The organism is Desulfosarcina widdelii (assembly GCF_009688965.1).
GTDB classification, from domain to species: Bacteria; Desulfobacterota; Desulfobacteria; order Desulfobacterales; family Desulfosarcinaceae; genus Desulfosarcina; species Desulfosarcina widdelii.
In genome coordinates, this window is the sequence record NZ_AP021875.1 from 4,550,789 (window position 1) to 4,606,866 (window position 56,078).

At 56.6% G+C, this 56,078-nt stretch carries 60 protein-coding genes (2 of these 60 running past the window's edge); 27 read left to right on the forward strand and 33 right to left on the reverse strand.

All coding sequences use genetic code 11. The features are described 5' to 3' along the window. The 3 genes from GN111_RS20860 to GN111_RS20870 all read left to right on the forward strand — a co-directional run. Positions 1-222: the 3' portion of an MBL fold metallo-hydrolase gene (locus GN111_RS20860; RefSeq protein ID WP_155305605.1), read on the forward strand. It extends 1,164 nt beyond the left edge of the window; only the last 222 of its 1,386 coding nucleotides appear in the window; its start codon lies beyond the left edge, outside the window; its stop codon occupies positions 220-222. Between the two features lie 361 nt (positions 223-583). Beyond that, on the forward strand, positions 584-1,903 hold the full coding sequence (locus GN111_RS20865) for a (Fe-S)-binding protein (protein ID WP_155305606.1): 1,320 nt from the start codon (positions 584-586) through the stop codon (positions 1,901-1,903). 122 nt (positions 1,904-2,025) lie between these two features. Then, positions 2,026-2,391 carry a hypothetical protein gene (locus tag GN111_RS20870; protein ID WP_155305607.1) on the forward strand — a complete coding sequence of 122 codons (366 nt, stop codon included), beginning with the start codon at positions 2,026-2,028 and terminating at the stop codon, positions 2,389-2,391. A gap of 170 nt (positions 2,392-2,561) precedes the next feature. On the opposite strand, the gene GN111_RS20875 is transcribed toward GN111_RS20870, so the two are convergent. From GN111_RS20875 to GN111_RS20905, 7 genes are all read right to left on the reverse strand, one after another. Further along, positions 2,562-4,649: an ASKHA domain-containing protein gene (locus GN111_RS20875; protein WP_155305608.1), complete on the reverse strand. Its 2,088-nt coding sequence runs from the start codon at positions 4,647-4,649 to the stop codon at positions 2,562-2,564. Between the two features lie 44 nt (positions 4,650-4,693). Next, positions 4,694-5,014: a thioredoxin gene (trxA, locus tag GN111_RS20880; protein WP_155305609.1), complete on the reverse strand. Its 321-nt coding sequence runs from the start codon at positions 5,012-5,014 to the stop codon at positions 4,694-4,696. A 92-nt stretch (positions 5,015-5,106) separates the two neighbouring features. After that, positions 5,107-5,430: a hypothetical protein gene (locus tag GN111_RS20885; protein ID WP_155305610.1), complete on the reverse strand. Its 324-nt coding sequence runs from the start codon at positions 5,428-5,430 to the stop codon at positions 5,107-5,109. 127 nt (positions 5,431-5,557) lie between these two features. Continuing rightward, positions 5,558-7,189 (reverse strand): universal stress protein, encoded by a 1,632-nt coding sequence (locus GN111_RS20890; protein ID WP_155305611.1) that lies wholly within the window; start codon positions 7,187-7,189, stop codon positions 5,558-5,560. Positions 7,190-7,457: 268 nt separating this feature from the next. After that, entirely contained in the window at positions 7,458-8,801 is a 1,344-nt protein-coding gene (locus GN111_RS20895) for an FAD-dependent oxidoreductase (protein ID WP_155305612.1), read from the reverse strand. Positions 8,802-8,804: 3 nt separating this feature from the next. Beyond that, positions 8,805-9,206 (reverse strand): OsmC family protein, encoded by a 402-nt coding sequence (locus tag GN111_RS20900; protein ID WP_155305613.1) that lies wholly within the window; start codon positions 9,204-9,206, stop codon positions 8,805-8,807. Positions 9,207-9,380: 174 nt separating this feature from the next. After that, the gene (locus GN111_RS20905; protein WP_155305614.1) at positions 9,381-9,644 is read right to left on the reverse strand and encodes a hypothetical protein; all 264 of its coding nucleotides are present in this window, start codon (positions 9,642-9,644) and stop codon (positions 9,381-9,383) included. A 207-nt stretch (positions 9,645-9,851) separates the two neighbouring features. Between GN111_RS20905 and GN111_RS20910 the strand changes: the two genes are divergently transcribed. From GN111_RS20910 to GN111_RS20925, 4 genes are all read left to right on the forward strand, one after another. Next, entirely contained in the window at positions 9,852-11,249 is a 1,398-nt protein-coding gene (locus tag GN111_RS20910) for a sigma-54 interaction domain-containing protein (RefSeq protein WP_155305615.1), read from the forward strand. A gap of 308 nt (positions 11,250-11,557) precedes the next feature. Beyond that, positions 11,558-12,961: a sigma-54 interaction domain-containing protein gene (locus GN111_RS20915; RefSeq protein ID WP_231715516.1), complete on the forward strand. Its 1,404-nt coding sequence runs from the start codon at positions 11,558-11,560 to the stop codon at positions 12,959-12,961. Then, the gene (locus GN111_RS20920; protein ID WP_155305617.1) at positions 12,888-13,691 is read left to right on the forward strand and encodes a YkgJ family cysteine cluster protein; all 804 of its coding nucleotides are present in this window, start codon (positions 12,888-12,890) and stop codon (positions 13,689-13,691) included. The genes GN111_RS20915 and GN111_RS20920 overlap by 74 nt, the downstream gene beginning before the upstream one ends. Further along, the gene (locus tag GN111_RS20925; protein ID WP_155305618.1) at positions 13,688-14,440 is read left to right on the forward strand and encodes a YkgJ family cysteine cluster protein; all 753 of its coding nucleotides are present in this window, start codon (positions 13,688-13,690) and stop codon (positions 14,438-14,440) included. Before GN111_RS20920 ends, GN111_RS20925 begins: the two co-directional genes overlap by 4 nt. 43 nt (positions 14,441-14,483) lie before the next feature. On the opposite strand, the gene GN111_RS20930 is transcribed toward GN111_RS20925, so the two are convergent. After that, positions 14,484-14,753, reverse strand: a complete 270-nt coding sequence (locus GN111_RS20930) for an ogr/Delta-like zinc finger family protein (protein ID WP_155305619.1) — start codon at positions 14,751-14,753, stop codon at positions 14,484-14,486. A gap of 48 nt (positions 14,754-14,801) precedes the next feature. Here GN111_RS20930 and GN111_RS20935 point away from each other — a divergent pair, with 48 nt between their 5' ends. Continuing rightward, positions 14,802-15,053 (forward strand): hypothetical protein, encoded by a 252-nt coding sequence (locus tag GN111_RS20935; protein WP_155305620.1) that lies wholly within the window; start codon positions 14,802-14,804, stop codon positions 15,051-15,053. 16 nt (positions 15,054-15,069) lie between these two features. On the opposite strand, the gene GN111_RS20940 is transcribed toward GN111_RS20935, so the two are convergent. The 17 genes from GN111_RS20940 to GN111_RS21020 form a co-directional block, all read right to left on the reverse strand. Further along, complete coding sequence (locus tag GN111_RS20940; protein ID WP_155305621.1) at positions 15,070-16,407, reverse strand: SEC-C metal-binding domain-containing protein; 1,338 nt, start codon at positions 16,405-16,407, stop codon at positions 15,070-15,072. Positions 16,408-16,447: 40 nt separating this feature from the next. Continuing rightward, a complete protein-coding gene (locus GN111_RS20945; RefSeq protein WP_155305622.1) occupies positions 16,448-16,702 on the reverse strand; it encodes a hypothetical protein in 255 nt (84 codons plus the stop codon). Beyond that, positions 16,699-16,956 carry a hypothetical protein gene (locus GN111_RS20950; RefSeq protein WP_155305623.1) on the reverse strand — a complete coding sequence of 86 codons (258 nt, stop codon included), beginning with the start codon at positions 16,954-16,956 and terminating at the stop codon, positions 16,699-16,701. The genes GN111_RS20945 and GN111_RS20950 overlap by 4 nt, the downstream gene beginning before the upstream one ends. A 121-nt stretch (positions 16,957-17,077) precedes the next feature. After that, positions 17,078-17,425, reverse strand: a complete 348-nt coding sequence (locus tag GN111_RS20955; protein ID WP_155305624.1) for a hypothetical protein — start codon at positions 17,423-17,425, stop codon at positions 17,078-17,080. Positions 17,426-17,521: 96 nt separating this feature from the next. Then, positions 17,522-19,474 (reverse strand): adenylyl-sulfate reductase subunit alpha, encoded by a 1,953-nt coding sequence (gene aprA, locus GN111_RS20960; protein WP_155305625.1) that lies wholly within the window; start codon positions 19,472-19,474, stop codon positions 17,522-17,524. A gap of 13 nt (positions 19,475-19,487) precedes the next feature. Then, on the reverse strand, positions 19,488-19,931 hold the full coding sequence (gene aprB, locus GN111_RS20965) for an adenylyl-sulfate reductase subunit beta (RefSeq protein ID WP_155305626.1): 444 nt from the start codon (positions 19,929-19,931) through the stop codon (positions 19,488-19,490). A gap of 389 nt (positions 19,932-20,320) precedes the next feature. Beyond that, on the reverse strand, positions 20,321-21,052 hold the full coding sequence (locus GN111_RS20970) for a ZIP family metal transporter (protein WP_155305627.1): 732 nt from the start codon (positions 21,050-21,052) through the stop codon (positions 20,321-20,323). A 53-nt stretch (positions 21,053-21,105) separates the two neighbouring features. Then, positions 21,106-21,588, reverse strand: a complete 483-nt coding sequence (locus tag GN111_RS20975; protein ID WP_170302389.1) for a universal stress protein — start codon at positions 21,586-21,588, stop codon at positions 21,106-21,108. A gap of 81 nt (positions 21,589-21,669) precedes the next feature. After that, the gene (locus GN111_RS20980; RefSeq protein WP_170302390.1) at positions 21,670-22,140 is read right to left on the reverse strand and encodes a universal stress protein; all 471 of its coding nucleotides are present in this window, start codon (positions 22,138-22,140) and stop codon (positions 21,670-21,672) included. 268 nt (positions 22,141-22,408) lie between these two features. After that, entirely contained in the window at positions 22,409-23,044 is a 636-nt protein-coding gene (locus tag GN111_RS20985; RefSeq protein ID WP_155305630.1) for an MBL fold metallo-hydrolase, read from the reverse strand. A 101-nt stretch (positions 23,045-23,145) separates the two neighbouring features. Continuing rightward, positions 23,146-23,499: a DUF5320 domain-containing protein gene (locus GN111_RS20990; protein WP_170302391.1), complete on the reverse strand. Its 354-nt coding sequence runs from the start codon at positions 23,497-23,499 to the stop codon at positions 23,146-23,148. 25 nt (positions 23,500-23,524) lie between these two features. Next, a complete protein-coding gene (locus GN111_RS20995; protein ID WP_155305631.1) occupies positions 23,525-24,124 on the reverse strand; it encodes a DUF134 domain-containing protein in 600 nt (199 codons plus the stop codon). 245 nt (positions 24,125-24,369) lie between these two features. After that, positions 24,370-24,699 (reverse strand): antibiotic biosynthesis monooxygenase family protein, encoded by a 330-nt coding sequence (locus GN111_RS21000; protein WP_155305632.1) that lies wholly within the window; start codon positions 24,697-24,699, stop codon positions 24,370-24,372. Positions 24,700-24,838: 139 nt separating this feature from the next. Next, entirely contained in the window at positions 24,839-25,492 is a 654-nt protein-coding gene (locus tag GN111_RS21005) for a DUF1638 domain-containing protein (RefSeq protein WP_155305633.1), read from the reverse strand. Between the two features lie 12 nt (positions 25,493-25,504). Next, positions 25,505-27,415 carry an FAD-dependent oxidoreductase gene (locus GN111_RS21010; protein ID WP_155305634.1) on the reverse strand — a complete coding sequence of 637 codons (1,911 nt, stop codon included), beginning with the start codon at positions 27,413-27,415 and terminating at the stop codon, positions 25,505-25,507. Between the two features lie 493 nt (positions 27,416-27,908). Further along, positions 27,909-28,271, reverse strand: coding sequence for a thioredoxin (trxA, locus tag GN111_RS21015; protein ID WP_155305635.1), 363 nt, complete (start codon positions 28,269-28,271; stop codon positions 27,909-27,911). A 225-nt stretch (positions 28,272-28,496) separates the two neighbouring features. Next, positions 28,497-29,870: a sigma-54 interaction domain-containing protein gene (locus GN111_RS21020; RefSeq protein WP_155305636.1), complete on the reverse strand. Its 1,374-nt coding sequence runs from the start codon at positions 29,868-29,870 to the stop codon at positions 28,497-28,499. Between the two features lie 211 nt (positions 29,871-30,081). On the opposite strand from GN111_RS21020, the gene GN111_RS21025 reads away from it, so the two are divergent. The 12 genes from GN111_RS21025 (at position 30,082) to GN111_RS21080 (ending at position 38,850) form a co-directional block, all read left to right on the forward strand. Beyond that, complete coding sequence (locus tag GN111_RS21025; RefSeq protein WP_155305637.1) at positions 30,082-30,387, forward strand: sulfurtransferase TusA family protein; 306 nt, start codon at positions 30,082-30,084, stop codon at positions 30,385-30,387. Positions 30,388-30,403: 16 nt separating this feature from the next. After that, positions 30,404-30,658, forward strand: coding sequence for a sulfurtransferase TusA family protein (locus tag GN111_RS21030; protein WP_155305638.1), 255 nt, complete (start codon positions 30,404-30,406; stop codon positions 30,656-30,658). A 10-nt stretch (positions 30,659-30,668) separates the two neighbouring features. Next, a complete protein-coding gene (locus tag GN111_RS21035) occupies positions 30,669-31,091 on the forward strand; it encodes a hydrogenase iron-sulfur subunit (protein ID WP_155305639.1) in 423 nt (140 codons plus the stop codon). A 13-nt stretch (positions 31,092-31,104) separates the two neighbouring features. Further along, positions 31,105-32,409, forward strand: a complete 1,305-nt coding sequence (locus tag GN111_RS21040; RefSeq protein WP_155305640.1) for a CoB--CoM heterodisulfide reductase iron-sulfur subunit A family protein — start codon at positions 31,105-31,107, stop codon at positions 32,407-32,409. 47 nt (positions 32,410-32,456) lie between these two features. Next, positions 32,457-34,382 carry a CoB--CoM heterodisulfide reductase iron-sulfur subunit A family protein gene (locus tag GN111_RS21045; protein ID WP_155305641.1) on the forward strand — a complete coding sequence of 642 codons (1,926 nt, stop codon included), beginning with the start codon at positions 32,457-32,459 and terminating at the stop codon, positions 34,380-34,382. A 40-nt stretch (positions 34,383-34,422) separates the two neighbouring features. Next, positions 34,423-34,740: a winged helix-turn-helix domain-containing protein gene (locus tag GN111_RS21050; protein WP_155305642.1), complete on the forward strand. Its 318-nt coding sequence runs from the start codon at positions 34,423-34,425 to the stop codon at positions 34,738-34,740. Further along, positions 34,737-35,039 (forward strand): 4Fe-4S dicluster domain-containing protein, encoded by a 303-nt coding sequence (locus GN111_RS21055; protein ID WP_155305643.1) that lies wholly within the window; start codon positions 34,737-34,739, stop codon positions 35,037-35,039. The genes GN111_RS21050 and GN111_RS21055 overlap by 4 nt, the downstream gene beginning before the upstream one ends. Position 35,040: 1 nt before the next feature. Beyond that, positions 35,041-35,970, forward strand: a complete 930-nt coding sequence (locus GN111_RS21060; protein ID WP_155305644.1) for a (Fe-S)-binding protein — start codon at positions 35,041-35,043, stop codon at positions 35,968-35,970. A 48-nt stretch (positions 35,971-36,018) separates the two neighbouring features. Next, positions 36,019-36,393 carry a DsrE family protein gene (locus tag GN111_RS21065; protein ID WP_155305645.1) on the forward strand — a complete coding sequence of 125 codons (375 nt, stop codon included), beginning with the start codon at positions 36,019-36,021 and terminating at the stop codon, positions 36,391-36,393. A gap of 39 nt (positions 36,394-36,432) precedes the next feature. Beyond that, a complete protein-coding gene (locus GN111_RS21070; RefSeq protein ID WP_155305646.1) occupies positions 36,433-37,134 on the forward strand; it encodes a hypothetical protein in 702 nt (233 codons plus the stop codon). 72 nt (positions 37,135-37,206) lie between these two features. Next, positions 37,207-37,926: a methylenetetrahydrofolate reductase C-terminal domain-containing protein gene (locus GN111_RS21075; protein WP_155305647.1), complete on the forward strand. Its 720-nt coding sequence runs from the start codon at positions 37,207-37,209 to the stop codon at positions 37,924-37,926. Between the two features lie 27 nt (positions 37,927-37,953). After that, positions 37,954-38,850 carry a methylenetetrahydrofolate reductase gene (locus GN111_RS21080; RefSeq protein ID WP_155305648.1) on the forward strand — a complete coding sequence of 299 codons (897 nt, stop codon included), beginning with the start codon at positions 37,954-37,956 and terminating at the stop codon, positions 38,848-38,850. A 56-nt stretch (positions 38,851-38,906) separates the two neighbouring features. Here the strand turns inward: GN111_RS21080 and galU are convergent, their stop codons facing one another. The 3 genes from galU to GN111_RS21095 form a co-directional block, all read right to left on the reverse strand. Next, on the reverse strand, positions 38,907-39,776 hold the full coding sequence (gene galU, locus GN111_RS21085; RefSeq protein ID WP_155305649.1) for a UTP--glucose-1-phosphate uridylyltransferase GalU: 870 nt from the start codon (positions 39,774-39,776) through the stop codon (positions 38,907-38,909). Positions 39,777-39,857: 81 nt separating this feature from the next. Next, on the reverse strand, positions 39,858-40,919 hold the full coding sequence (locus GN111_RS21090) for a branched-chain amino acid aminotransferase (protein ID WP_155305650.1): 1,062 nt from the start codon (positions 40,917-40,919) through the stop codon (positions 39,858-39,860). A gap of 193 nt (positions 40,920-41,112) precedes the next feature. After that, entirely contained in the window at positions 41,113-42,210 is a 1,098-nt protein-coding gene (locus GN111_RS21095; RefSeq protein WP_155305651.1) for an ABC transporter ATP-binding protein, read from the reverse strand. A gap of 256 nt (positions 42,211-42,466) precedes the next feature. On the opposite strand from GN111_RS21095, the gene ugpB reads away from it, so the two are divergent. From ugpB to GN111_RS21110, 3 genes are all read left to right on the forward strand, one after another. Beyond that, positions 42,467-43,789: a sn-glycerol-3-phosphate ABC transporter substrate-binding protein UgpB gene (gene ugpB, locus GN111_RS21100; RefSeq protein WP_197740393.1), complete on the forward strand. Its 1,323-nt coding sequence runs from the start codon at positions 42,467-42,469 to the stop codon at positions 43,787-43,789. An 81-nt stretch (positions 43,790-43,870) separates the two neighbouring features. After that, positions 43,871-44,761: a sn-glycerol-3-phosphate ABC transporter permease UgpA gene (gene ugpA, locus GN111_RS21105; RefSeq protein ID WP_155305652.1), complete on the forward strand. Its 891-nt coding sequence runs from the start codon at positions 43,871-43,873 to the stop codon at positions 44,759-44,761. 7 nt (positions 44,762-44,768) lie between these two features. After that, positions 44,769-45,689 (forward strand): ABC transporter permease subunit, encoded by a 921-nt coding sequence (locus GN111_RS21110; RefSeq protein WP_155305653.1) that lies wholly within the window; start codon positions 44,769-44,771, stop codon positions 45,687-45,689. A gap of 65 nt (positions 45,690-45,754) precedes the next feature. On the opposite strand, the gene GN111_RS21115 is transcribed toward GN111_RS21110, so the two are convergent. The 5 genes from GN111_RS21115 to GN111_RS21135 form a co-directional block, all read right to left on the reverse strand. Beyond that, positions 45,755-46,192 carry a response regulator gene (locus GN111_RS21115; RefSeq protein ID WP_155305654.1) on the reverse strand — a complete coding sequence of 146 codons (438 nt, stop codon included), beginning with the start codon at positions 46,190-46,192 and terminating at the stop codon, positions 45,755-45,757. A 67-nt stretch (positions 46,193-46,259) separates the two neighbouring features. Further along, positions 46,260-49,415, reverse strand: a complete 3,156-nt coding sequence (locus GN111_RS21120) for a response regulator (protein WP_155305655.1) — start codon at positions 49,413-49,415, stop codon at positions 46,260-46,262. Between the two features lie 202 nt (positions 49,416-49,617). Then, a complete protein-coding gene (locus GN111_RS21125) occupies positions 49,618-50,700 on the reverse strand; it encodes a flavin monoamine oxidase family protein (RefSeq protein WP_155305656.1) in 1,083 nt (360 codons plus the stop codon). Positions 50,701-50,754: 54 nt separating this feature from the next. After that, positions 50,755-51,327 carry a rhodanese-like domain-containing protein gene (locus GN111_RS21130; protein ID WP_155305657.1) on the reverse strand — a complete coding sequence of 191 codons (573 nt, stop codon included), beginning with the start codon at positions 51,325-51,327 and terminating at the stop codon, positions 50,755-50,757. Between the two features lie 288 nt (positions 51,328-51,615). Further along, entirely contained in the window at positions 51,616-52,407 is a 792-nt protein-coding gene (locus GN111_RS21135; RefSeq protein WP_155305658.1) for an HAD-IIB family hydrolase, read from the reverse strand. A 220-nt stretch (positions 52,408-52,627) separates the two neighbouring features. Between GN111_RS21135 and GN111_RS21140 the strand changes: the two genes are divergently transcribed. The 4 genes from GN111_RS21140 to GN111_RS21155 all read left to right on the forward strand — a co-directional run. Continuing rightward, positions 52,628-53,419 (forward strand): glycerophosphodiester phosphodiesterase, encoded by a 792-nt coding sequence (locus GN111_RS21140; RefSeq protein WP_170302392.1) that lies wholly within the window; start codon positions 52,628-52,630, stop codon positions 53,417-53,419. A gap of 86 nt (positions 53,420-53,505) precedes the next feature. Beyond that, positions 53,506-54,261, forward strand: a complete 756-nt coding sequence (locus tag GN111_RS21145) for an enoyl-CoA hydratase (RefSeq protein WP_155305660.1) — start codon at positions 53,506-53,508, stop codon at positions 54,259-54,261. 4 nt (positions 54,262-54,265) lie between these two features. Beyond that, positions 54,266-55,342, forward strand: a complete 1,077-nt coding sequence (locus tag GN111_RS21150) for a DUF1786 family protein (protein ID WP_155305661.1) — start codon at positions 54,266-54,268, stop codon at positions 55,340-55,342. 17 nt (positions 55,343-55,359) lie between these two features. After that, positions 55,360-56,078 carry the 5' portion of a strictosidine synthase family protein gene (locus GN111_RS21155; RefSeq protein ID WP_155305662.1) on the forward strand. Its footprint extends 334 nt past the window's final position, so only the first 719 of its 1,053 coding nucleotides appear in the window; its start codon is at positions 55,360-55,362; its stop codon lies off the right edge, out of view.

Below are 56,078 nucleotides of genomic sequence, written 5' to 3' on the forward strand. Positions count from 1 at the left end.
AGCCGAATCAAATGGGCCGAACATTTTCCTCTGTCCGATATCCTCGACAGCCGGTTACCCAAGGCGGAAAAGGATGAAGAACTGGTCCTGCAATGCGGCAGCGGGTACCGGTCCAACATCGCCGCCAGCATCCTGCGGCAGGCCGGCTACAACCAGGTGAAATCCCTGGCCGGGGGGATTTTTGCCTGGTCCAACGCGGGCTTGCCTGTGGTGTCCGATTGAGCGCGGCACCGTGGCGACCTTGAAAAATCAGGCACTGGCGCAGCCATGTCGTCCGGGCTCCAACCGGTTCCGGAAAAAGGTGCAAGCATCGAACGAGGGCGGAGAACACGCCGCTAAAAAACCAGTCCTTGACAGTGCAGCCATAAAAAAGCGATCCTGCCGACAGCCGTCAACGTCTTAAAAAAATACGTATAAATTTGATAAGACATGTGCTATTGAAATCTTTTAGTTCCTGTAAAAGGCACACATTTTACCCATTCGTCACCGTTGGGTTGAGGGAAAAGCCCGCAGCAAATTATTTATAACGCTATGGATTTCATGAAAAAATAGCAAACCCAAATCGGAACAGGAGGTGGAGTCAATGAATGAGAAGCTCATTCAATTGGGCGGCAAGAAAAAAAGCACCTTTATGGACAAGGTCAAGGAGATTCTGCCGGAGGGTGGCAATCTGAATCTCTGCCTGACCTGCGGTGCGTGTTCCTCCGGCTGTCCGGCAACCGGTCTCGAAGGCATGGACCCCCGCAAATTCCTGCGTATGGCGGCCCTGGGCATGGATGAAGAGATCGCCAAGTCGGACTGGCCCTGGATGTGCACCATGTGCCAGCGCTGCATCTATGTCTGCCCCATGAAAATCGACATTCCCCAATTGGTTTACAATGCCAGGGGGTTGCGTCCCCGGGAAGAACGCCCCAAGGGCATTCTGGGTTCCTGCGACATGGCCCTGCGCAACGCCAGCACCAGCGCCATGGGAACCTCGCCCGACGACTTCGTTTTCGTGGTGGAGGATGTGCTGGAAGAGTATCAGGAAGCCCAGCCCGAATTCGCCGATATGAAGGCCCCCATCGACAAGCAAGGCGCCGAATTCTTTCTCAACCAGAATTCCCGCGAACCGGTGACCGAACCGGACGAGCTGGTCCCGCTCTGGAAGATCCTGCACCTTGCCGGTGTGGATTGGACTTATGGAAGCGAGGGATGGGCCGGTGAGAACTACTGCATGTTCCTGGCGGACAACGACTCCTGGGAACAGGTTACCCGAACGACCGTCAACCAGGCCAATAAATTGGGGGTTAAAACGTTTCTCAACACCGAGTGAGGGCACGTGACCTTCTCAGTCCGGGCCGGACTGAAAAAATTCAACCTCGAGCACAACTTTGAAGTTAAAAGCATTTACGAATATTACGCCAAGTGGATCCGTGAAGGTAAACTCAAGGTCAACTCCGACTGGAACAAGGACCTGAAAATCAAATTCACGGTCCAGGATCCTTGCCAGATCGTCCGCAAGAGCTTCGGTGATCCGGTTGCCGAAGACCTTCGCTTCGTGGTCAAATCGGTGGTCGGCGAGGAAAATTTCATCGACATGCAGCCTAACCGCTCCAACAATTTCTGCTGCGGGGGCGGCGGGGGCTTTCTGCAATCCGGTTTCAAGGAGCAGCGTCTCAAATACGGCCAAATGAAAGATGGCCAGATTCAGGCGACCAAGGCGGATTACTGCATCGCCGCCTGCCACAACTGCCACGCGCAGATTCACGAACTGAGCGAGCATTACGGCGGGCATTACGGAGTTGTCCACCTGTGGACCCTGATCTGCCTTTCCCTCGGCGTTCTGGGGCCCAATGAGCGCGAGTACCTGAACGATGACCTCAAAGAGGTCAACGTGTTCCATCCGGAAACCGCCATGTAAAACCATGCGGGAGCCTGCCTGCGAACAGGCAGGCTCCCGCACCCACCCATATGCCGCCTTGTCACCGGCAGCCTGCCGGATCATCGGTTCGCCGGTGACGGCCGCTTTTCGTGGGAGGCATCATGCAGCCCAATCTGACCGTCAAGGATCTCGAATCGCGCTGGGAAAAGGCCCTTGAGGAAACCCGGCGCGCAGCGGCCACGCATCCTGCCATCTACCGCAAGCTGAAAGCCCACGCTGCCGAAATCGTAGAAAATCCATTAGATATCAATGATTATTTTCCCACCGTGGAAAAATTGCTCAACCGTTTGGAAACCCTGGACCCCTGTCGCCGCGGCAGTATTTTCGATCTTTTCTGCGAGCGCATATCGCCCGGAAACATCTGGCAGGTGCGAACGCTGCGCTTGGAGTGCCGGGATCTGCTGGCCCATCTCGACGCCTTCGACCGGTGGAAACGCGAAAGAATCCACCTGCGCAGGGTAAAATAAGCGGGTAATCCTTTGTTATCTACGAGTGCCTTTGGGTTGCCGGCATCAAATAAAAAACTCCATAGCCGCGTTGCAGCGGGCCTCCGGAGTTTTTGGTTTGCATTCTTGAACCGCTGATTTTCCGGGCAATATTGGTCTTATCCCAACGGAGGGCAGAGAGCGCTGCCGCGTCAGTTGGGCGTCGCTACGCTGGGAAAGGCGTTCAAATCGGTATGGGGCAGGAAACAGGCCGAGGTGAATTCGTCCATGTACCGCGGGTTGCTGGAAAAGTCCACATAGGTCATGGTGTTGCAGATTTCCCGAGCTTCCTGGCGATATTGGCCGGACAGCAGCGCCATGTAAGCCCCGGCGATGGAGCTGTTGCCCATATAGTTGAATTTGGCGCGATCAATGTCGGGCAGCAGCCCAATGGCCACGGCACGCTCGATGTTGAGATACTGGCCGAATCCGCCGGTAATGATGATGCGGTCCACCATGGAAAAATTCATGCCCGCTTCTCCCAGCAGTGTGGTGAAGCCGGCATAGACGGCTCCCTTGCTGTAGATCAGATTTTTCAAATCCGATGCGGTAAAAACGATATCTTCCTCCATGGGCGTCTCGTCGGCAAAGGCCAGGACATAGGCCGGCTCGTCTCCCTGTTGGCGAACGCGGCGTTTGCCCGCCATGTCGACAAACCGGCCGCTACGATCGACGATACCGGTTCGCATCAGTTCGGCAATCAGGTCGATCATCCCCGATCCACAGATTCCCCGGGCGGGGGCGTCTCCCACTGTGGATAAGGTGGGTTCCAATGAATGCGGATCAATGGTGATTTTTTCGATGGCGCCTTCCTCGGCCCGCATTCCCCAGCGGATTCCGCCGCCTTCGAACGCCGGGCCGGCGCTGCAGGCCGCGGTCATCATCCACTCCCTGTTTCCTATAACGATTTCGCCGTTGGTGCCGATGTCGATGAACAGGGTGGTCAGGTCCTCGCGATGAAATCCGGTATACAATACCCCGGATACGATGTCGCCCCCCACATAACTGGCCGGACCGGGCATGATGAATACGGCGCCCATGGGGTTGGCCTTCAGGCCGATTTCCCCGGCCTTGAGGATGGGAAACTCCGAGACCGTGGGAATGTAAGGGTCCCTTCGGATATAGCGCGGTTCGATCTGCAGCAGCAGGTGGGCCATGGTGGTGTTGCCTGAAACGACGACGTTGCGGACAGCATCCGCCTTGGCGCCGGCACTGTCCAGGGCTTCGCCGATGAGGCTGTTGATGGTGGCCAGGGCCATGCGGCTGAGCTTTTTGACGCCGTTTTTTTCGGCGCAGACGATACGGTTGATGACATCGTCACCGCAGTCTGCCTGACGGTTGTGGCCGGCGGTGGCAGCCAGCACCCTGCCGTCGGTCATGTCCACCAGATACACCACGATGGTGGTGGTGCCGATGTCGATGGCCAGCCCCAAGGATGGCTGGGCGCCGTTTCCGGGGCGAACTTCCAGGATTTCGTTGGCGCATTTGCGGCGGATTACCGATGCGGTGATATTCCAGTTGTCCTGGCGCACGGCCTCGGCCAGTTGGCGCATCACCTTGATGCCCACATTCATGCGGTTGACGTCACAACCTTCTTTCTTCAAGCCCCGATTGAGCCGGTCCAGGTCGCTCACCGAATCCTCCAGGGTCGGCGGTGCCAGGGTCAACGGGACCTGTTTGAGCATTGGATCGATTTCCGTTACCATGCCGCTGAGCTGTTCGGTGACCGCCTGTCCCATGCCGGCAATTTTCAATTTCTTCTGAAGCGCCTCTTCGGGGATTTGCACGGAGACATCGCCGGTGATGCGGCTCTGGCAGGCCAGGACGTAGCCCTTTTTCTTTTCCGCGTCAGTCAGCAGCGGCGTGGGCGGACTTTCCACCGCTCCGGAGGCGACAACCAATTTGCATTTCCCGCAGGAGCCCTTGCCGTTGCAGGAAGCATTGACGTGGACATCGGCGGCTTGGGCCGCTTCCAGCAGGGTGCTGCCCGCAGGTACGGAAACGGTCTGGCCGTCAGGCTGAAAGGTGACGGTGCAGTCAGCAGCAGCGGTCGCCGCATTTTTATCTTCGGCGTCCCAGTTTTCTTTTCGTTTGCTCATGAACCAGATGGGACAGGCGGAGCGGTGCTTACAATAGATTTTCGGGTCTTTGCATTCCAGGCACTCCTCACACAGATAGGTTTGATGCTTCATGCAAAGATACGGGGTCTCCCGGTCCGGATGGTTGACACATTTTCCCATGTCGGCTGTCTCCTAAAGGGGCTGAAGAAAAGATGGATTTTTGCTCAATCGATCAATTGTTTCAGTGCGTTGCCAAGTGTATCGCTCGTCTGAAGTCCGATAAAGCGCGTGATCTCCCGACCCTCCTTGAAAAGAATGATGGTCGGAATACTTTGAATTCCCAGATGCAAGGCAATGTCTCTGTTCTCATCAATATTGATTTTACGAATGGCCGCTTTGCCGTGGTAGCTTTTCTTTAATGCATCGATGACCGGTTTTTGCGCGCGACACGGTCCGCACCAGGGTGCGTCGAAGTCCAACAGGGTGACGCCGTGCAAAATCGACCGTTCAAACGTTTTTTGATTGAGTTTTCGTGTGGCAACCATCGTTGTCTCCTGGTTCCCTCGTCGAAATGGGGGCAGTAATACAGATCATTACCACCCCTTGGATCTTGGACCGTCCGACATGAATGCGGCGATCAACCGCCAAAATTGCCGGCGCCCAGTCCTCGCATGGCCTCTTCCGTGCTCACGCGCAGCGTGGAAAGCGAGGCGTTAAACGCATCCCGTTCCGTCTGGATATCCTCGATGCAAGTCTCCGGCTTGCAATTCTGGCGGATTTGATCGATACGGTCGTCCATTTCCGCAATGAGCATGTGCAGGTCTTCGATATTGGCGCGCAGCTTGCTTTTTTCTCCGCCGGGGAGGCCTTCCATTTTACGGCTGATGTCGTAAACGATGGCCTTCCAGCCGGTGAGTTCCATCTCCATGGTCTTGCAGCAGTTGGTTGCATTCATAATCATGATGATCTCCTCCTTGCTTGATGGTTGCTGGTGCCGAGCCTTGAGAACCCTTTGATTCTCAGTGAATAGACTATCAATTTTTATGCCATCTGCCGTTTTGAAATCGAACACCGGCAGCGCTGCGAAATTATCCGGCTTGGCTGACCGCGCCCTTGCGATGGTCGCCCTTGCTTTTCCCCGAATGGGTCTCGAAAGCCGTTTCGGCCGGCAGGCGCACCACCATCACCGGTACACGGCTCGTCCGGATCACATCGCTGGCCGTGCTGCCGATGATACGCTCTTCCATCTTTCCGTGACCGTGAGTGCCCATGACAATCAGATCGAAATTGCCTTCCCGGGCCGTCGAAACGATCTGACGGACCGGATCGCCGACTTTGACCAGCACATTGCTTTCGTTCAACGGGCAGTGCGGGATTTCCTTGATAACGTTGCGGGACGTCTCCCTGATTCGTCGATGAATGGCTTCTTTGGCCTTTTGGATGCCGGTGGTATGAAATTCCTTCCAGACCTTTTTGTCCATGTGTTCGGCCAGGTCGACGCCGGCTTCCAGGGACAGCGCGTCCAAAACATCCGGTATCACGTGAAGCACCGTAACCCTGGCACCGAAACCGTTACCCATGCTGCATGCGTAGCGTACGGCATGGCGGGCCGTGTCGGACAGATCGGTCGCATAGAGAATGTTGCGAATGGGTGGAACCATGCTTTCTCCGATGGGTGCCAGTGGCTTCGGCAGCGGCGTTACCGTTGCGACGGTTTCGGGAACCTTTTGCAGTTTCGGTTCTTTGGCCTTCTCGCCGAAAATCTTGCCGACGAAGCGAACATACCAGGCAGCCGATTGGATCTGAACGACATAGGCCAGGGCGATCAGCAGGGCGATGGTAAGGCCCTGTTTCCCGAACGCCGTCATGGCAATGGCCAGCGCGATGGACAGATCGCGCATGACCACACCGAAAACCATTGCGATGGCATCTTCTCTTTTCAGAAAAATTCGTCCGGCAATGGAGAGCAACCCGTAGGTGACGAGATAAAAGAGCGCCAGCGGAAGCAAGATGGTAAGGATGTCCTGTGGGTTGGCGATGATGTTTTTGGCTTTGAGCGACATGGCCAGAAAGGCGATTAAAATCACGCCGAGAGCGGAAAAAGGTGGAAACTTCGGCTTGATTCGATCATTCCAGGTCTGGCGGCCGACCTTTTTAATGAACAGCGTCTGGGTCAGCAGGCCGGCAATCAACGGCACGAAGACGAACAAAGCGATTTGTTTGAACATGTGCAGCATGTCCACATCGATGGTGGCTCCCATGAAGACCTTGGTATACACCGGTGCGGCCAACGCACCCAGTACCAGCCCAAAGACGACCATTTTGATGGCGGCTTCCTTGTTGCCCTTGGCGAATCCCGTCCAGGAAATTGTCATGCCCGACGTGGGCAGCACCCCGATGAGAAACAGGCCCACGGCCCAAAGCCCGTATTTTTCAGGTCCGCCGGAAAAAAACAGCTTGCCGGTATAAAAGGCCAGCAGCGGGATGAGAACGAAGTTAACCAGCTGGGTAAGCAGCTGCAGTTTATAGTCCTGGCCTTTGAATATGGTTTTCACGTTCAAGGTCACCATCATGGGGTAGACCATGACGAAGGTAACCGGAATGATGAATTGCTTGAGCGGGCCGGCATCGAAAAGGTAGCCGTAGAGCAGCCCGACGGACATGGAGATCGGGATCGACCAGACCAGATTTTTTTGTAAGAATGAAAGCACACGCAACATGTCGTCTCCTTTTTTGAACCGGTTAATCATAATACCGTTGCCGTTTGGTACGGCATTGAAGAAGGTAATACCAACATTCGTGCCATCTGGTTTTTTTGGTACTAATTTCTAAAAATTACCTTTTAATACAATAGGTTTGGTGAAACGCGAAAAAATCGGAGGCTAAAAAATGAGGAGGCACGACCGTTACCAATCGTTACTTTTCGGGCGTCAGTCTTAAGGTAACGATTGGTAACGGTCTTCGATAGGAAATCGCGGCGGCGGCGATTCAGACTTTTTTTAACAGTTGGTTGGCGGCGGTAAGCAGCGGGTCCCAAACCGGACTGAAGGGCGGGGCATAGGCCAGATCGGTCTGGGAAAAGCCTGCAGCGGTCATGCGGTTGTGAAGGGCCACGGCTACGGCATTGATCCGATGGGCCACGCCTTCAGGCCCAACCATTTGAGCGCCCAGAAGCCGTCCGCTCCTGGTGTCGCCCACCAGATTCACCCGGATGGTTTGGGCGCCGGGGTGGGCGTGGGCGCGGGAGCGGCTTTTAATGACGACCTCCACCGGTTCGAAATCCGCACGGCGCGCTTCCGCCAACGATAGCCCCGTACGGGCGACCTCCAAGTTGAAAACCTTGAAAACGGAGGTGCCGGCAACACCTTCGAGGGCCGTCGGCCGACCGCAAACATTGTCCGCGACGGCCCAACCGGCGCGGTTGGCGCGTAATGCCAGGGGAATCCATGTTTTTTCGCCGGTGACGACATGAACGGCGTCGGCGCAGTCTCCGGCCGCGTAAATGGCCTCATCGGAGGTCTGGAGGTGACGGTTGACGCTGATGGCATCGTTGATTCCGGTTTCTATGCCGGCATCGGCAGCCAGTTCGCTGTTGGGTCGAATGCCGATGGCCGCCAGCACCATGTCCGCCGAAAGGGACCGGTCCTCGCAGACCACATTCAGACCGTCGGCATTTTTTTCGATGCCCGTGATCGTGCATCCCGCATGCAGGCCGACCTGGTTGTCGATCAACTCTTTTTCGACAATGGCGGCCAGATCGCGGTGCATCCAGGGCAGCAGGTCCGGTCGGGGTTTGACCATGTCGACGGCGATATTTCGCTCCCGGAGCGCTTCCGCCATTTCCAGGCCGATGTACCCCATGCCGGCAATCACCGCTTTTTTAACGGACTGATTCCGAATAAACGACTTGATCCTGCGCCCGTCTTCAAGGCTTTTCAAGGCCAGCACACCGGGCAGGTCGAAACCGGGCAGGTCGGGTATGATCGGGCGTCCTCCGGTGGCGATCAGCAGCCGGTCGTAAACGAAGCGGAAGGGTTCGCCGTTGTCCACAATGGTTCCCGTCACGGTCCGGTTGACCGGATCGATGGCTTCCGCCCGGTAGCCGGTAAACAGGTCGATGCCCTGCTTCTGACGGAAGACCTCGGCCTTCCTCACCACCAGGTCCTCCACCTCCCGGTCGGCATCGGCGATATTGTACGGCATGCCGCAGGCGCTGTAGGAAACGTCTTCGGTTTTTTCCAGAACGATCACTTCCGTATCGGGCTGCATCCGTTTGGCCCGGCTGGCCGCGCTCATGCCGGCGGCATCGCCTCCAATGATCACGAATCTCATAGTTTACTCCGAGGGTTCGGTCGTGCTGACAATGATTTCAGGCGGGTGCTGCAAAGAGCGTTTCACCGTGCACATCTGGGCTGCTCGAACTACCGCTTTGCGATATTTTTCGGGGAACCCGGGCGGTAGATGAATTTGAATGGCGATGGTTTCCACCAGATGGGATTCTTCGTTACGCTCAAACTGGAGGGTCATCGACAAGCCGTCCATGGGGATGTTGCGGCTTTCGCAAAAATAGACGATGTAGACGCCTGCACAGGTTCCCATGGAGGATAGGAACAGATCGTAGGGCTCCGGGGCCGATCCCTCTCCTCCGTCGCTGGTCGGCTGATCCGTTTCTACGGTAAAGCCCTTATAGGTTGATATGACGCGCTTTCCACCGGGAAAAAGAACTTTCATTTCCATCGTTTTCGCTCCACGTTCAATGGGGTGTCAGGGATATGGAGATATCATCAGCAACGTCCGTTGTCGTCCGCTGGCATTTGTGAGAAGGAAACTACCGAACAATACAAATATACTGCACCGTCTCGTTTCGGGTCAAGGAGACAGTAAGGTGGAAGCTGCAGAAGTTAACGACTTTCAGTCGCTGTCCGGATGAAGTTCTCCGTAAGGTACCGTTTCTCCGGGCTGCCAGGTTGAAAAAGCGTTCTCGGTAACGTCCTCTCCCGGCCGAGCCGGTTCCTTGAGCCAAACGATGCGCGTGTCGCAGTCCCATACGCGTTTGCCAAGCTTGCTCATGCGCTTTTCCAGGGCCCGTTCCGCCGTTTTTCTGCTTTTGTGGACGGAGAGTACGCGTTTAAAGGGTTTGCTGAGTTCATGGGTATCATAGATCAGTGCAAACATGGCGAACCTCCTTGGGTTAGATGGTACCAGATGTGATATAGCAATGCACAATAAATGCCATGCCTTCAGCGTGGAGATCCCTTGGCCGACAAGCAGCAATATTGAAAGGGCCTTTTTCCGGTTGACCTCGGGGGAGATACTGGTTTACTAATGGGGGTAACGGTGGGTAACGTTATCGTAACGTAAAGAGGGTCTCAGGAGGCACCTGTGGGCGATAAAATTCATGAAATCTGGAATGTTCGCTTTGTGAACCGGATCATCGACTCCATGGCGGACGGGGTCTTTACCATGGACGCCGAGGGACGGATCTCTTCCTGGAACCCATCCATGGAGCGGATCAGCGGGTACTCGGCCAAAGAGGCGCTTGGCAAAACCTGCCAGTTGATTCAATGCAGCCGCTGCTTCGGCAAGCAGTGTCCGGCCAGCATCGAAAAATGCCGGATTATCGAAAAAGGAAAGTCCGAAGCCAAAGAGTGCCAGTTGCGGCATAAAAACGGCCATGACGTGTCGGTGATCAAAAATGCCAGTGTCGTCAAGAATGACGAAAACGAGGTCATCGGCATCGTCGAGACGGTGACGGACATGACCGAGCTTCTCCGGGCCCGCCAGCAGGCCGAAGAAGCCGCCCTGCGGTTGGGAGAGGTTCACCGCATGGACAACATCATCGGCAAGAGTCGGGCCATGCAGCAGGTGTTCACGGCCATCCGTGCGGCGGCGGCCAGCGAAGCCACCGTTTTGATCCAGGGGGGGAGCGGTACCGGAAAGGAGTTGGTTGCCGGTGCCATTCACTACAACAGCGACCGTCGGGAGGGTCCCCTGGTTGCGGTCAACTGCAGCGCCTTGTCCGAAAACCTGCTGGAAAGCGAGTTGTTCGGGCACGTCAAAGGCTCTTTCACCGGGGCCAACCGGGATCGTATGGGGCGGTTCGAGGAAGCCTCCGGCGGAACGATTTTTTTAGACGAAATCGGCGAGTTAAGTCCCTATATTCAGGTCAAACTGCTGCGCGTGATTCAGGAAAGAGAGGTCGAGCGGGTCGGGGATTCGCGCAAACGCAAGATCGATATTCGCATTATCACCGCAACCCACAAGGACCTGTACGCCCGGGTACGCGAGGGGCAGTTCAGGGAGGACCTTTACTACCGCTTGAAAGTTTTCCCCATCCAACTGCCACCGTTAAGCGCGCGGCGGGAGGACATTCCTATTCTGGCCGATCATTTTATCGAACGCATCCGCCATAAAACCGGCAAACGGGTCGTCGGCCTCACGCCGGCGGCCCTGCGTGTTTTCATGGATCACCAGTGGCCGGGAAACGTACGCGAGCTGGAAAATGCCATCGAACACGCTTTCGTTCTTTGCAACAGCGGCGAGATCGATGTTTCCGATCTGCCCATCGAAATCCGCCAACCCGCCACCATCGGCGAAAGCGTGAAGGTGTCCTATCCGCAGCGGATTCGAAAAAAAATCACCCGGGACGAGCTGCTCGACCTTCTCGATGCGTGCGACTGGAACAAAGCCGAAGTGGGCCGACGGGTGGGCCTGAGCCGCACGGCCATTTGGAAATATATGAAAAAATGGGACATTCCTCTGAATAGAGCCAACGCCTGAATAAAGTGACGATCCGTCGCATTGCCATTTTCGGAACGATCTCTGTCCGGAGCCTGCCGGCATCCCGCGTCCAAGGACATGATTATTATCTTCGGGTTTTCCCGCCAATTTCTGCACGATTTGTGCATATACTAATAATACTTCCCGATACAAACGACCGCCCAACAAATGAAACGAGCCCAAACGATGGGTCGCTACGCTCTTTGTGGTGTTTTCCAGCAGAACCGGATTCGAAAACCGGTGGGATGGCCGAATCGGTCATCGAACCGCTTTGCCGGACGGGGCCGATGAGCCAATCACGATCATTCATGGAACAAAGCTGTCATGCCATCTTCGACAGTATTGAAGAAGGTGTTTTTACAGTTGATTTGAAATGGCGGATTACCTCTTTTAATCGGGCGGCCGAAAAAATCACCGGTGTCCCGAAAATGGAGGCGCTCGGCCGGCCCTGCCTGGAAGTGTTCAGCGCCGACATCTGCCAAAACAACTGTGCCATCCGCAAAGCGCTGAAAGAAAATCGTCCGGTGTTCAACCTACCGGTTTACATGAACCGTTCCGACTCCCGACGTATTCCCATCGCGGTCAATGCCACGATTTTACGGGACGACAAAGGCCGAATGATCGGCGGCGTCGAGACCTTCAGAGACCTGTCCCATCTCAGCGAGCTTCAGCGCTCCTTTCAGGAGCCTCGGGTGTTCGAAAAGATGGTAAGTAAAAACAACAGGATGCTTGAAATTTTTTCGACCCTGAAACGTGTGGCCGACAGCAGTTGTATCGTCCTGATCGAAGGCGCCACCGGTACGGGCAAAGAGCTTCTGGCCAGGGCCGTTCATAAACACAGTCCCCAAAAAAAAGGACCCTTCGTTCCGGTCAATTGCGGGGCCCTGCCGGACACCCTGGTCGAATCCGAACTTTTCGGATACAAGGCCGGGGCGTTTACGGATGCAAAAATGGACAAGCCCGGCCGGTTCGCACGTGCCCAGAACGGGACGATTTTTCTCGATGAAATCGGAGACATTCCCCATTCGCTCCAGGTTCGGCTGTTGCGCGTGCTGGAAGACGGCAGTTACGAACCCCTGGGTTCGGTGCGGCCCGCCAAGACCAATGCGCGGGTCGTGGTCGCTTCGCATCGCAAGCTTGATCGGCTGGTTGGCGAGGGGAAATTCCGGGAAGATCTGTTTTTCCGCGTCAATGTGATCAAGCTCACCCTGCCTACCCTTTCCGAACGCAAAGAGGACATTCCTGTTCTGGCGGAGCATTTCATCCAACGATTCGGGCGTAAAAAGAAAAAGCGCATTTTGGGTTTCACCCAGGAGGCCATGGCCGCCTTGATGCGCTACGATTGGCCGGGGAACGTCCGGGAGCTGGAAAATGCCATCGAACACGCGTTTGTGCTTTGCCAGGACGAAAAAATCGGTTTGCGGCATCTGCCGGATACCGTTTTGGCGGATATTCATGTTGCTATCGGGAACGCCCCGGCCACGTTAAAGGAAATCGAAAAACAGGCCATCCTCCGGGCGCTTCAACGCAATAATTGGAAAAAACTGGTTACCGCCCGGGAGTTGGGTATTAACAAAAACACCCTCCGCCGTAAGATTGTGCGATACGGTCTTGCGGCCAAAAATCAAGGAAGGAGCCATGACAAAACCAGCCGCGAAAACCCAAAACAAGAGGCTAACCGTTCTGGGACCCCAGGACGAGTTTCCGTTTGAGTGCCATGCCGGTCTGCCCTGCTTCACCCGATGCTGTCGGGATATCACCATTTTTTTAACCCCCTATGATGTTTTGCGGATGAAAAATGCACTGCACCGCTCCTCCGGAGAATTCTTGTCTGCGTATACCGTGACGATGATCGGGGACAACGGGCTTCCGATTGTCGTCCTGAAAATGGGAGAGGACGAGGAAAAAAGCTGTCCCTTTGTGACGAACCGGGGCTGCTCCATTTATTCGGACCGCCCCTGGGCCTGTCGCATCTATCCCCTGAAGCCCGAAACCACCAAGATCACGGAAAAAGCCGGAAAGTCCTACTACTCGGTAATGGATGTGCCGTTTTGTGGCGGGCTTCGGTCGGAAAAGGTTCACGGCCTGTCTGCGTGGATTGAACAACAGGGAATTCCCGTCTACCACGAAATGGAGGCCCTGTTTAAGAAAATCACCACCAACGAGCGGCTGTCCCAGGAAAAAATCACGAACAAAAAGATCCAGGAGATGGTCTACATGGCCTGTTATGACCTGGATCGTTTCCGACGGTTTGTGATGGAAAGCACATTTCTGGAACGCTTTGAAGTCGAACCGGAAGCGGTTGAACGGCTGAAGACAGACGACACGGCCCTGTACCGGTTCGCCATCCAGTGGCTCGAATACGGGCTGCTCGCCCAGCATGTGCTCAAGGTGCGTCCCTCGGTCATGGCGGCCAAAAAACAGGAACTGGGGGTTGAATGACGGTGACCACAACGATACAGCGGCTGCCGGATCGAAAGTTCCGGTTCGCCTGCCACGCGGCGCTGCCCTGCTTTACCCGATGCTGCGCCAATCTCGAGTTGGTCCTCACAACCTATGATATCATCCGTCTGAAAAACAGGCTGCGCCTGTCGTCGGGAGCATTTCTGGATCGCTACACCGTTGCCCATACGGATCGGCGGTCCGGGCTTCCGGTCGTCAAGCTCAGGATGCGAAACGATGCAGACCGGCGCTGTCCGTTCGTGGGTCCGAAAGGCTGCCGTGTCTACGAGGATCGCCCCGGTGCCTGCCGGCTTTACCCATTGGGGCGGGCCGCTTCCAGGATTTCGAAAAGCCGGTCGGGAGAGGCCTACTTTACGGTCAAAGAATCGCACTGTCTGGGGTGGCAGGAAGAAACAGCGTGGACGGTTGAGCAATGGCTGACGGACCAGGGGTTGGACGAATACAATGCCATGAACGACGGCTTTCTGGATATCACCACCGGGCGGCCGCAGAATCGCCTGAAAGCGCTCGGCCGCCGGCAGCTTCAGATGGTGTACATGGCGTTTTACGATTTGGATGGGTTCCGCCGATTTGTATTCGAAAGTTCGTTTGTCGACCGATTCGACATCGATGAGGCGGTTTTGGCGGGTATCCGGACGGACGACAGGGCGTTGATGGACTTTGCCTGCCGCTGGCTGAAATTTTCCCTCTTCGGCGAAATGACGTTTCGGATCAAAGAGCATGCCTAAATGCTACGTTCCCGATTGAGGGGGGCGGAACGGCCGTCCGGCATCACGCTTCGATAATATCGTCCTTCAGGGCGTTGTCGGACCAGACCGGCAGGGGCGCGAATTTGCCGGTGTCGGGATCCAGGCGGCAACGGTAGGAAGCCCGGGTGGCCTGTTGTTCCCATAACCGCTCCCACCCCTGGACGTAATAGGGGCAGTCGTCGTTGAAGCAGACGTAAAAGAATTCATTGGGCCAGGTGGAGGCCAGGGGCACGCGCCATTTTTTCATTTTCCGGCCGCAGTGGGGGCAATTTGGTGGTTGGTTGACTGTCATAAAAGACCCTTTCTTTCGGTAACCGGTTGACTGGTCAAGGAGGAAGCCATGACCCAGATGGTAGAAAAAGGAAATGTTCCCAGCGATTACTTCGAAGCGGCCCTGGAAAACGGCGAGCTGGTGATGGCCCCCTGCTGCGCCTGCGGCAACCGCCTCGACGACGATTATTTCTGTGAACAATGCCATCGCGCATGCCGTTGCCGTCTGGTCCTTTGCCGGGATGCCGACACCTTGGACCGGGTTCGGCAATATATCCGCAAATCCTCTCAGTTTTCGGGGCTTACGGCCAGGCTCGCCTAAGCAAGCAGTCGTCGAATCATTCGGGCGGTATCGCCGCACTTGCCAGGTCTTTCAGGCGTCGAATCGCCCTGTCGATCATCTTTTCTCCTCCGATTTTTTGGCTGGCGGCTTCCATTGCCGGCAGCGCATCGATGGTTTCGAATTTCCCCAGTGCATCGCCGGCCCAGTTGACCACGTGAGGGCTTTCATGGGCGAGAAGGCCCAGCAGCAGGTCATAGGCCTCCGGTGTCCGAATATTGCCGAGCACCGAAACGATGCCGGTTTTGATCGGATCGAATTTCCTGTCCATGGAAAACGCCTCCCGGATGGCCGTTATGACGGCAGCCCCCCGCTTTTCCAGATAGTGAAGGCTGGCGCCGGAGGCATAGGAAAAGCCGAACATGGAGATGTCGATCAGGGTCCGGGTGGCCATGGGGGTCGGGTAGACCGATAGAATTTCGGGGACGAAAAGACCGGACCAGGAGTATTTCCAGGCCAATGGACGTAGATGCGGGACCACGTCAGGGCCGGCGGTCTTGAGCCGTTGGATCGGTTCTGCCAGGGCCTTGCGACGCAGATCGAGGCCCCGGGTTCGATCATTCGGAAACCGGCTGGCATCGTCCGCCGTTTTCAGGGCCGAGACCCATTCGACGATGCCGGCATCTTCCTCGATCGCGCATTGGTCGTTGTATGCTTTGGCCTTCAGCGCGATCCAGGTTTTTTGAAGCCAGGTCAGGGGCGGATAAAAATAGGACAGGGCCGGCCGGTCGATTTCGGAATCCCGATAGCGGCCATGTTCGATAAAAAAGGACTTTTCGCTTTCGGCCACGGCCATACGCTTTTTACAGATGTCGAGCGCCTGATCGAATTGCCCGGCATGCAGCTTGGCGGTGGACAGGATATCGTGGAGCCGATCTTCGTCCGGATACCGTTCGAGCAGGGTCGCAGCGCGATCGATCGCTTCGCCATATCGGCCGGCGCGCAGTCGGTCGAAAGTTTTTTCGATCTGCGCGATGAGCTGTGTCTGTTCGGCGTTTTTGGCCGGCTGCGCTGCGGAGGTCGCCGACGGTTTGGCCTGTCCGGCCGACCCATGCCGCGGCCCATGTCGATTCAGGCAGCAGTGCTTGTATTTTTTTCCCGACCCGCACGGGCAGGGGGCGTTTCTGCCGATTTTTTCAGGCGGCGAATCGGACACCCTGGCCCGTTCCTGTTCGATGAGGGCCAGCAGGTCGTCCCGAATGCGCAGCAGGCGCGTTCGGGAAACCCCGGCCTTTCGGGCAACCGTATCCGGATCACGGCCGCGCAGCAGTTCCAGAACGGGTTCGAGATCGGCCTCGGACATGGTGTCGAGCGTGATTTGGGGTTCGATGGTCATGGTTGGCAGCCTCTTTTCATTGAAAACCAGGGAGAGTGGTTCAGATGGTGTCGAAAAATTCCTTGCACGCCCGGGCAAAGCCGGCTTCGTAGGCCTGAAAATTAAAACTGGCGTCCCCCAGGTGTCGGTTGAGCGTCTCGGCTCGATAAAGATCCCAGCCGACCGGGATGGATCCGGCACGGGCCACCGCGGCCAATTCGTCATAATCCGCTTCGTGCCTGGCGAAGACCTCTCCTTTTCGGTAGCCCCGCTGGAACCAGGTTTCCGCATTCGCCTTGTTTTTTTGTTCTTTCATGATGCCTTCTTCCGGTAAACCCCAACGTTGCAAAAGCCGGAGCGATTCAGAGCCAAGGCGCCAAGGGAGCCGCCGTAGTCATCTACTGCAAGCCCTTGGCAACGCCGGATCTGGATGGCTCCGGCTTTCCCGCAAGGGTAAAAACATGAGAAAATCATTGGTTTTTCAAAAAATCCCATTGGGTGCATTCCTGATATGCATCGCTGTTGTTCTGATTTGTTCATGTTTTCAAACAGGACCAATGATTTTCCCATGTTTTTATGCAACTATGGGGTAAAAGGGACAGCAGCCGCAATAGGCGCCCAACCCTTGCGGCTGCTGCAGGAGGATTCCTGTATGGCATTTTACAGGCATCCAAAGAAGGGGGCGCCACAATCAGCACTGGCCCCATTGGACGCGCGCGTACGATTGTGCGAATGTCCGGTAGTGATCGGGGCTCAGGATGTGGATCCCGTCCTTGTCGAATTTCAACAACCGATACGAATCGATTTCGGTTTGTTCGCTCACGATTTCGTCACAAAGTTGGACCAGGTCCTGCACTGCCTCCGCATGGGTTTCCACGGTCGCCCGAACCAGCGTTGAATTCGGAACAGTTGCATTTTTCTGATATCCGGCCAAGATGACCTCCGCGATCCGGTCTTCATTGACCGGGACGGGGAAAACGGCCACATAGATCTCCGTTACCCGTTCAACGGTTTTTTCGTGCCTGCCTGGACCCGACATATCGTACTCCTCTTTATGGGGTCAAAAGACACGACATCGCCCCGGGGTACGGTCCCTGCCCGGGTGCCGGCTGGCATCCGGGCAGCACCCACAGGGCTACATGCCGACCACCTCCTTGATTTCCACAAGGTGGTGCAGTGGCCGGGTGAGCATGGTGAACTCATCTTTTTCCGCATCGTAGACCGAGTTGACAAATACCTTGCCCCACTTCTCTTCGTCCATTTTTCTGAAATCGGAACGGTAATAATATCCCGGCCAGCGGGTTTCCTCGCGGAACAGCTTGTGCCGGGTGTGGGCTTCGGCAATCTGGACACGATGGACATTTTCCCAGCAGCGCATCAGTTCGTGGAGGTTGCGGGCGGCGAGCTTGTTCAGGTCCTCCTTGAGCAGTTTGATCAGGTCCAGTGCGATGTTCAAGGTGATCGCGCTGCAGTTATACTGGGATCCCCAGCCGGCGACATATTCGTCCATGATCTTGTTGAGCCGGAAAATGGCCATTTTGGGCGTAATGTAATTGGGGTTGACCTCTTCCACCGGCAGGTCGTATTTCTTGTCGGTCGAGCCCAAGGTCGTGTAGTTTTTATGGTCTTCATAGTGTTTGAGGGGCAGGACGATCCGCTCTTTGAGTTTGTCCACCTCGGCCGAATCGACTTCAGGCAGTTCCGGGTTGTCCACACAGTATTTTACCGCGGCCTTGGCGGCGATGCGCCCTTCGGTAAAGGACCCGGAAGAGAACTTGTGGCTGGACACACCCACCCCGTCTCCGGCGGCAAACAGCCCTTTGACCGTGGTCATACGGTTGTAGCCCCAGAAATAATCGCTTTTCGATTCGCCGGTCTGAATGTCTTCGGGACCGCTGGTCCACGCGCCGGAAGCACCGGAATGGGAACCGATGAAGTACGGTTCGGAAGGCATGATTTCCGAGGGGCCTTCCTCGGGGAAGACATCCTTGGCCGCCCACAGGACCGCCTGGCTGATGGTCATATCGAGGAAATCCTCCCAGGCCTCGGCCTCCAGTTTCTTGAGTTCTTTTTTGTAGGCCTTTTCGTCCGGGGCCTGTTCGGCCAGTTTGGCGATGGCCTTGTCCGTGTGAATAAAAATGGGACCGTCGCCCTTGTGATACATCTCGATCATCATCAGGTGGTTGCGCAGACAGGTGGGAATGGGTTTGACCTCGCCGTAGGGCGGCCAGTTGTGCAACTCACCGCCTTCGGCCAGCCCTTCGGCCATGTAATTATATCCGGTTGCCGACGTGGCAGCGGCCTTGAACAGAAGGAACCACGCCCCGACCGGACCGTAGCCGTCCTTGAAACGCCCCGGAATGAAAACCACTTCCTGGGATGTCATCTCGGCACCGGCCGTGGTGGTCAGGTAGGAACTCGATCCGGCGTTCCAGGGTGGATACCAGGCCCTTCCCAATCCTTCTCCGGTAGATCGCGGTCTGAAAACGTGAACGGCGCCGCCGGCGCTGACGATGCAGGCCTTGAACTTGAACACGTAAATTTCAGGGTCCCGTACGCTGAAGCCGATGGCTCCCGCTACTTTGTTTTTGTCGTTTTTATCCAGCAGCAGGCGGACGACGAACACCCGCTCGATAATGTTGTCCATGCCGACGGCGTTCTTGCCGGCTTCGGCAACGATGGCCTTGTAGCTTTCCCCGTTGATCATCAGCTGCCAGCGGCCTTCGTGGACGTAGTTGCCGTCCGGGTCCGTCCAGATGGGCAATCCGTAGCCCTCGAACATGTGCACCGATCCGTTTACATGCCGGGAGATGTCCATCACCAGGTCGTCCCGGCAAAGGCCCATGAGGTCCTGGCGGACGTAGCTGAGATAATCGACCGGGCTGTTTTCGCCCTGATATTGGTTGATGGCCGAAAGCCCCATGCCCACGGCACCGCTGCGCTCCATAGCCGCTTTGTCCACCACGGTAATCTTGACGCCGTTTTCCTTGGCCCAGTGGGCGCCTTCCACGCAGGCGCCGGATCCCGCCATCCCGGGGCCGATGATCAAAAGATCGGTTGTTACCTCGACAGTTTTAAATTCCTCCATCTTGATCCCTCCCCTAATCTCCCAGAGTCCAAAGTTGATTGGCTTTCAGCGAGGCCGGTTCCGTGAACAGGAGCTGGTCATCCAATTTGCCCGGTCCGATTCCGAAGCCACCATCCGGTTTGGCCTCTCCTTCGGGCGTGGTCCGGATGGGGAATTTGAATCGTTTGATCGTTCCTCCCCTGAACTTGACCGTCCACATGATGTCTTCTGACCCGCGCATGGGTACAACGCTGGCGCCCAAAGGGGTAAAGTCAGCGTAGCCCCGGACTTCGATGGCCTGGGTGGGACATATCTTGACACAGTTGTAGCACTCCCAGCACATATCCGGTTCGGCGTTATACGCTTTCATCCGGTCCACATCCAAAACCATGAGATCGTTGGGGCAGATGTACATGCATGCAGTTTTGTCCCCGCCCTTGCAGCCGTCGCACTTTTCATCGATGACAAAACTCGGCATTTTTCCCTCCTTTGCAGTTAGTGATTGATGCCCGTTGCCGTTTTAAAGCCAAATAAATGTGTTGAATCACCTCCTTGAATCAATGGGGTTGGCCGGCACGTACCTAAATTCTACGCGAGGGGACCGGCGATAACCCAGTGTTGAGCAAAAGAGCTGCCAAGACGTAAACAGGTATCGGAAAACATTGTAACAATACGTAAATAAAGGTTTTTTTGTTTAGTGGGTGGAGATTCGAGTGTGTGAGGATGGTGTCCGAAGAGTACAAATTGAGGATTTTTAAGGGGAAGGAGGCTTCATTTTGAATCCTTTTCGGCGGATCGACATAATGAAGGGCGGATCGACAGTCTCGGCCCATCCAGCCCGCAATGTGGTGAACCCGCTGGAAACGTTCATGTTTTTGACAAAATGATTGCCAGGGCCACCAGCATACCGGCAGCTAAGGCGAGAAAGCTGTACTTTTTATTCTCTGCCTCGGCCTGGGGCAAAAGGTGCGTGGCGCCGACGTAGACCAGTGCGCCGGCGGAGAGCGCCAACAGTGCGCCGAGAAACGATTGGTCGATTTTGCTGATATTGGGATACGACGCCAGCATGCCGAGGGGCGTTGTCAGGGCTGCCGCCAGAAAAGCGAGCAAGAGCGACATCTTTTCACTGAACCCCCCGCGCACAAGTAGGAGATAGGTGATGATGCCTTCTGGAAATTCGTGCAACACCATGCCCGTGGTTGCCAGTACTCCGGTGAAGATGCTGACCGTGAATGTGATGGAATAGATGGCTCCGTCGATAAAGGAATGGAAGCCGATGCCTAGCATGGGCACCAGGCCGAGTGCGTATTGTTCATCGCCGGTTTTGTCACACACGAATGCGTTGACGAAGCGGTTGAACAGATGCAGGAGAATATATCCGGCAAACAGATAGGCCGGAGCTTTCGGATTCATCGAAAAGGCTTTCGGGATGATGTGGAGAAATGAGACCGAGATCAGGACTCCCGCGGCAAAACATATGAAATAGGAGATGTTATCCCGTCCCCATCGCTCGAAACGCCGGATCACAAAAATCCCTATGGTGGTGACCAGCGCCGCCAGGGAACTGGCCACCAATGCTGTCCAGAACGAATTTTCCATACATTTTCCAGCATATTCCCTATGGTTGGATGGAGCGTATCAACGAAGATGGATCACTTGAGCTTGTGAGGATTGATCGACAGCACGGGAACGGGTGCGTTCTTGACGACGGTCTCCGCTACACTCCCGAAGATCACGTGCTCCAGGCCTTTACGGCCATGGGTTCCCATGATCACAAGGTCGATTCCCTCGGCCGCGATGACTTTCAGAATCTCTTGAGCGGCATCTCCGGAAACAACGATGATCTTAAAATCGCGACAGCGTTGCAACTGCTCCTCGCAAAGGGTTTGCAGGGCGCTTTTGGCAGCCTCGATGGCTTCTTTTTGAAAGTTGTCCATCGAGGGATGCGGTACATAGAGTTTGCCCCATTTGTTGAGATCCTGCACCACATGCAGCAGATAGACGCTGCTGTTGTATTTCTTGGAAAGCGAAAATACATAGGGCAGGAGCTTTGAAGCGTTTTCCGTTAAATCGATCGGAAACAGAATTTTCTTGATGTCTATCGTGGGTTCAACCCTCTCGTTTTCTTTTTCCATCGGTCTCCTCCTTTCTTTTATTCGTTGAATCCAATTTTTTCCCATCCCCTCGGGCGGCTTGCCGAGAAAGCGTATTCGGCGCTATTCCACCACCCATACCGTGCAATCGCGCGCGTGATTGACGATTTTGCTGGAAACGCTGCCGAAGAGAAAGGCTTCGCTGCGGGACAGCCCCTGCCTGCCGACCACAATGGTATGATATTGCGTCTGTTGAAGTTCGAACAGGATACACTCCGCAAGGGAAGGGCAGTGGCGGAGCATGGACCGGACCGATACGGCTGCCGGTGCAAAGCCATTGTCGATCAGAATCTTGCGATAGTCGTCGAGCATGGCATCGACTTTCAGCTGGTAGTCGTCGAGCCATTTGTCTCTTTCCGAGAGGTTGGGAAAGTAATCTTCTTCAGGCTGGCGAATGATGTGCAGGATCAGGACCTTGAATCCTTTGATCCCCCCAAGAAGTTTGCCCACATAAATTACCGCTCGTCGGGCGTTTTCCGACTCGTCCACCGCAATCAGGATATTTTTGTTGAACCGTTTTTTACCGAATGGCATGGGTCGCTCCTTGATCGCATGTTGTTTTAACACCATGACGCATCAGGTCCCCGCCTCAGCGGCATCTCGGTTGTTTACCACTTCCCTGACGCGAATGGCGCAGGTTGGCATAAAAAATATACAGCAAAATCAGCGCCAACTTTTTCTATGAAACCACCGGTTGCGAAGTAAAAATAAAAATTGGACTTCCCGCCGATGAGGCGAATCTTGAGAAAAATGTTGGGAACGGACCCGGTATGATGCCGTAAAACGATTATCGGCGGTGTATTTAAATCTCTATCACCCTGCCGGCTCCGGCGGCCAGCGTTTTTTCCGGATAGCGGTGTTTGATTTCGTCGATGTGTTGGGTGCAATGGGCCGGGCAAACGGTTTTCAGCGGATCGAGCAGAGAAAAGTCGTTGAATCCGTGCAGGCCGCCGATCAGGGTCGTGACCGTGCCGAACCGGGATGCGGCTTTGAGGATGGTGCCGACACCGGGATGCGAACAGCCGGCGACGACCACGGCATGATCGTGCTGGCGGATGACCAGGGATTGCTCGATCCCTGCGAGTTGTCCGGTTGAATAGCCGTTTTCGAACAATTCCACGAGGCGGTTTACGGAAACGATGTGCGCGGCATTATCGGGGGGCGGGCAGGCAGGGGGCAGGAAAACCGTCGTGGCGTGGATCCGCAACAGGTCGTCCAGGCCGCCGGTATGGTCCCAGTGGCTGTGGGAAATGAAGACCGCGTCGATGACGGCCGGGTCGATGTTGAGTTTTTCCATGTTGCCGAGGAGGATCGTCCCTTTGGCGCCGGTGTCGAACAGAAGGGTATGCCCTTCGGTTTCCACCAGACAGGCAAATCCCCAGTCGGCCGCCAGGTTCGGCATACTGACCTCATTGTCATAAACAATGGTAATTTTCATCGCTATCTTGTCCTGGCCATGTCAGGTAGACCACCTGGGGGTACCGGGGTGGCGTTCTGCCGAGAGGCAGATTCCGTCAGGCCGGTACCCCGGATCGGGTATTATTCGGAGCCTTCCTTTTCCAGCTCGGCAATTTTCTGCTGGATGGCTTCCAGAGAGTTTTTCATGGCCTCGGCGTTGGACCGGAGCATTTCGATTTCATCGGTTTTGCTTGCCGGGTAGCCATATCCGGTTGCAGGCGGGGTCTCGTATCCGCCAAAGGCCGGGCCATAGCCTCGACCCATCCTCCGGCCGAATCCGCGTCTGAATCCCATTCCCCGGCCGTAGCCGTAGCCATAACCCCTGCCACCATATGCGGGCAGGTTGCCGGCGCCTGCCGGCCGTCCACACATTCCTCTGCCCCAGCCGGTCATGGGACCGGCGCCCATGGGGCCACTTCCGTTAAATCCTGGCATGGTGATGTCCTCCTAAATTTAAGTGTCAACGGTTTTGACCGCGTCCACGGCCCATTCCTCCCTGGCCCTGCCCGCGACCACCGCCCCGGCCTTGCCCCTGACCGCTTCCGCGGCCGCCGCGGCGGCCACCTTTTTCCTGGGGGCAGGGCGGTTGTTGGCCCTGTCCGCAGGGGCCTTGGCCTCTGCCTGTCTGTCGGCCCTGTCCGTCCGGGCCGGTTTTATCTCCTTTGGGCATTTGCGTCACCTCCCTTCCTGTTTGTGTCTCGTCTGCCGGCGTGCCGGCTTCCATTGCATATCCTCCCATGCGCCCCCGTCGCCCGTGACGCCGCCTGCCCCCTCCGCGCATGGCATAATTACCCCCGTTAATCTGGAGGGCCTTGCCCGTGACCAGGGCTTCGCCGACGATGCTCCGGGCGGAAAACAGAATTCTGCCGTAGGTCTGCCGGGAGACTTGCATGAGTTTGGCTGCCGATTCCTGGTCCAGATGTTCGAAATCGCTCAACCGGATCGCCTCCAGCTCTTCCACGGAGAGCATCACCTCTCCGGTGATCGGTATGCCCTGGGGAACGAAGGCGGCGATGGTCGGATAAGCGGATACGAATCTGGGTTTCTTAGGTCTCGGCATAGTTAGTGGCTTTCCACTTTCTGGATGAACACTCATTATGGTCGTTTGACTAAAACAATAAGATTGCATAATTGGAAAGTCAACACAAATATTGATCAAATGACTAAAATGTTTTGTTTGGCAAGCAACAGGCAACCGCGCAGAAGTTTCCCCGTGATTACCTGTCGAAGCGGCGGCGTGAAGGGTCAGGAGGTTGCACGGATCGCTCACACCGTTGATCCGAAAAAACTCAGGGGATTTTCTTTTTACAGCGTTTTTGCATATGTCGGCATAATGCCGCCGACGAGGGGCTCATAGATGCGATATTCGGTGGTCTCGCCGGTGATGGCATCGATCTCTTTCTGTATGGCCGTGCGCGTCTCGCTGTGAAGCCAGGTGTGCCAATCCTCGACGGACCGCCAGGTGCTGCGCACCAGGTATTCCTCTTCACCGGCGGGGTCGATGCATTTGAGGGTTTCTCCTGAAATGTAGCCTGGCTCGGCCAGGGCGAGGGACCGCAAGCGAACGACCAGCGGAGCCAGCGCCGCTTCCTTCTCTTTGACAAACCGTCTTCTGATCAACACTTCGATGGCCATGGCTCTTGCTCCTTTCCCCGATGGGTCAATCGGTCCTGAAGAAAACGCCAATGTTCCATTTACTGATCTTTTAGCGGGTCTGCATCGCATCTTTCTCGGGCGAAGTCTTTTTTCGGCTGTCGCAATTTCCCCTACTTGTTTAATTGTGCAGCTTGTCCGCCTGCTCCGCAAGCAAAATTTTAAATCGATCCAGGCTGACCGGATAAGGGATGATGGGGATGCCCATCCAGTCCGAGTATTCCAAAAAATCTTCCGGATGCTCGGCCATGTAAGTATCCATGTAGCCGATGCCGTCCAGGACCACGGCGCCGCCGCTATGGCGGGGAAAATTTTCGTTGGCCAGGCCCTTGTCCCAGCCCTTGAACACCTTGTGGCGAAACTTGATCCAGCCGGGCGTCATCCACCAGACTTTTTCGCCGCCGGCGACGTCGGCGGCAATGCCTTCCCGCTCGGCCTCGCTGGCGATCATGTCCATGCAGTGGGTGGCATCGATCCGGGCTACATTTTCCCCCTGCTCCGCGATGATCTGCTGCATGGTGCGGGTGGGCTCGTCGGCGTTGACGTAGCAGAACTTGCCGCCGTAAACGACCAGCACCTTGCCGGCCTTTTCTTTTGCCCGGGCGATCCGGTCGAGCAGTTGGTTCTCCAGTTCATGAATGTCCTCGTGAAGTCCGGGGGTCGTGAAAAACAGGTGTTCCGTGTCGAGGAAGCCCTCGGCCCGAAGATGGTTCAGTTCCAGGGACAAGGTGCCACAGGAAACGATGGCGATATCGGAAAATGAGGTCTGAGCCATGAAATTCTCCTTTTAATATTTTGCAGCCAGGGCGTACCCGGCATGGACGGCCGAATAAATGTCCATCACGTTCTCGGCATCGCCGATGACTTCGACGGCGGATACGGTTTGTGCGATGCTCGGATCGGGGGCGGGCGCGGAAAGCATGCCCGAGGCCAGGATGACCGTGTCGAACGGCGCCAGTTCTATCGTTTCCCCGTCTTTTTCCACCGTTGCCTTGCCGGTTTCCAAACGTTTAACCGTCGTGTGGGGCATCAGGGTGACATTGCTCATCTGGTCGATATGCATGAGGGACAGCTTTTTGGTGATCATTTCCATCATGCTGCCGATGGGGTCGGTTCGCTTGGTGGCCGTTACCTCCAGCCCCTGGGCGCCGAGTTTTTCCGCGATTTCCAGCCCGGTCCGGCCGGCACCGATCACCAGAACCCGCGTCCCTTTGACCGGTTTGGCCGCCCCGAAGTATTCCAGGGATGTCATGGTGTACTGGCTGTCGAGCCCTTCGATATCGGGAATCCGCTGCCGGGCGCCGGTGGCCCAGACGAGCAGATCCGGTTTGGTTTCGGCGACCATGTCCGCATCCACGGTCCTTTCGGTCAACACCGTTTCGGCGCCGGTTTTTACCTGCGCGGCCAGATTTTCCAGGCCGTCCTTCATTTTTTCTTTGCCCGGCGCCTGCCATGCCAGGTTGAATTGACCGCCCAACCGATCACCTTTTTCCGCGAGTGTGACCCGATGGCCGCGTTTGGAAAGGTAGACGGCGGCGCTCATACCGGCGGGTCCGCCGCCGGCCACCAGGACGGTCAACGGACGATCCGTTTTTTCCAGCACCGGTTCGCCGATTTCCGGATTCAGGTTGCATCCGATGGGCTGGCCGTTCTTCACCCGGTGCAGGCAGCCCTGGAGGCAGTATCCGCAGCTTTGCACCCCTTCGAGGTTCCCTGCTTTCCATTTTTGGATCAGGGCGGGATCGGCGATCAGGGGGCGGCCCAGCGCCACCAGGTCGGCGAGGTTGTCATCGAGCACTTTGGCGACCCGATCCGGGCGGCCCATGCGGCCGGCCACGATCAGCGGCAGATCGGTTTGGAAGCGGACCCAGGCCAATGCGTCCATCTGGGGCTTTTCCGGCAGTCGGCCATGGTGGAAATACCATGGCGGGCTGGCGCATGACGAGCCCATGCCTACGTGTACGGCATGAATTCCGGATTCCTTGGCCGCTTTTACCAATGGCGCCAGATCCTCCGGTGCAATGCCGAGTTCCGGCGACATTTCGTTGCCCGATACCCGCAGAATGCGCGTGAGATCGGGAGCACCGGCCTTGACTGCCGCCAGCACCTCACTTGCGAACAGCAGCCGATCCTGGCCGTAGCGGTCCGTTCTCCGGTTGATTTTTCCGTTGAGAAACTGGGACACCAGGTAGCCATGCCCTCCTTGGATTTCAATGGCATCGAAGCCGGCCTGCACGGCCTTCTGGGCGGCGGCCCTGTAACCATCCACAATCGCGCCGATTTCCGCTTCGGTCAACACTTCGGCGGTAACCCCGATGGTCGGGCAGGTCATCTCGGATGGCGCTTTAGGGTTCTGGCCGGACGCTTTGGGTTTGGCCGCGGCGCCGCCATGGTTGAGATGCAGGCATGCCAGCCGGTTTTGGGCGTGAATCACGTCGGCGATTTTCTTCAGCTCGGCGGTACTTTCGGACAAGTGAACGCACAACTGTTTGGGGTGTTCTTTGCCCTCTGCCGTGACCGCTACGGGCTCGATGATCACAAGCCCCGGCCCCTGATCGGCAATTTGCCGGTAAAAGGTCAGATGTCGATCGGTTACGTTGCCGTTGGGGGTGCCGTTGGCGGTTTTGATGGGTGGAAAGACGAACCGGTTGGCCAGGGTCAGGTTTCCCAGGGTCATGGGTTCAAACAGTCGTTGCATGGGCGCTCTCCTTGGATGATAGGGTTTTCGTCGAAAAGGCCGGATAATCGGCGGATCAGGCGCCGCGAAATCGTCGCTCTTCTGAGTATTAACTCAATTTTTATGCCAATCGCAGCGCTTGGGTTCGGGGTGGGTTCTCTGTTTTGCCGGGTTGGGCAATAAAGCCGATGAGAATGCCCGTCGTTGTGATTCGGCGGGCCATAATGCGTCTGGCCGGGGAAAAAATGAAAATCAATTGGTGGCCGAGATCCTAAAGAAAATCCGGGAAAGGAGCACAGGTGGCGTTATGTTAACACATTTGAAAATGAGGTAACGTTACTGTAACGCTTTGTGGGGAGCGGAAAAATCGCATCGAAACCGGGAATCGACCATGGTTCGGCTGAAGCGGTTGGGCGTCTGCCCTGAGCAGCGCTCGGCCCAACGCAAATAGAGGCCTTTCGGCATGCAGCCGAAAGGCCTCTATTTGCGTTGTTGCAGCCACATTTGTTGCGGTTCAATTAACAATAAAAGGTGCCGGTGTGGATTCGCCGGCCAGGGCTTTTTGAATGGTGTCCTCGAGAACGGATTGGGAAACCATACCGGTCACGGAATGGATCGGCTGGCCCTCCTGAAAAATCATCAGGGTGGGAATGGATTGGATGCCGTAACGCTGGGCAACGGAGGCATGATCGTCCACGTTGCATTTTGCAAATTTCATTTGATTTCCATAGGTTTCCGCCAGGCTGGCAAATGCCGGTGCCATGGCTTTGCAGGGACCGCACCACGGTGCCCAAAAATCGACGATGACGGGTTGGGACTGCTCCAGGACTTGTTGGTCGAAAGCGTCTTTCTGGATCTCGGCAACGGATTCGGACATGGGGTTTTCCTCCTTGTAGTGGATGTTTCAGGCTGTATTTGATTTTCTTTTGCCGTTCTTACAACTCCTGTGCCAATAAGAAGGGCCCCGGCACGATGGGTATGGCTGCTTTCGTGCCGGGGCCCTGAGGAGGTGAGAGTAAGGCTGAGTGAATCAAATGGAGGTACTGATTGGCTTACTCTGACAAACGAGCAACGCAAATCCAGTGCCAACGGTTCGATTTCTTTACGACCCCAATTCGATGCCGTATTTCTTAATTTGCTTCCAGACACTGGTGCGGGAGATGCCCAGCAGGCGGGCGGCCTGGGAACGATTGCCGTTGGCACGGGTCAACGCATCGATCAGCCGGTTGCGCTTCACATCGTCGAGATTGGTTTCCAATGCACAGGAAACCTCGCCGCCTTTGGGGATCGCATTGCTGATTTGCGGCGGCAGGTGATCGGGACCGATCATGCCCTTGGGGCAACTGACAAAGGCATACTCGAAGGCGCTTTTCAATTCGCGGGCGTTTCCGGGCCAGGGATAGGCGATGAGGCGGTCCATGGCCGTTTTGGAGATCCCGTCCAGGGTTTTGTCGCTTTTCAGCAGGATGCGGTTGAAAAAGGAGCGTGCCAGAAGGGGGATGTCCTCGACGCGCTCGCGCAGCGGCGGGATGTGAACGGGGATGACATTGATGCGGTAATAGAAGTCTTCACGGAACGATCCGCCTGCAATGAGTTCCGGCAGGTTGCGGTTGGTGGCGGAGATGATGCGCACGTTTACGGAGATGGGACGGCTGTCGCCCACCCGTTCCACCACCTTTTCTTCGATTACCCGCAGCAGTTTGACCTGGGTGGAGAGGGGCAGGTCGCCGATTTCGTCCAAAAAGATGTCGCCGCCATTGGCCGCTTCAAACCGTCCTTCCCGGTTCCTGTGGGCGCCGGTGTAGGCGCCTTTCACATGGCCGAACAATTCGCTCTCCAATAAGGATTCGTTGAGGGCGGCACAGTTGACTTTCACATAGGGTTGACCGCTCCGGCCACCCGCTTCGTGGATGGCGCGGGCGACCATTTCCTTTCCCGTGCCGCTTTCGCCGTATACGATGACCGGAGCATCGGACCGCGCGGCGTTGGCAATCAACTCGAACACCCGCTGCATGGAAGCGCTGGCGCCGATCATGCCGTAAAATCGATCCTCGGCGTCCAGTTCCCGTTTGAAGCTTTCGATTTGGGTTTCCTTGGCAACCAGATCGGTGATGTCGGTCATGGTTTCCACGGCCCCGGTGACCGTGCCGGAGTCGTCTCTGAGGACCGATGCGTTTTTCAGGATATGCACCTGTCGGCCGTCTTTGCGGGTTATGCTGCAGCGCTGCTTTTTCAGATGCCCCCGTTTGAACATCAGGCACCAGTGGCATCCATCCTTCTGCCGGGCAAACTCGCAGGAGGTGCAGTTGAGCGTCGAGCAGCGGTTGCCCACGATTTCGTTTCTCCGATATCCGGTAATCTCCTCAAAGGCGCGATTGACGGAGATGACGACCCCCTCCGGACTGACCACCATGACCCCGTCCTGAATGGTGTCCACCACGGATTTCCAGTAGTAGTTCAAGTCTACATCGCTCATGGATTGGCCCCCTGTTTACTAAGTGAACAAAGTATGTGTTCATCAAGTTAACACATGAACAGTCGGTTGCCAACCCTCTATGCGCTGAACGACGTTTTTTGTCGACGCGTTTCGACGCACTATAAAATATAACTATCTGGAATCATATTGTAATAAATTTTACGAAAGATGGGTTCGATGAACTTGGCATCGCCATTGCTCAAGGAGTGACATGTCGTCCCCCGGCAGCGCGTCACTTACCGAAAAGACGGACAGTGTGATGATAAGGTTCGATCTCCGTGAAAAACTGATTCCTTTCTCGTTGCTGCAGATTTCCAACAACTTCCGGGAAATGCAGCCCGGCGACGAAATGGAGATTCTGGCCGGCGATTGTCCCATTCAGGCTGCGATTTTCAAGGACGTGATGCGGATCCTGCCAAAAAGCGACTACGAACTGCTCTCTCAGAACGATTTTACGGGAGACGAGCCGGTGAAACGGCTAAGGCTGAAAAAGAAAGAACCAAAGGCAAACATCTAAACAAAGGAGAGTCATCATGTCAGCAGCCGAATTGAATTCCATGGAAGCGGCAAGCACGGTAGACGCCAGAGGCAGCGCCTGTCCGGGACCCCTGCTGGAGGCAAAAAAAGGGATCGGCAAGGTCAAGGTCGGCGAAGTCCTCGAAATCTATTCCAACGATGCCGGCACCCGCACGGATATCCCGGCCTGGGCCAAAAAAGTGGGCCATGAGTACCTGGGCGTGGTCGAGGCCGACGGCTACGACAAGCACTTCATCTGCCGGAAGAAATAGCGGGGCCGCGATGACACCCAAGGCCCAGAACCCAGGCAAAATCCTGATCCTGGCCACCGAGAGCTGCGCCTATCCGGGCGCCAACTCGGTGGGCCAGGCCCACGCCAGTTATCCGGCCAACACCTATATTCTCCGGGTCCGCGCCCCGGTGCTGTTTCCCGAACAGTTCTACATGGATTGTTTCAAAAAGGGTATCAGCGGCATCCTCATCATGTCCTGCGGTGAAGAGTGTCCCTACGAGGGGGCCTATCACGCCCTGGCCAAGCGGCTCGACCGGGTCTACCAGCTCATGAAGACCGCGGATATCGACATCCGCCGCTTGCGGCTGACGGCGATCTGTACGGTCTGTAACCGGTCGTTTTTAAAGGAAGTCAACGACATGAACGCCCTGGTGCAGGAACTGGGTCCGCCCACATTTGAATCGGCAGTTTAGAAAGGAAAGTCCCATGCTGGAATCCGACACTGTCAAGCGTTTCGATGCACTGGTCGTGGGCGGCGGCATCGCCGGTCTCCAAACCGCCCTGGACCTGGCCGACCAGGGATTCACCGTGGCCGTTGTCGAAAAAGACGCTTCCATCGGCGGCAAAATGATTCGCCTGTCCAAGGTGTTTCCCACCCTGGACTGCGCCAGCTGCATCACGACCCCCAAAATGGCGGCAGCAGCGCATCATGCGAACATCACCCTGCTGACCTACTGCGACCTGAAATCGCTGGACCGCAATGGTACCGGTTTCCAGGCGACCGTCGTTCAGCAGCCCCGGTATGTGGATGCGGACAAGTGCATCGGATGCCGCCAGTGCGAATACAACTGCCCGGTGCTGGTTTCCGATCCGGAACAGGGCGGTTTTTGCGGGACCAAGGCCGTCGCCATTCCCTTTTCCAACGCCATTCCCCAGATCGCCGTGCTCGATCCCGACCAGTGTATGCTGTGCGGCAAATGTGCATCGGTCTGTCCCACCGAGGCCATCGACTACTTCCAGAAGCCGACGACCTTCACCATCGAGGCGAACACGGCCGTGCTCACCACCGGGTTCGAACTGACGCCGGTGACCGACAAGCCCCAATACGGCCGGGGTGCGATTCCCAACGTCATCGATTCCCTGCAGATGGAGCGTCTTCTCGCCCCTCACGGCCCGTACAACCGGGTGCTGCGACCGTCCGACGGCATGGAACCGGACAACATCGCCTACGTGCAATGTGCCGGTTCACGGGACAAAAGCATGGGGGTGCCTTACTGCTCGCGGGTCTGCTGCATGTACGCCATCAAACAGGCCATGCTGCTTTCCGGAGCCCTGCCCCTGGCCGACATCACCATTTATTACATGGACATCCGGGCCTTTGGCAAAGGATACGAGCAGTTCTACCAGAATGCCCAGGCCATGGGGATCAATTTCGTCAAAGCCAAGGTGGCCTATATCGAACCCGGCGAGAACGGCAATGCGATCCTGCACTACGAAGACCAGGTCGGCGGCGGGATAACGACGGCCGAGCACGACCTGACGGTGCTCTCCATGGGGATGGTTCCATCGTGGAATCCGGCCGGCATCTGCCCGGTAGCAAGGGGTGATGACCGTTTCATCCACACCATTCGGCCCAAGCTTGCCCCCACGCTGACCGACATGGAGGGCGTCTTCACCGCCGGTGCCGGCGCCGGCCCCAAGGATATCGTGGACACCATCACCGAAGCGGGCAGCGCCGCCACGGAAGCGGCCAATTATCTCAGCGCGCGGTCCAGAATCAACGCCGCCTGACCGGTATCGGTCTGCGGCAACGCAACAACCCATTGGGAGGCACCCAGATGACGGACGAAAAACAACCCTGTGCCGCGGATGCGGGAAAAAAGGTCGGCATCTACATCTGCTATTGTGGAGGCAACATTTCCGACCACGTCGATGTGGAAGCGGTTCGCGACCAGGTGGAAAACCTTCCCAACGTCACCGTGGCCCGCACCAATATGTTCATGTGCTCGGATCCGGGCCAGGATCTGATCATGGAGGACCTGAAAAGCGGGAAGGTGGACCGGGTGGTGGTCGCCTCCTGTGCACCCAGCCTTCACGAAGCCACCTTCCGCAGCGCCATCGAACGCGCCGGTGTCAATCCGTTTATCTACGAACACGCCAACATCCGCGAACAGGTAAGCTGGGTCCACCATGGGGATGCGGCCACGGAGAAGGCCACCCGACTGGTGTCCGCAGCCGCCGCGAAGGCGGAGCAGCTCAAACCTCTGGAACCGATCCGTGTGGATGCCACCCGGCACGCCACGGTCATCGGCGGCGGCATTGCCGGTCTGCGTGCGGCCAAGGATATTGCCGATCGGGGGTTTGCGGTGAGCCTCATCGAACGATCCCCGTTTCTCGGCGGCCAGGTCTCCCGGCTGGACCGTATCGCCCCTACCGGCGAAAAGGCCACCGACCTGATCGACACGCTGGCCGGCGAGGTTGTTTCCCATCCGGCCATCACGGTGCTCACCTGCGCACAGGTGGAGGGCTTCGGAGGCTACATCGGCAATTTTACGCTTTCGGTGCGACAGGAGCCGCCGGAGGATCCCGAAACCGTCGAGCACCTGAAGCAAATCCAGGTACAAAAGCCGGAACCGGGACGCGCGATTCCTTTTGCCGGCCTGCTGCCGGCACCGCCGCCGACCGAATCCACGACGGTCACCGTGGAAACCGGGGTGGTGGTCCTGGCTACTGGATTCAAATCCTACGTCCCGCGGCAGGGGGAATACGGATATGGGGAGACGCCATATGTGATCACCCTGCCCCAGTTGATCGAGAAGATGGCCGGCCTGACGGCGAAAGGAAGCCGCCTTGAAATCGACGGCCGCGCCATCGGCAGCATGGTCATGATCCATTGCGTCGGCAGCCGCCAGATTCCGGGAATCCACCCGGAGGACGAATCCGGCCACCTGAACGAATACTGCTCAAGGACCTGCTGCACGGCCACCCTGGCCGCGGCCAACCGGATTCGCGAGACCTGTCCCGAAACCCGGGTCTATGACATGTACCGGGATATCCGCACCTACGGGCGCGGCCAGGAATCGGTGTATGAAGAGGCCTCGCGCAACGGAGTCGTTTTCGCCCGTTTCGAGGCGGACAATGCGCCCGAAGTTGCCAGAAACGAGGGGGATAGCGGCCATCCGCTGCAAGTCACCGTCACCGATGGGCTGACCTTCGACGAAACCATCGCCGTGCCGGCGGACCTGGTCGTACTGGCGACCGGCATGGAGCCCAACGACGTATCGGATCTGGTCGAGATGATGAAGCTGCCGGTGGGCGCCGACCGTTTTCTGCTGGAGGTTCACCCCAAGCTGCGCCCGGTGGAACTGCCCGTGGGCGGCGTTCTGCTGGCCGGCACCTGTCAGGCGCCTTTCGACATCGGCGAATCCGTCAGCGCGGCCGGTGCTGCGGCGGCCAAGGCGGCGGCCCTGCTGGCCCGCGGCCATGTCGAACTGGATCCCTTCGTGGCGGAAGTCGATCTTTCCCGCTGCACCGGCCGCGGCGCCTGTGTCGAGGCCTGTCTCAACGCCGGCGCCCTGACCCTGGTGGATGTCGAGGAGAACGGCGAAACGGTGCAGCGGGCCCGGGTGACGCCGGCGCTCTGCCTGGGATGCGGCGCCTGCGCGGCCGTGTGCCCGGAAAACGCCATCAATGTCAACGGCATGACCCTGAAACAATATGAAGCCATGGTCGACAGGATCGTTTCCGAAACGGAAGCGGCCTGAGGAATCGCCCTGCTCAACGAAATTAACCGGGAGAATTGGCATGCAATCCGAACCCGATAAAAAAATAGCCCTGAAACAGCTTCGCCAGGAGCGCCGGCAATCGATCAAGAAAGCAACGGCGGCCATGAAAGCGCAGCGAAAAACGATCAAAGCCATCGAAGCGAGCCTGTCCAACGGCGCGGCGACCGTTCCCGAGATCGCCGTACGAGCCGGCATCCCCACCGACGAGGCGCTCTGGTTCATCGCCACGATGAAAAAATACGGCCAGGTCGTCGAGGAGGGCAAGGATGGCGGCTATTACCGCTATACCTCCATCCACGCGGAAGCCGAAGACAAGAAAACAGGAGACCGCCCATGATCACCCTCAGTCCGGATTTTGCCCAGGAGATGCAGAAATATGGCGAAGACACGGCTCTGGCCTGTTTCAACTGCGGCACCTGCGCCGCCATCTGCCCGCTGCTCCACGAGCACTTCCCGCGCAAGATGATCCGCTACATCCAGATCGGCGCCCGGGATCGGATCATGGAGCATGCCGACGAACTCTGGAAATGCCTCCACTGCGGCCTGTGCACCCAGACCTGCCCGCGGGAGGCCAACCCCGGGGAGATCATCCTCTCCCTGAAACGAATGGTGGTCGATCACTGGAGGGAGTCCTGACATGTACCGTCCTAAAGACATTATCGAAACCATCGCCGCGAACCTCAGGCAGACCCGCAACCCTTTCGGCATTCCCAACGCCCTGGTCAACCGCTGGTGGGTCGACAGCGATCTGCCGTACACGGGAGACACCCTTTTGTTCACCGGCATGATGTATCAGTTCATCCCTTACATCGAAGCCTCCACCCGGGTTCTGGAACAATACGAAGACACGCCCTGGGCCGACTATCTGCAGTATGCCCGCTACGTTCCCGGCATCGTTTCGGGCTTGGGCCTGGCCCTGGTGACACCGGGCAGGGAAAAGCGCAAGTTCAACCGGATCCTGCACGACATCGTGCGCATCCTCAAGGCCTCGAAGGTGGACTTTTTCTATCACCCCCAACTGGACCAGTACAGCGGGGTGCTGCCCTACGATCTCGGGGATCAGAAAACGTTTGTGCGCCACGCCCGCTGGGTGGCCAAACGCCTGCAGTCCGCAGGCATCAAACGGTTGATCACGGTGGATCCCCACACCACCTACGCCCTGAAAGAACTCTACCCCAAATATACCGGCATCCGGTTCGAGGTATCTCCCTACTTCGAGAAGATCGACCTGCCCGAGGCCGATAGCACCCGGACCGTCACCCTCCACGATCCTTGTTTTTACGGCCGCTACCTGGGGCTGTCCGACGTTCCGGAAGAAAAACTGGCCCGGCTCGGGGTCACCTGTCGACCCGTTCCCCAATCCGGTTCTTTTACCCATTGCTGCGGCGGCCCGGCCGAATCGATTTCACCAAAACTGGCCGGCGAAATCGGCGGCCGGCGAATGGCGCAGCTTGAAACCACCGGCGCTCCACTGGTCGCCATGTGCCCGATCTGTCTGGGCAACCTGCGCAAAACCGGTGCCGAGGTGGCCGACCTCTCGTCGGTGATCGCAGATGCCATGGCCTGATATCTGACTTTTTAGAACAATCCCATTTTCAGAAAGGAAACCCAAACCATGTCGGAAAAAGAAGAAAAAATACTCTATGTCAGCACCCACGGTGATGAAAATTTGGACAAGGCCACTGTCCCCTTCGTTCTGGCCAATGCCGCCCTGGCCATGGATACCCAGGCCACTGTCGTTCTCCAGACCAACGCCGTGGTATTCGCCAAAAAAGGCTTTGCCGACACCGTGCCGGCCAGCGGCGGTTTTCCCCCCATGAAGAAATTGCTCGCGGATTTCATCGAGCAGGGCGGCACCATCTGGGTTTGCGGTCCCTGCATCAAGGCGCGGGGCATCTCTCCGGATGACCTGATCGAAGAGGCCACGATAATGGCCGGCGCTCAGCTCAACATCGCCGCGATCGAGGCGGATGCGGTATTTGTCTATTAGACCCTTATTCCAGGAACCCGAACCCTACGAGGCATTCCCATGACTGGCACCCAGCCTACCCGTCCACCGCTGCGGATCACCGACTTGATCTCGCGGCACAATGCGGGGTCGACCGTCGTCTGCAACACCGCGTTCGATATTCTGCCGGTTGACTTCGAACATCGGTCCAACCCGTTCAAGGCGTTTATTTTTCTGTGTCAGTACAGCGGGACCGTCGACGGGGTCGATTATACGTTTCGAAAGTGTTATGCGCGCGGATGCCCGCACAATCTCTGTCCCCATGTCTCCCAGGCGGTGCTGGTCGCCAACCGCTACCTGCAGCGGGACTATCATCGCCTGGAAACAGCCGGCATCCCAATCGAAAAAAAGCTGTTCTCTCTTGAGGAGATGGTGCTCAAGTTCGACCAGCAGCAGGATGCGGACGATCCGGCCATGGCGCTTTATGATTATGTCCAACTGGCCGGAGAAGGCCGGGAGGTTGCCATCCGGCCGACCCTGGAGTTCGTTACTGCGGTGGAGCATTTTGATCGTTTCGAGAACAAGACGGTCTTTCTGATGGCCGATTTTGCCGTTACCTGCCAGGGAAGGACGGTTCACCTCGAACGCTGCCTGGCCTGTTATCCCGTCGACAATGAAGCCGAGGAGCGACAGACCAAAATCGAACTGGCCAACGCCCGCCTCGAGCTGCTGTACCGAGATCTGGAATCGGCGGGCGGGAAGGCGGACAAAGCCTTTTATTAAGCCGTTTGGTACCTGTTCACGGGTTGAAACGCCCAAGCAATTCCAATTTCATCCAAACAAGGAGGGGGCTCTATGCACGCCACCATTCAGAAACCCATCGAAGAGATCGTCAGTTATATCCGGCCCGGGGAGAAAGTGTTCGTTGTCGGATGCAACAACTGCGCCTGGAAGTGTCACTCCGGCGGGGAAGGCGAAACCGAAAAAATGGCCGAGCGGTTGACCCGGCGCGGCGTAGAGGTTGTCGGCTATACGGTGCCCGGTCCCCAGGGCATGTCGCTTTGCAAGCTGGACCATACCCGCAAGGTGCTCCAGGAAGACTACGCCGACCAGATCGCCAACGCCGACAGCTTCCTGGTCCTGGGTTGCGGCCAGGGTGTTCACACCGTCATCGACGCCACCGACGGCGGCATGGTGCATCCGGGCTGCGATACGATTTTCGGCGGCGAAACCGTATCGGCTGAAGACATTGAGGAATACTGTTCCCTGTGCGGCGAGTGCGTCATTGAATTCACCGGCGGCCTGTGCCCCATGACCCTGTGTTCCAAGCAGCTGCTCAACGGACCCTGCGGCGGCGCCGAAAACGGCATGTGCGAGGTGGACAAGGAGCGCCCCTGCGGCTGGGTGATGATCTACGAACGGCTGAAAAAACTGGGTCGGCTGGAACTGCTCGATCCCTACCAGAAGCCCAAGAATCACGCCAAGTGGAGCCGCCCCCGGACGCTGAAGGTCAGCGAAACCGAAGCCACCTTCTGTTCCCAGGCCGGTAAAGTCACCGTCAGCAATCAGGACTGAATAGACGAAACGCAAAGGAGTCGTGTCATGAAACTGACCACCCTGTTCGATAAAGGCGAATTTGTCGTCACCGGTGAAGTGGGTCCCATCAAGGGCGCCGTCAACCGGGACAAATCCATCGATCCCACGTGCACCCAGGAGGCCAAATACCTGCAGGGATGGGTTCATGCGGTCAACGTCACCGACAACCAGAGCGCCGTGATGCGGCTGGGATCTCTGGCTGCCAGCGTGGGACTGAAGCAAAAAGGGATCGAGCCGGTCTACCAGCTCACCTGCCGGGACCGCAACCGCATCGCCCTGCAGAGCGATCTGCTCACCGCCTATTCGCTGGGAATCGACAACGTTTTACTGATTACCGGCGATCATATCCAGTTGGGAGACCACAAAGAGGCCAAGCCGGTGTTCGATCTCGATTCGGTGCAGCTCATCGACATGGCCATGGGCCTGCGCAACGGCCATGACATTACCGGCAATGAAATCGAAAATCCGCCGGACATGGCCTATGGCGCCGTGGTCAATCCCAACTTCGAGCCGCTGGACCTTCAGTTGATGAAAATGAAAAAGAAGGTCGATGCCGGCGCCGAGTTTTTCCAGACCCAGGCGGTGTACGACCGCAAGGTGTTCGAAACCTTCATGAACAAGGCATCCAAACTGAATGTTCCCATCCAGGTGGGGCTGGTGGTGCTAAAATCCCCCCAGATGGGCAAGTTCATGAATAATAACGTATCCGGTATCGAGGTGCCCCAGTCCTGGATCGACGAGATCGGGAGCGTGGAAAAAGAAGACCGCAAAATGAAAGCGGCCGAAATGATGGGCCGCTTCCTCGCGGAGATCAAAGATATGGTCCAGGGCGTTCATCTGATGCCCCTGGGATGGGCCGACATCGTTCCCAAGATTTTGCAGACCGCCCGTATCGCCGTATAGCACCTGACCCACGGCAAAAGGCGATCGCAACATATCGGAATTGTTTTCGTGTGTTACTATTCCTTGATCAACTGCCGGATAAAAGGCAGCAGCCGCTCGCGAATATCCGGCCGGTCAAGGGAAAAGGCCAGGTTGGCCATCTGGAAGCCGGCTTTGTCGCCGCAGTCGAAGCGGGTGCCTTCGTAACGGTAGCCGTAAATGTCCTGGGTCTTGAGCAGCCGGGCCATGGCATCGGTAATCTGGATTTCGCCGCCGGCGCCCACCTCCTTGTTTTCCAGGATTTCGAAGATCTCCGGAGTGAGGATGTAGCGGCCGATGATGGCCAGGTTGGAAGGCGCCTTTTCCGGTGCGGGTTTTTCCACCAGCCCGCGGATCCTGGTGACACCGTCCACCGGTGGGTCGGCGTCGAGGATACCGTATTTGCTGGTCTCCTTGGGATCCACCTCCACGACCGAAACGATGGAAGACTGCAGTGCGTCGAATTTTTCGACCATCTGCTTCAAGACCGGTTTTTCCGCCTTGATCAGGTCGTCGGCCAATAGAACGGCAAAGGGTTCGTTGCCCACAAGGTTGCGGGCGCACCAAATGGCGTGGCCCAGACCCAGCGGCTGATTCTGCCGGGTGTAGCAAATGGAACCGGATTCGGGGATCAGGGCGTGAATCTGTTTCAGTTCGGTGTCTTTGCCCCGGGCCATGAGCATGTGCTCCAGCTCACAACTATGGTCGAAATGGTTTTCGATGGCTTTCTTGCCGGCGCCGGTGACAAAGATGATTTCCGTGATTCCGGAGGCATAGGCCTCTTCGACGGCATACTGGATCAGGGGTTTGTCCACGATGGGAAGCATTTCCTTGGCCATGGCCTTGGTGGCTGGAAGAAAACGGGTTCCTAAACCGGCGACGGGAAAAACCGCTTTTCTGACTTTCATGCAAACTCCTTTTTACGAGTTGTCACGGATTCCAGGATTCCTAATGCCGAGGAGCTTTTTTTTCTATATGAAACTCTTTTCTCAGACCATTTCGATCCACCCCGCCGGGCCTTCGATGGCGCCGTACTGAATTTCCTGAATGGCCTCGAAAAAGCGATGGGCCAGGGGGCCGACCTGTCCGTCACCGACGGTGATGACGGTGTCTTCGTATTTCAATTCTCCCACTGGTGAAATGACGGCGGCGGTGCCGGAGCCGAAAATTTCCTTGAGGTGGCCCGAAGCGTGGGCGTCCATCACTTCGTCGATGCTGATTTTGCGTTCGGAGACCTTCAGCCCCCAGGATTGTCCCAATGCGACTACCGAATCGCGGGTGATGCCGGGCAGGATGCTGCCCGAAAGCATGGGCGTGATCAGTTCATCGTCGATGACAAAAAAGATGTTCATTGCGCCCACTTCTTCGACATACTTCTGCTCGACACCGTCCAGCCACAGCACTTGGGTGTAGCCGGCCTTGTGGGCCTCGTCGCCGGCCAACAGGCTGGCCGCATAGTTGCCCAGGGTTTTGGTGTCCCCCACACCGCCGCGCACGGCGCGGACATGGTCCTTGGTGACCATGATTTTTACCGGATTGAATCCTTCGGCATAATAGGCCCCCACCGGACTCAAAATGATGAAGAACCGGTAGGTGAACGACGCCCGGACGCCCAAAAAGGGGTCCATGGCGATGATGGTCGGCCGGATGTACAGGGAGGTTCCCGGCTGACTGGGCACCCAGGCCTGCTCGACGTCCAGCAGTTGCTTGAGCGCGTCCAGGGCAAAAGCCTCGTCGATTTTGGGGATGCAGAGCTTCCGGTTGGAGTAGTTGAGCCGCTTGAAATTCTCCTGGGGCCGGAAGAGCTGGATGCCGCCCTTTTTGTTGCGATAGGCTTTCAGCCCTTCGAAAACGCCCTGGCCGTAGTGCAGAACCATGGTGGAGGGATCCATGGAAAGTGGACCATAGGGCTCGATGCGCGGGTTATGCCACCCCTTTTCCACGTTGTAGTCCATGTTGAACATGTGGTCGGTAAAAATGGTGCCGAATCCCAGCTTGTTTTCGTCCGGCTTGGATTTCAGTTGATCGGCTTTGGTGATGGAAATCTGCATGGCAGTCCCTCCTGGCTCGGCGGTACGGTTTCGGTCCGTCTTTGGAAAGTTAAAATATAATTAAACCGGTTCTGGGAAAAAAATAAGGCAGATACACGGGTTAGGTATTAGGTACACCCATTTTATTCGTGAGTCAACGCAAGGCCGGTGGATAAATGCAAGGACCATTCGGCATGGCGGTTTTTCGAAGAACTCAATAGATGCTTCTGGTGGTACCGGCGTCGAACAGATGCAGATGGTTGAGGTTCATGGCCATGCGCAACTGCTGGCCGGCCTTATAAATTCTGCGGCCCTCGCTTTTGGCGATGAAGGAAACCCCGTTGAAATTCATGTGCATGTGGGTTTCGCCCCCCAGCGGTTCGACGACCTCCACGACGCCTTCGACCTTCCATTCTTCGGGAAAACTGCCGTTGCCGTTGTCCACGGTGAAATCTTCGGTGCGCAGGCCCATGATCACATCGGTTTCCGGCTGAACCGCCATGCCTTCCTTTTCGGGGACGGGTACGCTGAGCTGATCGTTGAACCGGACATTCAGGTGGTTGTCGTCGCTGACAATGCGGGCGGGCACCAGGTTCATGGGGGGGCTGCCGATGAAGCCGGCCACAAAGGTGTTGGTCGGATTCTGAAACAGCTCCATGGGCTGGCCCACCTGTTCGATATGGCCATTGCGCATCACCACGATGCGGTCGGCCAGGGTCATGGCTTCCACCTGGTCATGGGTGACGTAAATGATCGTGGCCTGCACCTTCTGATGCAGCCGTTTGATTTCGGTACGCATCTGGGTTCGCAGTTTGGCGTCCAGATTGGACAGCGGCTCGTCGAAGAGAAAAACAGAGGGTTTGCGGACGATGGCCCGACCCATGGCCACCCGTTGGCGTTGGCCGCCGGATAGTTGATGCGGCTTGCGTTGCAGCAGTTCCTCAAGACCCAATATGTTGGCGGCTTCGTTAACCCGTTCGAGGATTTCCGCCTTCGGGGTTTTGCTCAACTTGAGTCCGAAACTCATGTTGTTGAACACGTTCATGTGCGGGTAAAGGGCGTAGTTCTGAAAGACCATGGCCACATCCCGGTCCTTGGGAGCCACATCGTTGACAATGCGCTCTCCGATGCTGACCGAACCTGCGGTGATCTTCTCGAGGCCGGCCACCATGCGCAGCACCGTAGATTTGCCGCACCCGGAAGGGCCGACCAGGACCACGAACTCCTTGTTGCCGATATCCAGACTGATGCCGTGCACCACTTCCGTCTTGCCGAATTTTTTGACGATGTCTTTGAGAATGACCTGTGCCATGGATGATCCGTTTGCCAGTGGGTGGTTTGTGTTGCTGAAAAATGACCATGCTTTTCCCTTCCAAGTCAAGCAATTGTTAACCTACGGTTTGTTTTTTCTGATGGAATTCAGAATCACCCGGCGTTTGACTTTTATGGGCCAATAAATACTTGACTAGTGAGAAGGAACCCATTACCCTAGATTCAGTACGGGAGGAGACCCCCTTTTTATAACTATTTTCAATCGGTTACATTTAAATCAGGAGGAGAGTGCAGCCATGATGAAAAAATTCATGATGTTGGCGGTAATGGTGGTCCTGGCGGTGTTCGCCGCCGACCAGGTCTTTGCCAAGCCCATTGAAATCCAGTGGTGGCACGCCATGCGCGGCGCCCGTGGTGAAACCCTGCAAAAGATCGTCGATGCCTTCAATGCGTCCCAGAGCGATTATGTGGTGGTGGCAACCAATAAGGGCAATTATGATGAAACGGTCAATGCCGGGGTCGCCGCTTATCGGGCCAAAAAGCACCCCCACATCCTGCAGTCCTTCGAGGTAGGCACCCTGACCATGATGCTCTCCGGCGCCATCTATCCGGTCTACAAGCTGATGGCCGATCAGGGCTACAAGATCGATTGGGACAGCTACCTGCAGCCGGTGCTTTCCTATTACGTTGATGAAAACAACAACCTGCTTTCCATGCCGTTCAACTCTTCCACTCCGGTGATGTACTACAATGTCGACCTGTTCAAGGCCGCGGGCATCGACATGCCGTCCAAGACCGAGCCGTTGACCTGGGATCAGGTGGGCGACATCACGGCCAAACTGGTGGCCTCCGGCGTGAAAAAAGGGATGGTGACTTCCTGGCAGTCCTGGGTCCAGGTGGAAAACTACAGCGCGATTCACGACATGCCCTTTGCCTCCAAAGCCAACGGCTACGAAGGCCTGGATTGCGAACTGATGATCAACAACCCCCAGGTGGTCGGCCATCTTGCCCGGCTCAAGTCCTGGATGGCGGACAGCCGCTTTTCCTACGAAGGACAGAAATACCAGGGCCCGCAGGCAGCCTTTGTGGGCGGGGATGCCGCTATCTTGATGGAGTCCATCAGCGGTATCGGCAATGTCAAGAAGAACGCAAAGTTTGCCTGGGATCTGGCGCCCCTGCCCGTGGAAGCCAGCATGAAGGAGCCCCAGAACAGCATCATCGGCGGCGCATCCCTGTGGGTAATGAAAGGCCATCCCAAAAAAGAGTACAAGGGTGTGGCAGCCTTCCTCGACTTTCTCGCCCAGAATGACATGCAGGAGTTGTGGCATATGGAAACCGGATATTTCCCGATTACCGTGACCGCCTACGAGTCCCTGAAGAAAAAGGGCTACTTCGACAAAAATCCCTACCAGGAAGTGGGCATCAAACAGATGACCCGCCGCAAACCCACCAAGAATTCCCGGGGGCTTCGCCTGGGTTACTTCGTTCAGATTCGAAACATCATCAACGAGGAGATGGAGCTGATCTGGAACGGCTCCAAGACCCCGCAGAAGGCCATGGACGATGCGGTGGCGCGCAGCAACGAAAAGCTGCGTGAGTTCGAAAAGACCTACAAATAGTTTTTATTACACAGACCACGGGATGGGTTGTAGGGGCGAAATATATTTCGCCCCTACCGCCCCTGCCGATGCCGGATATTCATGATCAAGCGCTCCCATTTCACATCGAAGACACTGGCCTACCTGCTGATCACGCCGCAGATCCTGGTCACCCTGACCTTTTTTTACTGGCCGGCGGCCCAGGGCGTGTTGCAGTCGGTCATGCTCAGCGACCCCTTCGGTCGACGCAGCCGTTTCGTCTGGTTCGACAATTTCATCAATATTTTTACCGATCCGCTCTATCTGAAATCCATCGGTATCACCCTCGTCTTCAGCCTGGCCACCGCCGTCACCAGTATCGCCTTCGGCCTCTTTCTGGCGTCTCTGGCCAACCGGGCCTTACGGGCCAAGGCCCTGATTCGTACCATGCTGATATGGCCCTATGCCGTGGCGCCGGCGATCTCCGGCATATTGTGGCTTTTTCTGCTGCATCCCTCCTTCGGCGTCGTGGCCTATTTCCTTCAGCATCGCCTTGGCGTTGACTGGAATCCGGTGCTTTCCGGCAGCGACGCCTTTATCATGGTCGTTTTAGCCAGTGCCTGGAAAGAAATCAGCTATAATTTTGTCTTTTTCATGGCCGGGCTTCAGGCCGTGCCCCATTCGCTGATCGAGGCGGCGGCCATGGATGGGGCCGGACCTTTCCGGCGATTTTGGACCATCACCTTCCCGCTGCTTTCCCCCACGCTTTTTTTTCTGATGGTCATGAATGTCATCTACGCCTTTTTCGAAACCTTCGGCGTGATCCATACCGTCACCCAGGGCGGTCCCGGCGGGGCCACCAACACACTGGTTTACAAAGTCTACCAGGACGGATTCATCGGCTTGAATTTAGGATCGTCGGCGGCCCAGTCCGTGGTGCTCATGATCCTGATCGTTACCATAACCGTTTTCCAGTTCCGTTTCGTGGAGCGCAAAGTCCAATATTCCCTGTGACGCACCTATGGTTGAACGCACCCCCATACTCGACGCACTAACTTACGGATTCCTGATGCTGGGCATCTGCATCGTGGGCTTTCCCATATTTTACACCATCGTAGCGGCGACGCTTCCCATCGAGGAGGTTTCCAAGGTGCCCATGCCCCTTGCGCCGGGGGACCAGTTCTGGATAAATATCAAGGCCGCCTGGGAACAGGGCGATTTAGGGCAACAATTGATGAATTCGTTCATCATGGCCTCGGGCATCACCATCGGCAAGATCTGCGTTTCCATGCTGGGCGCTTTTTCCATTGTCTATTTCGACTACCGCTTCCGCAAGGTGGCCTTTGCCGCGGTCTTCTGCACCCTGATGCTGCCCGTGGAAGTACGTATCCTGCCCACCTACGAGATCGCGGCCAACATCTTCGGCCCCCTGCAATGGCTGGTGGACACGCTGCACCTCAACAGCCTGATCCAGTGGTGGGTGGGCAATGACTTTGAAATCGTGCTGGAGTGGAGTTTGTTGGACAGCTACACGGGGTTGATCCTGCCCTTGGTGGCCTCGGCCACCTGCACCTTTCTCTTTCGCCAGTTTTTTCTAACCGTTCCGGAAGAGTTATGCGAGGCTGCCAAGCTGGACGGCGCCTCGGCCATGATGTTTTTCCGCAGGATCCTGCTGCCCCTGTCGGTGACAAACATTGCCGCCCTGGTGGTCATCGAGTTCGTCTACGGTTGGAACCAGTACCTGTGGCCGCTGCTGATCACCACCGACCCGGATATGACCACGGCGGTCATCGGCCTCCAGGATCTGATTCCTCAGGTGGATGACATTCCCTATTGGAACGTGGCCATGGCCGGTTCCCTGCTGGTGATGCTGCCGCCCATCCTGGTGGTGCTTTTTATGCAACGCTGGTTTGTGAAGGGGCTGGTGGAACGCGAGAAGTGATGCAAGGCAGGATTGTGGTCACCGATTCCTGCCGTTACGGTTTCGCTGTTGCACTGGGAAAACGTTTAAAAGCTGGAAACCGGTGGTTCTTCTGATACGAGACCCTGGGATCTGGCAAGTCCCATTGCATTCAGTTTGAGAAGCACCCGCTCCACCGAAAACGGTTTTTTAATATAATCGTCGCAGCCCGCCTCGATGCTGTTGACAACCGTTGGATAATCGGAATGGGCCGTTACCATAAGGATCTTGCTGCGCTTTTCCGCGGGAATATTGTTTTTGGACTCAAGCTTGCGGATGGATGTCAGCACCTCCGGTCCTCCCAAATCCGGCATGGAGATATCCAGGGTGATCAGATCGAAGGGCTCTTGGGCCAACAGTGCTTCCGTAAAGGCCTTGATGGCGGTCAAGCCGCTTTCCACCGGATGACACTCACCGTAACTTTTTAGAATCTGATGCATTTTTATCCGGCTCACCCGTTCGTCGTCCACGATCATGATTTTCATTGAAGGTCCTTTTCAACTTATACGAAGCCGTTAGAAAAGCGACGTATATGCGCCCATCATTTTTAATCTAAAGCGTTTCCACAAACTGCGCCATCCGCTGAACCTCGATCTCCAACGCATCGATCCGGCTGGCGGTCTGCGTTAAGGATCCGGATTTCGCCGCCGCTTCCAGTGCCGCCGCGGCATCGGCCAAAAAGCTGGCCGTCAGGTTCGAACTTCCTCCCTTTATTGCATGCGCTTCACTGGCTATCATATCGGTATCTCCATAGACAACGGCATTTCGCACCTTTTCGATCTGTTGTTTTGCGTCGCATACAAATCCGGTCAAGACATCCGCCAAAACATCCGCTTCGTTGCCGAACTCTTTCAACGCCTGTGCGTAGTTCACCGGCTCGTCGGCGTGGTCCGATGGATCATGGTTTTTCTCAAGGCATGCGTCATTTGCTTCAGGAACCGGCGAATCGGTCCACTTGCCGATCATGGCCAGCAACCGCTCTTTTTTCAGCGGTTTGGAAAGATAGTCGTCCGCCCCTGCGACCAGGCATTTTTCGCGATCACCGCTCAGCGCGTTGGCGGTAATCGCAATGATGGGTATCCGACGCGGTGCAGCGCCATCTTTTTCCGACGCATTTTCCATTTTTCGTATGGTATCGATCGCTTTGTATCCATCCATGACAGGCATGTTCATATCCATCAGGATGATGTCGTAAGGATTGCGACCGTAGGCTACGACTGCCTCCTGACCGTTTTCGGCCAGATCCGCCAGATAACCGGCTTTGTGAAGGTGGTTCAATGCCACTTGCTGATTGGTCGGATAGTCTTCAACCAGCAGAACGCGAATCTGCTCGCTTTTCATTTCGTCAATGGTGTCCCGTGTGACAAGCGTTCTTGAATTCGAATCCGCCGTCACATCCACCCCACATACCATTTTGATGGTCTGGGTGAGGTCCGCCAATTTGACGGGTTTGTTGAGGTATCCGTCCACACCGATGCTGCGGCACTTTTCTCCGTCGCCGATTTCGTTGATGCCGGAAATGAGAACGATGGCCATATTTTTCAGGGCATCGTTTCCTTTGATTCTGGAGGCGAGTTCAAAACCGTCCATCTCCGGCATGCGGATATCCGACAGCAAGAGGTTAAATGGCTGCGGCGATACCGAGGCCGCCTCGATCCGTTCCAGAGCTTCTATCGGGCTGGCGGATTCAAAGGCTTCAATGCCATGGTAAGTCAGATACTCCATCATAATTTCCCTCGGAGCGTCCATGTCATCGACAACCATGACCTTCAATCCGGAAAGGCTGACGTTATCGGCCGTTTTTGCAGGCCGTTGCGGCGCTTTTTCAAATTCCACCGTAAACCAGAACGTGGAGCCTTCGCCCTGGGTGCTGATCAGACCGATTTCTCCACCCATCATTTCGACCAACTGTTTGGCGATCGTCGTTCCAAGTCCCGTGCCGCCGTATTGTCGGGTGGTGGAACCGTTGGCCTGGGCGAAACCGTCGAAGATGGACGACTGCTGCTCCTCCGGGATGCCGATTCCCGTGTCGGTCACCTCAAAACGAATCGATGCGTGGTCCGGACCCTCCTCAACGGTATGGGCGCGTATGGCGATCTCACCTTTTTCGGTGAACTTCAAGGCATTGCCGGCCAGGTTGTTCAGCACTTGTCGAAGGCGGCCCGGATCACCGAGCAATTTGCCGGGAATGCCCCGGGAGACAAAGGAGATGAACTCCAACCCGTAATTTTTCGCTCGTATGGCGATGCTGCTGGCCACGTCTTCAATCAGCACCCGCAGATCGAATGGGATGCTTTCCAGTTGAAACTTTCCCGCCTCGATTTTTGAATAGTCAAGGATGGAGTTGATCAATTCTAGCAGGGTGTTGGATTCTTTTTCGATGGTCTCGGCAATTTTGCGCTGGTCAGGAGAAAGGTTGGTGTCCAAGGCCAATTCAGCCATGCCGATGATACCGTTCAAGGGGGTGCGGATCTCGTGGCTCATATTGGCCAGAAACTGGCTTTTTGCAACATTGGCCTCTTCGGCTCTGATTTTGGCCTTCCTCAGATCCCGCTCGGCCTGTTTGCTTTCGGTAATATCGACAAACGTCTCCAGCACAACCGCTTCATCTTCCAGAATCAGCCGGGTGGCACTTTTCAGAATCGGTATTTTCTTGCCCTCCCTGGTCGAAATCGTCCGTTCAGATCGGTCCAGTTCTCTTCCCAGATCCAGAATCGGGCATCGGTTTGCCTCCGTGGGGCAGAATGTTTCGTAGCAAACGCGTCCCGTAACACACTCCCGGGTTTCGTATCCCATCATGGCAAGCGCCACTTCATTGGCATAGCGAATCCGTTTTTCGGTCCCCACAATCACAACGGCATAAGGCATGGAGTCCAAAATCATCTTGAGCATGGCTTCCGACCGCCGAACCTGCAGTGTTTTTTGCCTGATCAGGCCTTCCAGATTGTCACGGTGCTGGACCAGTTGAGTTTCGGCTTCTCGCCGCTTGGTGATTTCTTTTTTCAAGTATTTGTTTTTATTTTTAATTTCCTCAAGAGAGTCGCGAAGGCGCAGCGACATTCGGTTGAACATTTTCGCTGTAATTCCAATTTCATCGTCCGCCACGGATTCGATCTGATAGCCCACCTCTCCGATCGATATGCGCTTCGAGGCCTCCTTGAAATGATTTAAACGCCGCACCAACTTGGAGCCCAACAGAGCCGAAAGCAGGATCGAAAGAAAAAGTTCGATGGCGGCGATAATAGCGAACCGGGTTTGCGAATGTTTCAAAGAGGAGAGAATCGTTTGTGTCGAGAGGCCGACCTCCACCCGGCCATAATCGACGCCGGCTTCCTCTATGGGCGAAAAGCCGTCGAAAACACCGTCATCGATTTCACGAAGATGCGTATCGGCATGAAACGGACGGGACAGCAGGGCCGGCTTTCCGGCTTCGGCCAGCACCCGACGATCCGTCTTCAAAACGCGGACATAGACAAAATCGTGGTGTTTAACGACCGTTTCTACGAAACGGTCAAGGTACGCCAGATCCATCGAAAGGACGGCTTCTTTGATTGTCGTTGCAAACAGTTGTGTCGCCGTTTCAGCTCTCTGGCGCAGTACCTGCTCGTGGGATTGGCGCATCAGAAACTGGGCATTCCAGATGATGGTGACCAGCAGGAACGCCTGAATCAACGCAATTCCGATGATTGTCTTGAAACGAAGAGACATCAGTTCCTCAATTCGGTTCTAAGAGGCGTATATATATCAAGGCTAAACTATCGGCAGACCACCGGAGGAACTTGAACGGTATTTTGACACCCGTCCCTAAAAAGCCCCAATGAAAAGACATGGAAGAAAAATGGTAAATCAGTGGGTTAGCTTTTTTTACAAAAAAAGTGCTTCAATAATGCGGGTAGGCTGTGGGCAGGCTTCATGCTTGCAAACGTTCTATCGCCTGTTCGGCCGTTACGAGGGCTCCTTCCAGATATCCGCCCTGTTCGCTGGCCGTTTCCGTGCCGGCGAAAAGCACGGTTCCATCCCAGATGGCGGCCTTGTCCGCGGGGGGACGATAATGGGGATGCTGATGCATGGGTGGCTGATCGTAGGGGGTGGCAGTGAAGCGTTCGGTGGCCCAGTCCTGGTAAAAAAAGGCTGCAGGCCGCGATGCCGGGTCGCCGAACAGAAGGGCGAGCTGCTGAAGGATCGCTTTGGTGAGTTGTTCCTTCCGGCTGCGTTGGACCGCCGGGATGCCGACAAAACCGGTCAAGCCACAAGGATTGCTTTCAGGGCTGGAGCCGTCGTGGATTTCACCCAACGGGCCGCGTTCGCTGAACGCCTGTCCGGACAGGCCTGCCTGACGCCAGAATGGAGATTCGTAAACGGCGTAAAATTTGGCCTGCCCCGCCATCCAGGTGCCGATTTTAAGCATCGCCTGGGTTAAGTGGTGGGACAACTCGGGTGTGAAGAGAATGGTGGCCGCAGCCAGGCGGGGCGGCAGAGCCAGAATAACGTGACGGGCATGAAAGCGGGGCCGTGGCTCGGCTTCCAGATCGCCTACACTGACCTGTGCACCGGAAGGGTGTTTTTCGATTTCGCAGACCGGATGGTTCAGGCGGATGGCATTTCCCGGGATGGTTTTTCCGAGGCTTTCTACAAGGGCATGCATACCCCCGCAAAGCCGCCAGGACGCCGGTTGCGTTGCATATCCCTGCACCGTACGAACATCTCCGGTGAACGATTGAAACCTTCCCAGGCCCGTTTCGAACTGGGGATAGCCGCGAAGGCCCAGTGTTTGAATCAGGCGTACCATTCTCGGTTGAATGGCCGGCCAGTACCAGGAAGGACCGAGATCGGTGTGGAAGCCTTGGTGTTCGGGGCTTAAAATCCTGCCGCCCAGACGTTCGCGGGCTTCCAGGACCATGAAGGACCGGTTGGCCGCTGCCAGCAGGTGTGCGCAATACAGACCGCTTAACCCGCCGCCGATAATGATCGTGTCGAATGTTTCCGTCGTCATTAAAGAAAAATTCGGGCAGGCTCCCTCCATTGAGAGGAGAGCCTGCCCACAGCATTACTGGGCAAGGTCGGTTTTATAGACCAGTGCTTTGTCGATATGATAGGTCCAGGGAAGTCCTTCGTTTTTCCAGCCGCCGAGTTTGCGCTGGCCGTCAAAGGCGCTGTCCTTGTTTTTGATTTTGTCGCCCTCGAAGCCGCCGAGCATGTTGCAGACACTTTCCGGCTTCCATCCAGCCTGGATTGCGGCCTGACAGGAAAGGCAGCTTCTTTTGCCGCTGCGGCACATGAATATCAATTTGTCGCTGGCCGGGTTGAACCGTGCCAGCAGATCTTTTTCAAAGTCAGGGTTTTCTGCCATCCCATACCCTTTCTCGCCGAGCTTTCCGGTCCAGAATTTTTTGGGAACATTGTACGCACCCACCGGATGGCCAATCAACTCATATTCGGGCCTTGTCCGGGTGTCGATGATAAAGGTGTGCCCCGGATCGTTTTTCACCATTTCATAGGCTTGAGAAGGGGTGACATTGCCGCCTTCGTGCTCGGCTTTGATTTGGTATTTGAACGCTCCGTAGGCCGAACCGCCAAGCAGGAACACGCACGCAACCACAGCAAGCATCCATTTTTTCATTGTTCTTTTTCTCCTTTCCTTTTTTGGTCATTTGCTAATATGGAAATCCTCATTTCTGCAAAAAACATGCACGCCAGGTTGTCGCTGTCTTATTTTTTAGCGACCTGATTTTGCACCGGATTGAAGTTTTAATGACAGCTATCTGGCGGGGTTGGGTGCATTATTGAGACTGTTGGTGGCGAAAAGAGTCCTGTTTTTGCGACAGTTCTTTTTTGGATGGAAAAAAGAGGGGCGGACATGGGCCGATAAAACCGATCCCGGACGGGAGGGCCCTTAAAAACTTGGATGTCATCGATCCAGAATAATGTTTACCATTTCGGCAAAACCGTATCCGCCTTCGGCGCGGGTCACCCATGCCGGCAGGCTCTTCAGATCGTCCGCAAATGAGCGGACATTGGCAACTCCCACGGCGTGGGGAAAAAATTCGAACATGGGGGCATCGTTGGGCGAGTCGCCGCAAAAGATTGCTTGGCTGCGAATCGCATGCAAATCTTGGTTGAATACTTCCCTGAACAGCAGTCGGCTCATGGAGAGCTTGTCGTAGTCTCCGAACCAGCCGTTGACATGGATGGAGCTGATTTTGGCCGTGGCGCCGGCAGCTTCGAAAACCGCCTGGATGGCCTTGATCGAAGACGGGGGCAGCGGGGGGACGTCTTCACAGAAATCGATGGCCAGATCGGCTTCCCGATAGGCCTGGTCCGCGGCTACGGCGCAGCCGGGAACGGCGTCCAGCACTCTTTTGCGGATGGCGTCCAGACGGTCCCGATCCGCGGTGCGTTCCGTTTCCGACTTCCAGTAGCGACGGATCATTCTTTTTGCCCGGTCGTCGTAGCGGAAATAGAAGGCCCCGTTTTCTCCCACAAGCGCGTCAACGGGCCACATGCGGGCAATATGGTCGCACCAGCCGGCCGGACGACCGGTGATCGGCACCACACAAATGCCGCTTTTTTGGAGCGCTTCCATGGCGCCAAAAGCCGCCGCAGGCAGTCGTCCTTTCACCGTGAGGGTGTCGTCGATATCGGTGAGTACAAATCGGATTCGGGATTTTTCGTCCCGGGGGAAGTCCTCGATGGGTTTCACGGCCGGTCTCCTGGCAAAGGTGTCGCTATGATCCGTCGCAGATCCTTATCCCACAAGGCAACGGTAAGTCAAACACCATGCCGGGTATGCAACCTTAAAGCTTGCTGTTTGAACCGAATTTGGTTAGGAGGGTGGTAGTAGCGGATTCCCGAATCTTATCCGAGAGATGCTCCGTGGCGGCAACCCGATGCACGGAGTGCAACGGTATCGACGAGAAGCCATGCTTAACCACTTACCCAGACCGTTGATCATGGCCCATCGCGGCCACAGTTCGCACTACCCGGAGAATACCCTGGCGGCCTTTCGGGCAGCCATCGCGGCCGGTGCCCATATGGTCGAACTGGATGTCAATCTGTCACTGGACCGTCAACCGATGGTCATCCATGACGAAAGCGTGGATCGCACCACCAACGGGAGCGGGTCGGTTCAAGCACAGACTACGGCGCAGCTAAGTCGGCTGGATGCCGGGAGCTGGTTCGATCCGCGGTTCAGCGGCGAGAAGATTCCGACCCTGGAGCAGGTGCTCGAGGCCCTGAAGGGACGCATCGGTGTGAACATCGAAATCAAGCCCGAAGCCTTCGAGGCGCATGAACCGAAGGACGCGGTGGAGCGGCAGGTGTGGGAACTGATCCGGGCAAAGGGGATGCAGGACGATGTTCTCGTGTCCAGCTTCGAATGGCAGGCGCTCGAACGACTGCGAAATCTGGATTCCGGTATCGCCCTGGGCCTGCTTTCCGATACGCCGGCAAACGACAGCTTGTTTTACTGGTACCGGCGGGTCCGGGGATTCTCCTGGCACCCGGACTACCGCATACTGACGCCTTCGCAGGTAAAGACGCTGCACAATATGGGCGCGCGGGTGTTTCCCTATGCCGTGGACGGGAAGATCGACATCCCCGGTATGCTGTCCATGGGGGTCGACGGGTTGATCCTGGACGACCCCCGACAAGTGCCTGCCGACTGTCGGCCGACTGCGGGTCACCCCGACGCCGCGAAACGAAATTCGCTTTAACGCGTATTTTTAAGACTCGAGCGAATTGTGTACTTTGCTCCCATCTTACGCTTGGGACTTCATTATATCTCATTGGGAGGACAATCATGGCGCCACCGGTGCTTTTCGAAGTGGACCATCAGACAGCGATTATCACGCTTAACCGACCCGAGCGGCGCAATGCCATCAACCAGCAGCTTCTTGTCCATCTTTACAACGCCCTGGATGCGGTGGCCAGCCGCGAGGATATCCGGGTGGCCATCATTACCGGCAACGGGCCTTCGTTTTGCGCGGGCCTTGATCTGGAATCCGTCGGCAGGGAAAACCTCTTCGATCCCCGGGGAGACGGCCGCGACCTGCCGGATCTGATGCGGGCCTGCAAAAAGCCCATTATCGCAGCGGTCAACGGCCACGCCATCACCGGCGGTTTCGAGTTGGCCCTGAACTGCGATTTCATCATCGCCGCCGAGAATGCCCAGTTTGCCGATACCCATGCCCGAGTGGGCATCCACCCCGGCTGGGGAATGACCCAGTTGCTTCAGCAGACCGTGGGCCAACGCCGGGCCAAGCAGATCTCCTTTGCCTGCCAGCCCATTTACGCCCATACCGCCCTGGCATGGGGATTGGTCAATGAGATCCTGCCCGGCGAGCAATTGCTGGAGCGCGCCAAAACCATTGCCGCCCAGATCGTTCAGGCCGATCCGCAACTGCTGAGTGTCATTAAGACCCTGATCGAAAACCGCAACCGCGGCCCGCTGGACCAGGCCTTCGACCAGGAAAGGAGCGGTTTCCGGCATTTTTTGCGGGAAAAAATCGGCCAATTCAAGGGCTCCGGGAAAACGGATGCATTAAAAAAGGAGTAATCTTTTGGGACGCTATCTCATGCTGGACATCGGCGCCGGCACCATGGATATGCTCTGTTTCGACACCGAACAGGACCTGCACTATAAAGCAGTGGTGCGCTCTCCGGTGCGGGTTCTGGCTGACGATGTCCGCCGGACCCAGGGCGCCCTGGTGGTTACCGGCGTCGAAATGGGGGGCGGGCCGGTTTCCCAGGCCCTGATCGAGCGGGCCAAAACCAGCAAGGTGGTCATGTCGATGTCCGCGGCGGCCACCATTCATCATGACATGGAAAAGGTGACAGCCCACGGCATTCGCGTGGTGGCTGACGCCGGAGCCGAGGGGCTCATCGGCAATTCGGATTTCAGCCCCGTCCGCAGCGGGGATCTTCAGATCGGACGCATCCGGCGACTCGTGGAGGGATTGGGCCTGCCCTTTTTTTTCGATGCCATCGGCATTTGTGCCCAGGACCACGGCGTTCCCCCGCCAGGTGTGTCCCACCTGGATTTCAGGCATCGGATGTTTACGACGGTTTTGGAAAAGGAACCGACCCCATATGCCCTGCTTTACCGGTCCGACGAGGTTCCGGCGGAAATGAACCGACTGGCGAGCATCGCCGCGGACGCCCGATCCCTGCCGGCAGATCGAATTTACGTCATGGACTCGGGAATGGCCGCCATCCTGGGCGCCTCCAAAGACATCCTGGCCTCCGGCATGCGGCGAATGCTTGTGCTGGATATCGCCACCTCCCACACCGTGGCTGCAGTTCTTGAAGACGGCGTGCTGTGCGGGTTTTTCGAATATCACACCCGGGACGTTACCGTGGAGCGGCTGGACCGGCTGCTTAAAGATCTTCCCGACGGCAAGCTCTCCCACCGTCAAATTTTGGAAGAAGGCGGACACGGGGCATACAGCCGCAGCGCCTTTGGCTATGACCAGGTCCAGCGGATTCTGGCTACCGGACCCCGTCGGCGGCTGGCGGCATCATCTACGCTGCCCATTGTTTTCGGCGCGCCCTGGGGAGACAACATGATGACCGGAACGGTGGGGTTGCTGGAAGCCGTTCGCCTGCGGGAGGGGCTGCCGGTTCTTGATTACCTGTAAAGGGTGCTCGACATAGCATGAAATTCAAAACGATCCTGTTGTTGTGCGGGATGCTGGCGATCGCGCTGGTCGTATTTCGGCTCCACAGCATGTGGCATTTCAGATTCATCGAGCCGGTGGTCCCGGGTGACTGCACCGTTGTTTCCGGCCTGGTGGGCGTCGAGGACATTGTCGTGGATCCGCATTCCGGGCTGGCCTACCTGTCCGTTTGCGACCGCCGGGCCGTTGCGGCGGGCCAACCGGCCAACGGCGGGATTTGGACGTACGATCTCAACGACGACGAACCGGTTCCGCTCCGACTTGAAACGGGATTGGGCGATGACTTCCAACCCCACGGCATCGACCTGCTTTCCGGCCCGTCCGGTGCGGTGGGCCTGTTTGTGGTCAACCACGGCCAGGGCCAACATGCCGTAGAGCTGTTCGATCTGAATGGCCGGCAGCTTGTCCATCGCAAAACCGTCCAAGATCCGCTGCTGGTAAGCCCCAACGATGTGACCGCTGTGGCCGATGATCGTTTTTACGTGACCAACGATCACGGCAGTCGCGGTGCCTTGGGCAAGAACCTGGAGGACTATCTGGGACTGAAGCGTTCCGGGGTGGTTTATTACGACGGGACCCGGTGTCGGAACGTGGCCGGGGGCATCGGCTATGCCAACGGCATTGCTTTGGGACCCGACGGTAGCAGCGTGTATGTCTGCGCCTGCAGCGAGGGTACCGTGCGGGAGTATGGGCGCGA

Bases quoted from the DNA above. Each gene is read 5' to 3' on its own strand.
- GN111_RS20870 (WP_155305607.1), top strand. From the start codon at position 2,026: ATGCAGCCCAATCTGACCGTCAAGGATCTCGAATCGCGCTGGGAAAAG.
- GN111_RS20875 (WP_155305608.1), bottom strand. From the start codon at position 4,649: ATGGGAAAATGTGTCAACCATCCGGACCGGGAGACCCCGTATCTTTGC.
- trxA (WP_155305609.1), bottom strand. From the start codon at position 5,014: ATGGTTGCCACACGAAAACTCAATCAAAAAACGTTTGAACGGTCGATT.
- GN111_RS20885 (WP_155305610.1), bottom strand. From the start codon at position 5,430: ATGATTATGAATGCAACCAACTGCTGCAAGACCATGGAGATGGAACTC.
- GN111_RS20890 (WP_155305611.1), bottom strand. From the start codon at position 7,189: ATGTTGCGTGTGCTTTCATTCTTACAAAAAAATCTGGTCTGGTCGATC.
- GN111_RS20895 (WP_155305612.1), bottom strand. From the start codon at position 8,801: ATGAGATTCGTGATCATTGGAGGCGATGCCGCCGGCATGAGCGCGGCC.
- GN111_RS20900 (WP_155305613.1), bottom strand. From the start codon at position 9,206: ATGGAAATGAAAGTTCTTTTTCCCGGTGGAAAGCGCGTCATATCAACC.
- GN111_RS20905 (WP_155305614.1), bottom strand. From the start codon at position 9,644: ATGTTTGCACTGATCTATGATACCCATGAACTCAGCAAACCCTTTAAA.
- GN111_RS20915 (WP_231715516.1), top strand. From the start codon at position 11,558: ATGGAACAAAGCTGTCATGCCATCTTCGACAGTATTGAAGAAGGTGTT.
- GN111_RS20920 (WP_155305617.1), top strand. From the start codon at position 12,888: ATGACAAAACCAGCCGCGAAAACCCAAAACAAGAGGCTAACCGTTCTG.
- GN111_RS20925 (WP_155305618.1), top strand. From the start codon at position 13,688: ATGACGGTGACCACAACGATACAGCGGCTGCCGGATCGAAAGTTCCGG.
- GN111_RS20930 (WP_155305619.1), bottom strand. From the start codon at position 14,753: ATGACAGTCAACCAACCACCAAATTGCCCCCACTGCGGCCGGAAAATG.
- GN111_RS20935 (WP_155305620.1), top strand. From the start codon at position 14,802: ATGACCCAGATGGTAGAAAAAGGAAATGTTCCCAGCGATTACTTCGAA.
- GN111_RS20940 (WP_155305621.1), bottom strand. From the start codon at position 16,407: ATGACCATCGAACCCCAAATCACGCTCGACACCATGTCCGAGGCCGAT.
- GN111_RS20945 (WP_155305622.1), bottom strand. From the start codon at position 16,702: ATGAAAGAACAAAAAAACAAGGCGAATGCGGAAACCTGGTTCCAGCGG.
- GN111_RS20950 (WP_155305623.1), bottom strand. From the start codon at position 16,956: ATGGGAAAATCATTGGTCCTGTTTGAAAACATGAACAAATCAGAACAA.
- GN111_RS20955 (WP_155305624.1), bottom strand. From the start codon at position 17,425: ATGTCGGGTCCAGGCAGGCACGAAAAAACCGTTGAACGGGTAACGGAG.
- aprA (WP_155305625.1), bottom strand. From the start codon at position 19,474: ATGGAGGAATTTAAAACTGTCGAGGTAACAACCGATCTTTTGATCATC.
- aprB (WP_155305626.1), bottom strand. From the start codon at position 19,931: ATGCCGAGTTTTGTCATCGATGAAAAGTGCGACGGCTGCAAGGGCGGG.
- GN111_RS20970 (WP_155305627.1), bottom strand. From the start codon at position 21,052: ATGGAAAATTCGTTCTGGACAGCATTGGTGGCCAGTTCCCTGGCGGCG.
- GN111_RS20975 (WP_170302389.1), bottom strand. From the start codon at position 21,588: ATGGAAAAAGAAAACGAGAGGGTTGAACCCACGATAGACATCAAGAAA.
- GN111_RS20980 (WP_170302390.1), bottom strand. From the start codon at position 22,140: ATGCCATTCGGTAAAAAACGGTTCAACAAAAATATCCTGATTGCGGTG.
- GN111_RS20985 (WP_155305630.1), bottom strand. From the start codon at position 23,044: ATGAAAATTACCATTGTTTATGACAATGAGGTCAGTATGCCGAACCTG.
- GN111_RS20990 (WP_170302391.1), bottom strand. From the start codon at position 23,499: ATGCCAGGATTTAACGGAAGTGGCCCCATGGGCGCCGGTCCCATGACC.
- GN111_RS20995 (WP_155305631.1), bottom strand. From the start codon at position 24,124: ATGCCGAGACCTAAGAAACCCAGATTCGTATCCGCTTATCCGACCATC.
- GN111_RS21000 (WP_155305632.1), bottom strand. From the start codon at position 24,699: ATGGCCATCGAAGTGTTGATCAGAAGACGGTTTGTCAAAGAGAAGGAA.
- GN111_RS21005 (WP_155305633.1), bottom strand. From the start codon at position 25,492: ATGGCTCAGACCTCATTTTCCGATATCGCCATCGTTTCCTGTGGCACC.
- GN111_RS21010 (WP_155305634.1), bottom strand. From the start codon at position 27,415: ATGCAACGACTGTTTGAACCCATGACCCTGGGAAACCTGACCCTGGCC.
- trxA (WP_155305635.1), bottom strand. From the start codon at position 28,271: ATGTCCGAATCCGTTGCCGAGATCCAGAAAGACGCTTTCGACCAACAA.
- GN111_RS21020 (WP_155305636.1), bottom strand. From the start codon at position 29,870: ATGAGCGATGTAGACTTGAACTACTACTGGAAATCCGTGGTGGACACC.
- GN111_RS21025 (WP_155305637.1), top strand. From the start codon at position 30,082: ATGTCGTCCCCCGGCAGCGCGTCACTTACCGAAAAGACGGACAGTGTG.
- GN111_RS21030 (WP_155305638.1), top strand. From the start codon at position 30,404: ATGTCAGCAGCCGAATTGAATTCCATGGAAGCGGCAAGCACGGTAGAC.
- GN111_RS21035 (WP_155305639.1), top strand. From the start codon at position 30,669: ATGACACCCAAGGCCCAGAACCCAGGCAAAATCCTGATCCTGGCCACC.
- GN111_RS21040 (WP_155305640.1), top strand. From the start codon at position 31,105: ATGCTGGAATCCGACACTGTCAAGCGTTTCGATGCACTGGTCGTGGGC.
- GN111_RS21045 (WP_155305641.1), top strand. From the start codon at position 32,457: ATGACGGACGAAAAACAACCCTGTGCCGCGGATGCGGGAAAAAAGGTC.
- GN111_RS21050 (WP_155305642.1), top strand. From the start codon at position 34,423: ATGCAATCCGAACCCGATAAAAAAATAGCCCTGAAACAGCTTCGCCAG.
- GN111_RS21055 (WP_155305643.1), top strand. From the start codon at position 34,737: ATGATCACCCTCAGTCCGGATTTTGCCCAGGAGATGCAGAAATATGGC.
- GN111_RS21060 (WP_155305644.1), top strand. From the start codon at position 35,041: ATGTACCGTCCTAAAGACATTATCGAAACCATCGCCGCGAACCTCAGG.
- GN111_RS21065 (WP_155305645.1), top strand. From the start codon at position 36,019: ATGTCGGAAAAAGAAGAAAAAATACTCTATGTCAGCACCCACGGTGAT.
- GN111_RS21070 (WP_155305646.1), top strand. From the start codon at position 36,433: ATGACTGGCACCCAGCCTACCCGTCCACCGCTGCGGATCACCGACTTG.
- GN111_RS21075 (WP_155305647.1), top strand. From the start codon at position 37,207: ATGCACGCCACCATTCAGAAACCCATCGAAGAGATCGTCAGTTATATC.
- GN111_RS21080 (WP_155305648.1), top strand. From the start codon at position 37,954: ATGAAACTGACCACCCTGTTCGATAAAGGCGAATTTGTCGTCACCGGT.
- galU (WP_155305649.1), bottom strand. From the start codon at position 39,776: ATGAAAGTCAGAAAAGCGGTTTTTCCCGTCGCCGGTTTAGGAACCCGT.
- GN111_RS21090 (WP_155305650.1), bottom strand. From the start codon at position 40,919: ATGCAGATTTCCATCACCAAAGCCGATCAACTGAAATCCAAGCCGGAC.
- GN111_RS21095 (WP_155305651.1), bottom strand. From the start codon at position 42,210: ATGGCACAGGTCATTCTCAAAGACATCGTCAAAAAATTCGGCAAGACG.
- ugpB (WP_197740393.1), top strand. From the start codon at position 42,467: ATGATGAAAAAATTCATGATGTTGGCGGTAATGGTGGTCCTGGCGGTG.
- ugpA (WP_155305652.1), top strand. From the start codon at position 43,871: ATGATCAAGCGCTCCCATTTCACATCGAAGACACTGGCCTACCTGCTG.
- GN111_RS21110 (WP_155305653.1), top strand. From the start codon at position 44,769: ATGGTTGAACGCACCCCCATACTCGACGCACTAACTTACGGATTCCTG.
- GN111_RS21115 (WP_155305654.1), bottom strand. From the start codon at position 46,192: ATGAAAATCATGATCGTGGACGACGAACGGGTGAGCCGGATAAAAATG.
- GN111_RS21120 (WP_155305655.1), bottom strand. From the start codon at position 49,415: ATGTCTCTTCGTTTCAAGACAATCATCGGAATTGCGTTGATTCAGGCG.
- GN111_RS21125 (WP_155305656.1), bottom strand. From the start codon at position 50,700: ATGACGACGGAAACATTCGACACGATCATTATCGGCGGCGGGTTAAGC.
- GN111_RS21130 (WP_155305657.1), bottom strand. From the start codon at position 51,327: ATGAAAAAATGGATGCTTGCTGTGGTTGCGTGCGTGTTCCTGCTTGGC.
- GN111_RS21140 (WP_170302392.1), top strand. From the start codon at position 52,628: ATGCTTAACCACTTACCCAGACCGTTGATCATGGCCCATCGCGGCCAC.
- GN111_RS21145 (WP_155305660.1), top strand. From the start codon at position 53,506: ATGGCGCCACCGGTGCTTTTCGAAGTGGACCATCAGACAGCGATTATC.